The following is a 54,886-nucleotide window of genomic DNA, read 5'->3' on the forward strand; positions in this document are numbered from 1 at the left end:
GCGCGTGCACGACGTGCGAGCCGACGTAGCCCGCACCGCCGGTAACCAGGATCGTCACCGCTTGTCCTCCGTTCGACGGCGACAGGCTATGCCAGACCCACGAGGGGATTGATGTCGACCATGACTCGCCAGGTCGTGTACGTAGTCCCGGACGTCACCGAGCCGTCCGGCGGCGTGCGCGCCATGTACCGGCACGCGGAGCTCGCCGGGCGCACCGGTTTCGACGCCAAGGTGTGGCACTTCGCCGAGGGGTTCCAGGTCGGCTGGTTCTCGTCGTCCGCGCAGGTCATCAGCGGGGAGACCTGCGAGCTCGGCCCCGACGACCTGCTGGTCGTGCCCGAGGTGATGGTGCTGGACGGCTTCGACCCGGCCCCCGGCGTGCGCAAGGTCGTCTACAACCAGAACCACTACTACACGTTCGACAACTTCAGCGGCACCGACTACCCGGCGTGGAAGCCCACGCCGCAGGTGTGGGCCGGTTCCACGGCGAGCGTGGACGTGCTGACGGCGCTGCACCCGAAGCTGAAGGTGCAGCTCGTGCCCTACGTGATCGACACCGAGCTGTACCGCTTCGCCGAGGAGCGCAAGCGCAAGGTCGTGCTGCTCCCCCGCAAGCGCCCGCGCGAGGCCGCCGTGCTGACCGCGCTGTTCCGCAACGACAAGCGGTTCGCCGGTGTCGAGGTCGTCTCGCTCGACGACGTCACCGAGCAGGAGGTGGCCGACGAGCTGGCGGACGCGTCGGTGTTCATCGCGCTCGGCCGGGACGAGGGCTTCGGCCTGCCCGTCGCGGAAGCGCTCTGCGCGGGCTGCGTCGTCATCGGCTACCCGGCGGGCGGTGGCGCCGAGCTGTTCGAGGCGCCGGGCGCGCACGCGGTCGAGGACGCCGACGTGCTGGCGGTCGTCGAGAAGGCGGCCGCGGTGCTCGCGCAGGAGCCGCCGATCGAGGAGCGCCGCTCGTACCGCGCGTGGATCGCGGAGCGGTACTCCGAGGAGTCGCTGGTCAAGCACCTGCAGACGGCGGTCGCGGCGGCCACGAGGACCAAGGCGAAGGGCGGCACGGCCCGCCACCCGCTGTCCCAGGTCGTCGTCCCCGAGGCCGACCCCGCCTCCGACCAGCTCGAGCGCAGCCTCCGGTTCGCCGAGGAGCAGAAGGCCGCCCGCGAGCGCGCCGAGTCGGTCGCGACCGGCCTGGAGGACGCGCTGGGCAAGGCCCTCGCCGAGCTCGACGAGTCGCGCCGCCGCGAGTACGTGGTCTCCCAGGAGCTGCACGACCTCAAGAACGAGTACAGCGAGCTGGCCAAGGCCGCCGAACGCCTCACCGCGCTCGACGAGGCCACGACGCTGCTCGCCGAGTACGCGCGCGACAACGACCGCCTCAACCGCAGGCTGGACGAGGAGATCCGCGAGCACCTGCACTGGCGCACGACGTTGCAGGACAGGATCGCCGACCTGGAGCGCTCCACGTCGTGGCGCGTGACGGCGCCGCTGCGCAAGGCGACCGGCGTGATCAAGGGCGGCCGCAATGCCTGACCAGCGCACCGACCTGCGGCTGCGCGTGGTCCAGTCGCGGTTCCAGAACGCGTTCTTCCACGAGCTGGCGGAGGCGATCGTCGACGAGGCGACCCGGCTGGGCGTGCCCGCCGACGTCGTGACGTCCGTCGTGGACACCGAGCCGGACGACGTCTTCGTCCTGCTGCCCACGCACGAGTACGCGGTGCTGGAGGGCGGGCAGTTCCTCGAGGACCCGCGCCTCGCCAAGCGCTGCATCGGCATCACCGCCGAGCAGCCGTCGTCGTCGCACTTCGACACGAACGTCTACTACGGGCACAAGCTTGGCGCCGTGTTCGACTTCAGCACGCTGTCGGTGAAGCGCTACCGGGCGCAGGGCATCGCGGCGGAGCACCTGCAGTTCGGCTGGACGCCCACCTGGGACGAGTTCGACGCGAACGCCGACGCCCACGAGCTCGACGTGTTGTTCATGGGCTGCGCGACGCCACGCCGTGAGCACGCTCTCTCGAAGATCGGCCGGCAGCTCTGGTCGCGCCGCAGCCGGTTGATCCTCTCGGACAACGCCGCCCCGAACACCGGCGACCACGCGGCGTTCGTCACGGGCGAACGCAAGCGGAAGCTGCTGGCGGGCAGCAAGGTCCTGGTCAACATCCACCAGGCCGACGAGCCGTACTTCGAGTGGCTGCGCGCCGCCGAGGCCGCGCACTGCGGCGCGGTGATGCTGTCCGAGACGTCGCTGCACACCGAGCCGTTCCGGCACGACGAGCACCTCGTGTTCTCCGCGCTGTCGTCGCTGCCGCACGCGCTGGCCGCGTTGCTGGAGGACCCGGACCGGCTGAAGGCGTTGCGCCGCAACGCCTACGAGCTGATCAGGGAGCACCCGTTCTCCGCCGGCGTCGAGAAGCTGCTGTCGGTGGCGCGGGACCTGCGCAAGACCCACGACGGCCACCGGTTGCGCCTCGGCCCGAGCCGCACGCAGCCGTTCCGCCAGCAGATCACCCCGGCCTGGGAGCGCGAGACCGACAGCGTCGACGCGGTGCGGCAGGCGATCCGCGAGATCCGCCTCGACATCATCGACCTGCGCCGGCGCGTCTCCACGGACCCCGCGATCGACCCCACGCCGGTGATCGACCACCGCACGCCCGCGTGGGACCGCCGCACGCCGCGCGTCTCGGTGATCATGGCGCTGTACAACCACGAGCCGTACGTCGTGGAGGCGCTGGAGTCCGCCGCGTCCGGCACGTACAGCGACCTGGAGATCATCGTCGTCGACGACTGCTCCAACGACGGCTCGAACGCCACCGTGCGCAAGTGGATGGACAAGAGCCCGCACGTCCCCGTGACGCTGGTGCGGCACCCGGTCAACCGCGGCCTGCCGCGCTCTCGCAACGAGGCGTTCCGGCACGCCCGCGGCGAGCTCGTGTTCGTGCTCGACTCGGACAACGCGATCGTCCCGACGGGCCTGGAGCGCCTGGTGGCCGCCATCGACGCCGACCCGGAGGCGTCGTTCGCCTACGGCGTGCTGCAGCGGTTCGACTCGACCGGTCCGGTGGGGCTCATGGGCGTGTGGCCGTGGGAGCCCTGGCGGCTGCGCTACGGCAACTACATCGACGCGATGGCGTTGATCAAGCACGAGGCGCTGGAGGAGCTCGAGGGCTACACGCTCGACCGCCGTCTGCACGGTTGGGAGGACTACGAGCTGTGGTGCCGGGTAGCCGAGAGCGGTGGACACGCAGCGCACGTGCAGACGATCGTCGGCCGCTACCGGCAGTCGGCGACCTCGATGCTCAGCCTCACGAACATCTCCCAGGACGCGGGCTTCGACGCCGTCCGGGAGAGCTGCCCGCGCCTCATGTCCGGGGCGCTGGAGCTGCAGGTCGACGCCCTCGGCGACTGGCTGTCCCGGGTCCGCGGCGAACGCGAGGCACGTGACGTGTGGCTCAGCAACTGGGAGGCGCAAAACGCCTAGGCCTGGACCTTTCGTAGCCTAGGTTTCACTCGTTCGTGTTGTTCGGTCCTGGGGGAGGGGTTGGTTCACGCCATGCGCGCAGTGGTCACCGGTGGTGCAGGGTTCATCGGATCGCACCTGGTAGACGCGGTGCTCGACCGCGGCTGGTCGGTCGTGGTGGTGGACGACTTCTCCTCCGGGCTCACCGAGAACGTCACGAGGTACGCCGGCGAACCGCGCTTCGAGTTCATCGAGGCCGACATCTGCGGCGACTGGACCGTGGAGGGTCCCGTCGACCTCGTGCTGAACTTCGCCTCCCCCGCTTCGCCGCCGAGGTTCCTGGAGCGTCCGCTGGAGACGCTGGAGGTCGGCTCGACGGGCGTGAAGAAGGTCGCCGAGATGGCGATCGAGAAGGGCGCGCGCCTGGTCCAGGCCTCGACCAGCGAGGTCTACGGCGAGCCGCAGGTGCACCCGCAGCCCGAGGAGTACTGGGGCAACGTCAACCCGATCGGCCCGCGCAGCGTCTACGACGAGTCCAAGCGCTACGCCGAGGCCCTGCTCGGCGCCTACCACCGCCTGGGCCTGCTCGACGTGGGCGTCGTGCGCATCTTCAACACCTACGGTCCGCGCCTTCAGGCCACGGACGGCCGCGTGGTGTCGAACTTCGTGCACCAGGCGTTGAGCGGCAAGCCGTTGACGGTCTACGGCACGGGCCGGCAGACCCGCAGCTTCTGCTACGTCGGCGACCTGGTCCGCGGCATCCTCGCGCTGGCGGATCTCGAGGGCGAGCTCGGGCCGGTGAACCTCGGCAACCCGCAGGAGATCACCGTCCTGGAGCTGGCGCAGGTCGTCGGCGACCTGACCGGCGTCTCGGTGAGCCTCGAGTACTCGGACCTGCCGACCGACGACCCGACGCAGCGCAAGCCCGACATCAGCCGCGCGCGGGCCCTGCTGGGCTGGGAGCCCGAGGTCAGCCTGCGCGAGGGCCTGCTCAGGACGATCGAGTGGTACTCGGCGAACGCGCTACCGGCCGACGCCGTGTGACGTGAGGCCGGCGCGCGTCAGGACGTCGACGTCGAGCAGGTTGCGGGTGTCCACCACGACCTGCCCGGTCATCGTCCCGGCGAGCGCCGCCCAGTCGAGCGAGCGGAACTGCGGCCACTCGGTCAGTACGACGAGCGCGTTCGCGTCCTTCGCCGCCTGCTGCACGTCGTCCACCACCGTGACGTCGTCCGTGACGCCCTCGACGGCCTGCGTGATCGCCGGGTCGTAGGCGACGAGCTCGGCGCCCTCCGCCTTGAGCATCTTCGCGATCTTCAGCGCCGGGGAGTCCCGCAGGTCGTTCGTGCCCGCCTTGAACGCGAGGCCCAGCAGCCCGAGCTTCTTGCCGGACAGGTCGCCGCCGACCGCCCCGGCGATCTTGCGGATGATCAGCCGGCTCTGCTTCTCGTTGGTGTTGATCGTGGCGGTGAGCAGCTCGAAGTCGTGGCCGGCCGCTTCGGCGATCTGCAGCAGCGCGTGGGTGTCCTTGGGCAGGCACGACCCGCCCCAGCCAGGCCCCGGCTGCAGGAACGACTGGCCGATGCGCTGGTCGAAGCCCATGCCCTCGGTGACGTTCGCGATGTCGGCGCCGAGCCGTTCGCACAGCTCGGCCATCGCGTTGACGTAGCTGAGCTTCATGGCGAGGAAGCAGTTGGCGCTGTACTTCACGAGCTCGGCGCTGGCGGCGTCCATGAGCACGGTGGGCGCGCCCAGGCGGGCGTAGAGGGCGCTGACCCGCTCGGCGGCGTTCTGGGCGTCCGACCCGACGACGATCCGGTCGGGGTGCATGAAGTCCCTGACCGCGCTGCCCTCGCGCAGGAACTCCGGGTTGCTGGCGACGAACACGTCGTCGCGTTCGAGCAGTTCGAGCACGCGGGCCGCCGTGCCGACCGGGACCGTGGACTTGTTGACCACGACGGTGCCCGGCGCGAGCAGGTCCTTCATCTCGGCCACGGCCGCCTCGACGGCCTTCAGGTCCGCGGCGCCGCCCTCGCCCATCGGCGTCGGCACGCAGAGGAAGACCACCTCGGCGTCCCGCACGGCGTTGCGCACGCCGACGACGAACTCCAGGCGGCCGGCGGCCAGTCCCTCCTGGACCAGCTCCGGCAGACCGGGTTCGAAGATCGAGACCTGCGCCCCGCGGAGCTGCTCGACCTTCTTCTCGTCGATGTCCGCGCAGATGACGTGGTGCCCCAGCGACGCGAGGCAGGCGGCTGACGTGAGCCCGACGTACCCGGCCCCGACGACCGCAACCCGGCGAACGAACATCCCCGAACCGCCCTTGATCAGCACGACCAGATGAGCGCCGATCGTCGCACAGCTCCCGCGCGCGACGGGGCGGTTTTCACAGTGGGCGTGAGATCTCTCGCAGCGGTTGTGTCAAGAACGCGGGTCGGTGCGGCTTGCAACCGCCGAAGAGTGCTACACGTCTACTACGGGTGTAGGTCACCACTCGGAGGCGACGAATGTGGATCACCGTGACGTTAGTCACATTGGGCGGTGTGGCGTTCCTGACGCGAACCGTAGTGACCGTCCTGGCCGTTTCCTCGGCCAAGAAGACAGGTGATTACCCTGAGCCACAGACGTCCACCAATTGAGATACTCTTTCGGACTACGGCTTACGGACGAACGTTGACTTACCGTACGATCCTTTCGGGTCGTATGACTGAACGGTCACTCCAAAGGTGACCCCACAGGGGTAGGTGCGCCATGGACCACGCACTGAGCAAGGTCATCGAGCTGCGCGAGAACGGGTTTCAGTTCCTCCACCTGAGGGACGACGCCGGGCAGCTCGACCGCATCATGGCGTTCAAACAGCGCAGAGGATTCATCGACTCGATCCTGTTCTGGTCCGAGACCGAGGCGCGCGCGGGACGACTGCCCGCCGTCCGCGACTCGGCCCGGCCGGCCCAGGCGGTCTGGATCTACGAGGGCCCGCTGGTCGAGGCCGTCGACCGGCTGCTCGACCTGCCGGAACCGGGCGCCCGCAACGCCCCGTCGCTGATGAAGGCGACCGCGTCCGACCTGGCCGTCGTCACGACGCTGCCGTTCAAGCTCAAGCTGCCGCCAGGGGCGATTGCCTGACTCACGGGTCAATCTATTTCGAGCCGCCGCGTTTTGCGGCGGAGATGAACGCTGCCCCGTCCAGCGCGACAACTGCGCAATTCGCCCGATTTCCGGACACCGGGACGATCCGAGGCGTCACCGCTCGAGTTCGACCACGGTCCAAACGGTACGGATGCGATCCGGAGTTCGAGATTCCGGACGCGACTTTGCACCGTCGAACTGGAGTGGTTTCCCTCCAAGGGATGAAGAAGTTCCCTCGCCTGAGTTACGCAGCTTGATGTAGAGGGTCCGATTGCGACACTTTCGCGCCTATGAACCTCAGGAAGACCGTCGCGGGGGCCGCTGTTGCCCTCGGCAGCGCCACCGTCATGCTCGGCCTGGGTGGGATCGCACACGCTGACACCGCGGACGCCACCGCGCACGCGCGGCCCGACTTCGGTGGCGAGCTCGGTGAGCTCGCGACCGTCGGCGACCTCGCGAAGGTCGACACCGCGGACGCGGGCGGCAAGCTCCAGGCGCTCAACGGCCAGCGGCCGAACGTGGTCGCGCTCGTCGACGACGTCGACGCGAGTGGCAGCGGTCTTCCCGTCGCCTCGCTGCTCGGTCTCCACCAGCGGCCGGCGGAGTCGGCGAGCGGCTTCGCGCACGTCGACATCTGATCCAACCAGCACTTCCTGGCCGGGGCGGCGCCCGATTCCCTCCCCCTCGAATCGGGCGCCGTTCCACTTCCCCGTGTTCTCCTAGGAGCGAAACGCCTTGAGCATCAAGAAGATCGTCGCTTCCGCCGGTATCGCCGCCGGCGCGTTCGCCGCACTGGCGGGCACCGCGCAGGCCGCACCGCAGCTCCCGCAGATCGACCCGATCGAGCAGCTCAACACCGTCACGCGTGCCGTGAGCGTCAACGCGCTGAAGCACTCCGGCGGCAACGTGGGAACCGTGCAGGACGGCGCCGGGACCATCAACGGCTAGCTAGGGCGCGTCCCGTGAGTCTCGTCCGCGATAGTCGCGGCCGAGGGCCCCGGAGGCGGCACCGCCGCAACGCCCGAATACGCCCGGTATGAGGACGTCGCGGCGGCACCGCCTCCGGAACTCTCGCCCGTGACTCTCATCGAACGGACTCACGGGACAAGCCCTAGCGGCCTGCCGCGTAGCCCTGCGCGCCGCGCGGGTTCGCGCCCGCGCGCAGCAGTCCGTCCGCGGAGTCCCTCCCCACGGCCGACATCCGGCCGAGGGTCCACTCGCCGGCGTCCACGACCTGGTGGCCACGCGCTCGCAACGCAGCCAGGACGTCCACGCCGGCGCGGGACTCGATGACCAGCTCCCCCGGCGTCCAGGCGCGCGGGTAGAACGAACTCGGGAACGCGTTCGTGTGCCACATCGGCGAGTCGATGGCCTCCTGCAGGTTCAGGCCCGCGCGGTGCGCCAGCCAGAAACCGAGCTGCCACTGGTCCTGCTGGTCACCGCCGGGCGTGCCGAACGCCAGCGCCGCCTCGCCGCCCCGCAGCGCCATCGACGGCGACAGCGTGATCCGCGGGCGCTTGCCGGGGGCCAGCGAGTTCGGCACACCCCTGTCCAGCCAGAACATCTGGGCGCGGCTGCCCAGGCAGAAGCCGAGCGACGGGATCGTCGGCGAGGACTGGAGCCAGCCGCCGGACGGGGTCGCGGACACCATGTTGCCCCAGCGGTCCACGACGTCCACGTGCACGGTGTCGCCGCGTGTCGCACCGGTGCGTTCCACCGTCGGCTCACCGATCGCGCCCATCGCGTCGAGCGGGGCGCCGGCCGAGGCACCGCGCAGGATGTGCTGGGGCAGCACCGGCTCGCGGCCGTCGGGCGAGCCCGGCCGCAGCTCGAAGGACGCGGTCTCGGAAATCAGCGCGCGGCGTTCGGCCGCGTACTCGCGCGAGACGAGGGTCGCGAGCGGGACGTCGTCGACGTCGCCGTACCAGGCTTCCCGGTCGGCGAACGCGAGCTTCGCCGCTTCGACGGCGAGGTGGACGGTCTCCGCCGTCGGCTTGCCGTCCACGTAGGACAGGTCGTACCCCTCCAGCAGCCGCAACTGTTGCGCCAGAACGGGTCCCTGCGTCCAGGCGCCGGCCTTGACGAGTGACCACTCGCCGAAGTCGACGACCAGCGCGTCCTCGTAGGACGCCTCCCAGGTCGCCATGTCGGCGCCGGTCAGCACCCCCGCGTGGGCGCGGCCGGAGTCGTCGCGGAACTCGGAGCGGCAGAACTCGTCGATCTGCGCGGCGACGAACCCCTGCGACCAGGCCCTGCGCCCGGCCTCGATCTGCGCCTCGCGGTCGGAGCCGGCGGCCTCGGCGGCGGCGAGCAGCCACTCCCACGTGTCGGCGAGCTTCGGGTTGCGGAAGCGGCGACCGGGTGCCGGCACCGCACCACCGGGCAGCCACTGCGCGGCCGACGTCGGCCAGTGGTCCCGGAACAGGTCCTGCACCAGCGAGATGGTGTGCGTGGCCCGCTCCACGAGCGGGAAGCCGTCGCGGGCGTACCCGATCGCCTTGTCCAGCACGTCGCGCAACGACTTGGTGCCGTGGTCACGCAGAAGAGTCAGCCAGCCGTCCCACGCCCCCGGCACGGTCGCGGCCAGCAACCCGCTGCCGGGCACCATTTCCAGGCCGAGCCCGGTGTAGTGCTCGATCGTCGCGCCGGCGGGTGCCACGCCCTGGCCGTTCAGCACGCGCGGGGCGGCGCCGGCCCTCGCGAACACGATCGGGACCTCGCCGCCGGGGCCGTTGAGGTGCGGTTCCACCACCTGGAGGACGAAACCCGCGGTCACGGCGGCGTCGAACGCGTTGCCGCCGTCCTCGAGCACCGCCATGGCCGCCGCGGAGGCCAGCCAGTGGGTCGATGCGACCATGCCGAAGGTGCCGACGAGTTCAGGGCGCGTGGTGAACACCCCATAAAGGTATGCGACGCTAACTAAATTGCGTGACTCCGAGTGATGCACGCCCCACGCCCGAATGGCTCAGCCCGGCGCGTGCCAAGGCGTCGGCGTCGAGGTGGTTGCGGGCGTCGACGACGACGTGGCCGTCCATCAGCTCCGCGACGCGCGTCCAGTCGAGTGTGCGGAAAACGGGCCAGTCGGTGAGCAGCACCGCGGCCTGCGCGCCCTTCACGGCCTGGTACGGGTCGTCGACGAGCAGCATCCCGGCGATCGGCCCGGTCACCCCGGGGTCGTACGCGGTCAGTTCGGCGCCTTCGAGCACGAGCTGCTCGGCGACGGCCAGCGCCGGCGAGTCGCGCAGGTCGTTCGTCCCGGCCTTGAACGCGAGTCCCAGCACGCCGACCCGCACGCCGGCCAGCGAACCACCGCAGGCGTCGCGCACCTTGTCAACGATCCGCAGCTGCGCCCGGACGTTGGCCTCGATCGACGACCGGACGAGTCCGAAGTCGACACCGACGGCCTCGGCGATCTGCACCATCGCGTGCGTGTCCTTCGGCAGGCACGAACCGCCCCAGCCCGGTCCCGGCCGCAGGTACGACTGCCCGATCCGCCTGTCGTGGCCCATGCCCTCGGACACCGACTCGATGTCGGCGCCCAGCAGCTCGCACAGCTCGGCGACGGCGTTGACGTAGCTCAGCTTCATCGCGAGGAAGCAGTTCGCGGCGTACTTGACCATCTCGGCGCTGGCGGCGTCCATCAGCACCGTCGGGGCGCCGAGCTTCGCGAACAGCGCCGCCACCCGTTCCGCCGCCTGCGGCGAGTCCGAGCCGACCACGATCCGGTCGGGGTGCAGGAAGTCCTCGACCGCGGTCCCCTCGCGCAGGAACTCGGGGTTCGACACGACCGCGACGTCCTCACGGCCGAGCAGCGCGCGCACGCGTGCGGATGTGCCGACGGGAACTGTGGACTTGGTGACGACGACCGTCCCGTACGGCAGCACACCGGAGATCTCCGCGGCCACCGACTCGACGGCGCTCAGGTCCGCCGCGCCGCCCGCGCCCATCGGCGTCGGCAGGCACAGGAAGACGACCTCGGCCTCGGCCACCGCGGCGGCGGCCCCGACCACGAACTCCAGCCGTCCCGCCGCCCGGCCTTCGACGACGAGCTCGGCGAGTCCGGGTTCGAGGATGTCGACCTGCCCGGCGCGCAGCCGCGCGACCTTGAGGGAGTCGACGTCCGCGCAGACCACGCGGTGTCCGAGAGAGGCCAGGCAGGCTCCGGTGGTCAACCCGACGTAACCGGTCCCCACCACGGCGATCCGACGCGCGAACATGCGGGTGACCCTGACATGCCCAGTTGGCGTCCCGGAGAACGCCGTACGACTTTCGTCGTAGCTGACCGTGACAGATCTCCTCCCAGAGGTCTACCGGCGCGGCCGATGTTTCGAACAGCCTCGAACGGCACAGTTCAAGGCATGGGAATCTTGATGACTGCGACGATCTTCATCGGCCTCGCGCTGCTGGCGGCGGTGCCGCTGGTGGCGCTGCTGCACCTCGCCGACCGGTCGCCCTCCCGGTTCTGAAAGGGCCGGGCACCGAGTTCGGGTAACGAGCGTTAACCTCCTCGCGAGCAGTTCGCTTCGAGGAGGGTGAAGGCATGGAGATCTCGGGTACCGCGGCCATCGTCACCGGTGGCGCGTCCGGTCTCGGCGGCGCGACCGCACGTGCGCTGGCGGCGCGGGGGGCGCAGGTGTTCGCGCTCGACCTGCCCGGTGCCGTGGAGCAGGCCGAGACCGTCGAGAACGTCACCTACCTGGCCGCCGACGTGACCTCGGCCGAAGAGGTCCAGGCCGCCGTCGACACCGCCGCCGGTTCGGGCGCCCCGCTGCGCATCACGGTGAACTGCGCGGGCATCGGCCCGTCGTCCCGCACCGTCGGCAAGACCGGCCCGCACGACCTCGACCTCTACCGCAAGGTCGTCGAGGTCAACCTGATCGGCACGTTCAACGTGCTGCGCCTGGCCGCCGCCGCCATGGGCAAGACCGAGGAGCTGGAGCACGGCGCCCGCGGCGTCATCATCAACACCGCCTCGATCGCCGCGTTCGACGGCCAGATCGGCCAGGTCGCCTACGCCTCCTCGAAGGGCGGCGTCGTCGGCATGACCCTCCCGGCCGCGCGCGACCTCTCGAGCGTGGGCATCCGCGTGCTGACCATCGCGCCCGGCATCGTCGACACCCCGATGCTCGCGACGGTCTCCGACGAGTTCCGCGCGGGCCTCGCCGCCGGCGTGCCGTTCCCGAAGCGCCTCGCCCAGCCGGCCGAGTACGCGCAGCTCGCCCTGTCGATCATCGAGCACGACTACCTGAACGGCGAGGTCATCCGCATGGACGGCGCCCTGCGGATGGCCCCCCGCTAGAGATCGCCCGCGTAGGGCAGCTTGGACATCGCGTCCGAGGTCATCCACTCGCGCAGCCGGTGGGTGGCCCGGACGTCGTCCTCGTTGTACTCCAGCAGCCGCCGCCGCTGCTCGACGTCGAGCTCGTCACCGTTCAGCCCCACGGCGGCCCGGTACCAGCGCATGGAGTTCTCGCCGCCGGCCTCCGGGTCGCGCCACTGGAAGCCCGCGGCCGGCGCGATGATCTTCAGGCCCTTGCCGTGCGCGCACAGGAACTGCTCGCGGACGATCCCGAACAGGTCCACCCACGCGTCCGAGCCGATGAACTCCTTGACCTGGGCGACCGTGGGGATGCCCGGCTTGCCCGCGAAGCGCTCCGCCGACGCGAGCAGCCAGCGGTTCTCCGCCAGCTCGTTGTAGCAGTAGGCGCGGAACGACAGCCCGCGCGCTTTCGCCCGCAGCCGGATGCCGGTCAGCCACGTCCAGAACTCGGCGAACGAGCGCGCCTCGTCATCGCACGGCAATGCGTCCCACGTCACGAACGCGCGGTAGCCGTACTCCTCGTCGATGTCCTTTCCGGACAACAGGCAGCCCCACATGTACGCGCCGAGATCGCCGAAGCTCTCCATGTCGACGTCGACCTCGACGTCCGCGCGCGGCACGTCCATCTCCGGCACCCGCCGCACCAGCGCCAGGTCCCGCAGCCACGCGCGCGCCAGCACCACGGCGTCGCCGAACGGCATGCCCACCAACTGGACCGGGCCCTCCGCCGCGGGGTCCAGCTCGGCCAGCGCATCCACTGTGGACAGTCCAACCTTGCGCAGCGCCACGGCGTCCTCGCCGCGCACGACCAGGCTGACGTCCCGGCCCTGCTTGAGATCGCTGTCACACGTCGGCCACCACGGGCAGGTCTTGCAGTCGACGATCCGCGACGGCCTGGCGAGCGGGTCCTTCTGGTTGACCGCCGCGAGCGCCACCGAGAGCCGGTCGCTGAACCGCGCGTCGTACTCGGCCAGCGCCGTCCTGCCGCCTGGCCACGTCGGCGCCTCGAGGTCGTGCCACAGCACCACGTCGGCGTCCATGCCGATCACGCCACCGGTGGCGCGTCCGCTGCGCGCGTACCCGGCGGCCTGCAACTGCCGTTGGGCGTGGGCCAGCCTGAGCTGGTCGCGGGGCTGCGGCCGCACCTTGCGGTGCGGGTCCGTGCGGCTGCCGCCGGGCAGGGGCATGGTCAACGGGCTGGTGCGGGCGCCCTGGCCGGGATCGGTGATCTTGTGTCGCACCACGAGCACCGGCACGTACCCGGTGGAGTCCTTGACCAGCAGGTCGATGCCACCGCGCCGGCCGCCCCGCGGGTCACGCGGCAGAGCCGCGCCCCAGATGTACGGCGCGCCCATCTCCATCGCGGCGAGCGTGACGCGTTCCCGGTCGGCACTGCGCACGTCGGGTCCGCTGGGCACCTCGAAGAGGTCGGAGCCGACGATGCGGCCCAGGGCGTCCGCCACCGCGCGGCGGTGGTTCGCCGCGTCCGCTTTCCGTTGTTCCGAAGCCGGATCCGGCGCCGCTTTGGGAGCGTCGCGCATCTCCGGATCGTTTTCGAGGTGCACCCGCCGCCGACAACGAGTGACCACGCCGGCGTCGAGCTGCACCTGGGAAGTCACGGATGCAGCGTATGTCGCGCGTCGGTGAGATGTGTCGGCAACCTGGGCAGTAAGTTCCACGTGACGGAGGAGGTGTACCCGAATGGCGCGCAAAGCGAAGGCCGGCTTCACGCCCAGCAGGGCGAAGAACCTGGTCGGTGTCGCGAAGGTGGTGGCGCCCGCGCTCATTCCGGTGCTGGCCCCGGTGATCGCTCGCGGAGCCGGTCTGCTGAGCGAGCGGTACGACCGGTTCCGGGCACGCCGGCTCGGCATCGACGTCGCGGACATCGGGAAGTACTCCGGCTACGGAGCCCGGTTGCACGCGCGGATCGTCGGCTTCGCGGAGTCGCTCGAGGCGGTGCGGGCCGCGGACTCCGACTGGGCCTCGAAGACCGAGGCACGCCTGGCTCAGCTCCTGGCCGCCGTGCGCGCCGCCGAACGGATGCCGGCGGCCCGGCGCAAAGCAGCGCACCGGGCCGTCTCGACGGATCTGGAAATGTTGGAGCAGGAACTGCTCAGGCGCCTGAACGTGCGGTGACCTCCGGGGTCTTCCCGGTGACCTCGGCCACGGCCTTGACCGCCGCCGCCTCGACCACCTGACCGGGGTCGAGGTGCGCGGTGACCTCTTCCATCACCTCGGCGACCCGCTCCTCGCGCCTGATCATCGGGTCGGACCGCAGGTCCTTCGCCAGCGACACGCACAACCCGACCATCACGACCATGAACGGCAACGCCGCGATGATCGTGAGGTTCTGCAGTCCTGTCAGCGCGTTGGACCCGCCGACCAGGAGCATCACCGCGGCGACCGCACCGGTCAGCACACCCCAGAAGACCACCCCCGGCTTCGTCGGCTGGATCGTGCCCCGCTGGGAGAGCGTTCCCATGACGATCGACGCGGCGTCCGCACCGGACACGAAGAAGATCGCCACCAGCACCATGACGATGACGCCGGCGACGGCCGCCAGGGGGAACTGGCCGAGCAGCGCGAAGAGCTGGGACTCCGGGGTGGCTTGTCCCGCGAGGTCGGTCCCCGACCGCTGCTCGAAGATCGCCGTCCCGCCCAGGACCGCGAACCACACCAGCGACACCGCGGACGGCACCAGGATCACCCCGGCCACGAACTGCTTGATCGTCCGGCCGCGCGAGATGCGCGCGATGAACATGCCGACGAACGGCGTCCACGAGATCCACCACGCCCAGTAGAAGATCGTCCAGCCGGACAGCCACGTCTCCGTCGCGTCGCCACCCGAGGCGGCGGTCCGGCCGGCCATGTTCGCGAGCTCGCGGAAGTAGTCGCCCAGCGCGGTCGGCAGCAGGTTCAGGATGAACACCGTCGGGCCGACGACGAACAGGAACAGCGCCAGCACCACGGCCAGCACCATGTTGGTGTTCGACAGCCACTGGATGCCCTTGGCCACCCCCGACACCGCGGACGCGACGAACGCCACGGTCAGCACGGCGATGATCGCGACGAGCACGCCCTTGCCGACGCCGCCCGTCCAGCCCGCCGCCTCCAGCCCGCTGCCGATCTGCAGCGCGCCGAGCCCGAGTGAGGTGGCCGAGCCGAAGAGGGTCGCGAAGATGGCCATCACGTCGATGGCACGGCCCCAGCCGGACGCGGCACGGCGGCCCAGCAGCGGCGCGAACGCGGAGCTGATGAGCGAGGACCGGCCGCGGCGGAAGCTGCCGTACGCGATGGCGATGCCGACGACGGCGTAGATCGCCCACGGGTGCAACGTCCAGTGGAAGAGCGTGGTGGCCATCGCGGTTTCGAGGGGATCCCCGTCGGTGCCGGGCGGCGGCTTCACGAAGTGGGTCAGCGGCTCGTTCACGCCGTAGAACATGAGCCCGATGCCCATGCCCGCGCTGAACATCATCGCGACCCACGAGACGGTCTTGAACTCGGGCTTCTCGTCGTCGCGGCCGAGCGGGATCTTGCCGTAGCGGCTGAAGGCGAGCCACAGGGCGAAGACCACGAACCCGGAGGCCGAGATCACAAAAGCCCAGCCCAGATTCCGGATGATCCAGCCCAGCGCCGTCTTCGAGGCGGACGCCAAACTGTCTGTCCCAACGATTCCCCAGGTCACGAACGCAAGCGTGAGACCTGCGGCAACGCCGAACACGACCCGGTCGGTACGGCCCGGCTTGTCGCATTGAACGGTCATGCGGCCGCGAATACCCGCTGATGGACCTCGGCAAACTCCTCCGATTACCCTCAGCGCTGTGAGCACCCGGCCGAGTGAGTTGCGCACCCTGCGGGGTGCCGCGCTCGCGCTGACCTCGGCGGCGCTCACGATCGCCGCGCACGGGCTGGGCGGCGGTGAGCTGCCGGAGTTCATCCACGCGTTGCCGCTGGTCGTGCTCATCGCGTTCGCCGCGGCGAGTCTCGCGGACCGCCGCACCGGCAAGCTCTCCGTCATGGCCGGCCTCGGCACGGCGCAGCTCGCGCAGCACCTGCTGCTCACGTGGGTCAACCACGAGCACACGAACACCCTCACCGGGCAGATGGTCCTGGCGCACCTCGTCGCCGCGGCGCTGACCGGACTGCTCCTGTTCCACGCGGAGAACGCCCTGTTCCGGCTGTTCGCCGCGGTCACCCGCCTGATCCCCCGCAGGCTCACGCCGCTGCCGGTCACCACGCCGGTGCGGACGTTCGACAGCACGCCGTACACGAGGCACGAACACGCGGTCCTCCACACACGCGCGCACGGCCGACGAGGCCCACCCAGCAGCTCCTGATCACCCGATCCCACCCCTCTGGCAACCAGGAGTCACAACTTCATGTCGACCAACCGATTCGGCGTGCGCACGCTCGCCGTCCTCGCCGTCGCCGGGATCGCCGTGCTCGGCACTCCGGTCACCGCGTCCGCGCACGTCACCGCCCAGCCCGCCGAGTTCACCCAGGGCGGCCGCGCCACGTTCGCGTTCCGCGTCCCGAACGAGCGGGACACCGCCGGCACCACCAAGATCGAGGTGACGCTGCCGCAGGACACCCCGCTCACCTCGGTGCGCACCAAGCCGCTGGCCGGCTGGAAGGCCGAGGTCGTCAAGGGCAAGCTCGACAAGCCCGTGACGATCGCCGGCAAGGAGGTCACCGAGGCCTTCAAGACGATCACCTGGACCGCCGAGCCCGGCGTGAAGATCGGCGTCAACGAGTACCAGGAGTTCTTCGTCGCGCTCGGCACCCTGCCAGAGGGCAAGGACACGCTGCTGCTCCCGACCAAGCAGACCTACGAGAACGGCGAGGTCGTGGACTGGTCCCAGGCGTCCGCCGACGGCAAGGAGCCGGAGCACCCGGCGCCCGCGCTGAAGCTCGCCCCGAAGAAGGCGGGCGACGACGGCCACGGCGGCCACGGCACGACCCCGGCCGCGAACAGCACCGACACGCACGAGGCGGCGGCCGCCGGTTCCGACCAGACGGCCCGCTACCTCGGTGGCGCCGGTCTGGCCGTCGGCGCGCTCGGCTTGGGCTTCGGCGTCGGCGCGATCCTGCGTTCGCGGCGCAAGGCATGAAGCGCGCGCTCATCGCGTGCCTGATCGCAGGTGCGGCCGTGCTCGTCACGGCCGCCCCCGCGGCGGCGCACAACACGCTCATCGGCAGCGACCCGAAGGACAAGACGTCGCTGGAGACCGGCCCGTCGGCGGTGACGCTCACGTTCGACCAGGACGTGCAGGGCGGCGAGGGCATCAACACGATCTCCGTCGTCGACGCGAACGGCGGGCACTACGAGGCCGCGGGCGATCCGACGATCAAGGACAACGCCGTCACCGCGAAGGTCAACGCGCTCGGCAAGGCCGGGCAGTACAAGATCGGCTACCGGGTCCTGTCGGCGGACGGCCACCCGGTGTCCGGTGAGCTGACGTTCACGCTGACCAAGGACGGCACGGGCACCCCCACCACACCGGCGAACCCGACCGCCTCGGGCGACAGCGGCTCCGGCGGCGGCCTGCCCGTCTGGGTGTGGGTCGTCGGCGCGGTGGTGCTGCTCGGCGGTGGCGTGTTCCTCGCCCTGCGCGGAGGCGGCGCGAAGGCATGAGGGGCGTCCGGACCGCCGTCCCCACCCACCACCGCGTGCTCGCCGGGCTGGTCCTCGGCGCGCTCGCGGGCATCGCGCTCGGCCTCGTGCTGGCACCACCGGTCGTGGTCGCCGGGGTCGTCGACGCCGGGGTGGCGGTCCGGTACGGCCTGCCGGTCACGCGGGTGCTGCTCGACGTGTCGGCGACGGTCGTCGTCGGCCTGTCGATCCTGCCGAAGCTGCTCGGTTTCGACCGTCCCACGCACACCGAACCGGTCATGCGCGTCGCCCGGCCGGCCGCGGTCGTCGCCGCCGCCGTCTGGGTGGCCACGGCGCTGACCGCCATCGTGCTGCAGGCCGCCGAGCTGCGGCCGGGCAGCAACGTCAGCGTCGGCAACGCCCTCGATTACATCGCGGACGTCGGCGCGGGCAAGGGCCTGCTGTTCAGCGCCGCCTGCGCGTTCGTGTACCTGTTCATCGGCGTCATGGCCGTGCGCGGCGGTGAGTCCGTGCCCGCCGAGCTGCGCATCCTCATCTCGATGTTCGGCCTGCTGCCGATCCCGGTGACCGGGCACGCCTCCAACTGGGAGTACCACGACTACTCGATGGTCTCCATGGAGCTGCACGTGCTGGGCGCCGCGGCGTGGACCGGCGGGCTCGGCGCGTTGGTCGCGCTGGTCGCCCACCGCAAGGGCCTGCTGGCGGTCGCGCTGCCGAAGTTCTCCAGGATCGCCACCGCGAGCCTGGTCGTGGTGACGGCGACGGGCCTGTTCAACGGGCTGCTGGAGCTGATCCTCAATCCGGTCGTGCCGTTCCCGCGATCGGTGTTCACGACCGGCTACGGCCTGCTGTTCGTCGGCAAGGCCGTGTGCGCGGTGCTGGTCGCGGTGCTCGGCGCGCACATCCGGTGGCGGTTGCTGCCGCGGATCGCCCGGCACGAGGTCACGGCGATCGTGCAGTGGGCGGTGCTCGAGGTGACCGTCCTGGGCGTCGCCTTCGGTCTCGCCGTCGTCCTGAGCCGCGCGCCCGTCAGCTGAACCCCGTCGCGACCCTCACCAGGTCGGCGAGCGCGCGTGACCGGCTGTGCGGCGGCCAGGCGATCACCGTCGTCACCCTGGGCGCGTCGACGACGGGCACCGCGACCAGCCCTTCGGCCAGTCCCGCGCGGACGAACTCCGGCATGACCGCGACGGCCCTGCCGAGCTCGATCATCTGGAACAGCTGCGTCAGGTTGCGCACCTCGATGCCGGGACCGTCCGGGTAGGTGCCGTCCGGACGCGGCCAGCGGACCTGGTCGCTCAGGTCGCTGATGTCCGCCGTCCGCAGCCCGGGCGCTCCCGCGAGCCGGTGCGTCGCCGGCATGACCGCGACCTGCCCCTCGGTGTGCAGGACCTCCACGTCGAGGCCGGTCGTCGGGTCGTACGGCTCGTGCAGCAGCGCGACGTCGGCCCGTCCGTCGAGCAGCGGGAGGTGGGTGTTCGACTCGCACAGCAGGAGGTCGACGGGGACGGCGCCGGGCTCGGCGGCGTACGCGTCGAGCAGCTTCGCCAGCACCTCGCCGGAACTGCCGGCCTTCGCGGCCAGCACCAGCGACGGCCGGTCGGCGGCCGCGCTCCTGGTCCGGCGCTCGGCCGCCACGACCGCCCCGAGGATCCCCCTGGCCTCGGTCAGCAGGGTCGCGCCGGCGCCGGTGAGCGAGACCCGGCGGCTGGTGCGGGTCAGCAGCGCGACACCGAGCCGGTGTTCGAGCTGGGCGATCGTCCGCGACAGCGGTGGCTGGGCGATGCCCAGGCGTTCGGCGGCGCGGCCGAAGTGCAGTTCTTCCGCGACCGCGACGAAGTACCGGAGCTCTCGGGTCTCCACGACGTCCACGGTATCCATACCGGCCGGGTATCGCTGCGACACCGGAACGGTGTTGGTCTCGAACGCTCGCCGGACCACGATCGAATCCATGAGCGAACAGACGATCGCGCTGGTCACGGGCGCGAACAAGGGCATCGGCCACGAGATCGCGGCAGGCCTCGGCGCGCTCGGGATGAGCGTCGGAGTCGGCGCGCGGGACCGTCGGCGCGGCGAGGAGGCGGCGGCGAAACTGCGGGCGAACGGCGCCGACGCGTTCTTCGTGCCGTTGGACGTGACCGACGACGAGAGCGTGGCCTCCGCCGCGTCACTGGTCGACGAGCGGTTCGGCCGCCTCGACGTGCTGGTCAACAACGCGGGCATCGCCGGGCAGTGGCCGACTGCGCCTTCCGCCGCCACCCCGGAGCTGCTGACGAAGGTGCTGGACACCAACGTGATCGGCGTCGTCCGGGTCACCAACGCGGTGCTGCCCCTGCTGCGGCGGTCGGCACGGCCGCGCATCGTCAACCAGTCGAGCCACCTGTCGTCGCTGACCTTGCAGAACTCGCCGGAGGTGGACTTCGTCGACGTCGACGGGGTCTACATGCCGTCGAAGACGTTCCTGAACGCCGTCACGGTGCAGTACGCCAAGGAACTCACCGGGATCAAGGTCAACGCCGTGTGCCCCGGTTACGTCGCCACCGACTTCAACGGTTTCCAGGGGCACGAGACCCCGGCGAACGGCGCCAGGATCGCGGTCAGGCTGGCCACCCTGCCGGACGACGGCCCGACCGGCGGCCTGTTCGACGACGCCGGCCCGGTGCCCTGGTGAGACAGATGTTCAACGTGAAACATCCGCAGCTCCGGACCCAGTCGACGAGTGGTCCGATCGGCACGACGAGCTGCGCGCGAACGGCCTAGTCGGTGATCAGTCGAGCCGAAGATTCCTCGCGCATCCGCGCCAGCCGGTTCATCGTCCGCTGACCGCGGCGGTCCAGCTCGCGGCTGTCGATCCAGCCGTTGGCGTAGTAGCGGTAGTCCTGCGCCAGCGCCACGAGCTCGGCGAGGTAGTCGGCGGACCGGCGTCGCCGCTCCTCGTCGAACGCCGCCAGCAGCGGTAGCTGGGTGTCCACCACCTCGTCGAGCAACTGCGCGGATCGCAGCGCTCTCCTGGAACGCCACCTCCGTGTAAGGCTCACGCGCCGCACCTCGTCCTCCGCCCGACCTGCCGCACCCTAGGCGTGGATTGCACGCCCGTCGATGCTGCATTCGTGTGCGAAGGCGCTGGCGTTACCGGTTCGTGTCCCACACCATCCGAAAGGGATGCTATAGGACCCAAACGAGATGGGATCAGGCGGCGGTGTCGGCGCCGGTGAACCGGGCGACGCGGTCGGCCAGCTCGCGGGCCTCCGGGTTGTTGCGGCGCTTCTCGGCTTCCTGGCGGAGCGGCTCCATCCGCTGCTTCGTGCGCACCGACTTGAGGCTCTCCGACAGGTCGACGGCCTGCCGGCCGATCTTGGCGCCGTGGTCGATGTCGCCCTCGAGCAGGTGGTTGATCGCCATCGAGGTCAGGTTGAACGAGCGGCTGCGCGCGTACTCGTCACCGAAGTTGTTGATCGCCTTGGACAGGGCGGGGATGGCCGTCCGCGTGTACTTGGCGTCCACCGTCTGGGCCAGCTCCGTGTGCACCGTGCCGATCATGGAGGAGAGGTCGATCTCGTTGAAGAACTTCGCCCAGGCGGGAGCCTCGGCGACGTTCGCGCGGGAGAACTCGTCGCGCGCGCGGCCGAGCAGCTTGAGCGCCTGCTCGTCGGAGCCCATCTTCGCGTAGGCCCAGGCCTCGTTCGCGCACAGGATGCCCACCGCGAGCTCGGACCCGGAGTTCTGCGCCGCCAGCTGGCCGAGCTGGAACACCTTCAGCGCGTCGTCGGGGGCGTTCTGGTGCAGGTAGACGCGGCCCATGCGGTACAGGATGTTCGCCATCAGCGCCTCGTTCTCGCCCTGCTTGGCGAGGTCGAGGGCCTGGCCGAAGTGGTTGCGGGCCGAGTCCATCAGGCCCGTGTCGAACGACGTCCAGCCGGCGAGGTTGTGCAGGTCGGCCAGCGCGACGTAGAGGCGCTGGCGGACGATGTCCGTGGAGCTCGCACCGAGCATCTGCTGTCCCCAGGACAGCTGGGCGACCACGGCGTCGCGGCAGGAGCCGCCGCCGTACTGGTAGTCGAGGGCGCGCAGAGCCCGCGTCGCCGCCTCGACCTGACGCACGTCGGTCATGCCGATGCGTCCCGGAGCCGGAGTCTGTGTGGGGTGTGAGACCCACGACCCGGAGTCCGCTCCGAACACGGCCGCGCCGACTGTCACGGCGGCGGCGTGCGCGAGGAACTTCCGACGCTTCACCGACTCGTCCTCCTCAGGATGGGGTGAGTCCGCGGTCGCGGCCACCCTCACTGCCGTTGTCTCGTCATAGGCGAGACCCATGTATCCACGTGGGACACCCAGACCCATGGCGATCCTCGTGAGGACGTCGTACGCCATCACCTGGCGTCCCTTGAGGATCTCCGAGACCTCGGACTGCGACTGCCCGGTGAGCGCCGCGATCTGGCGCTGGGACACACCGTGCCTGCGGAGCAGCCGGTAGACCGAGCTGATCTCCCGCCGGGCCAGTGCGTCCCGCATCTCCTGCTGGTCCCACACGTCGGCGGGGATAGGAGAGCCCTGGGAGCTCATGGTGTTCATCGCGCACCCTCACAGTCCGTTGGGCGTCATCGGCAGACTAGGGGCAGGTCCCCGAGCCGGAGAAGTCCTCTTCGGCGAGGCTGATCGGCCCTGCCGAACACCGCTTACCGCTCACCGTAGGAGTCACACCGGTCAGCGCTGTGACATCCCGTTCCGACATGAATCATCGCAATCTGGACTCCGGTAAGCGAGCGAGCACGGAGAGGAACGACCAATAGATGGACAGCTCCTCCACGTACTCCACCTCCATTGTGGAGACGGGTGACACCGGCTCCACATGGCGCGGCACGACCGGGCAGCGTCGGACGTGGCAGATCAGCTGCGGCGACGTGGTCGACCGGGACCGCCAGCTCACCGTGAAGGTCGTTCAGGGCCGAGTGGTCCTGGTAGGCCCTCCCGGGGAGACGGCAGTCTTGTCGCACGACCAGCTCGTACAGCTCAGGGCCGCGCTACGCGAAGCCGCCGACCAGGCGGAAAGGTGATGGTGACGTTTCGATGGACGCGATCCTCGGACAGGTTCTTCGCAACGCTGTGTGGGAACGTCTCGACCTGCTCACGGAGCTGGCGAGCCGGGCCGACGCCCCGTCCCTCCTGTCGGTGGCTCGATCCGAGCTCCCTCGGCTGACCGAGGGATGGCGTGCTCTGCTGGCAGCGCACGAGCCGGACGAGAAGGGCAACTGCCCCGAGTGCTCCGGCCGCTGGCGCCAGCAGAAGTCACCTTGCTCGGTGTGGCGCGCCGCGTACGAACACCTGGTCGCGGGCGGACTCGCCCCGCGCCCGGCTCGCCACCTGCGCGAGGCCCCGGTGACCCCTCCTGTCACCCGGTCCCGCCGCGCGGTGGCTCGAGCCCACTAACGGGCCTTTGCGACCGACCTGGCGTCCCCCCGACACGTCCAGGTCTGCAAATGGCCTACTGACCGGTGGTCCGCGATGCGCGAACCCCCGACCGCGACATCGCGGACCCCGGTCAGCTACAACTCCACGGATTCCCGCGGGCCGGTGCCGTGCACCTTCCCTCCCCGACCGGCGCCGGTCCGCGGTCACCAACCACGGCCTCTGTCCGCACCTCCCGCGCGGGCAGAGGCCGTTTTCAGCGTTCGGCCAGCTTCTGCTCCGCCGAGCGGGCGACCAGGATCGGCAGGAACGACTCGACCTTCGCCTGGTCGTGGATCTCGTCGTAGGCCTCCCGCACGGCGGCCTGGACCTGCTGCTCCTCGTACTGGTCGCCGACCCGGCGGTGCACCTCGGCAGCCGCCTGCCTGAGCTGGTCCTCGGTCTCCACGCGCAGGCTGTGCGGGTCGCGGACCTGGTGGCCGTCGATCATCTCCGTCATGTGTCCTCCCTGGGCCGTTGTGCCGGGAGGATGCCCCGGCTCAGCGGTGCGTACCCGTCTTCCAGGCGAGGTAGGAGGTCAGGCCGGGGAAGAGCCGGCCGCTGATCTCGAAAGCCTTGAGCTGCCACGGGAAGAGGTGCTCGGCGCGTTCGCGCTCCACCGCGTCGACGATGGCCTTCGCGCAGCGCTGCGGCGTCACCGAGGGGATCAGCCGGGCGATGGCCGGGATCCGCTCCTCGGCACCGGGGTTGTTGACGAAGTACTCGCTGGACACCTTGCCCGGCACGACCTCGCTCACCCCGACGCCGGTTCCGCGCAGGTCGAGGCGCAGGGAGGCGGTCAGCCCCCGCAACGCCCACCGCGCCGACTGGTAGCCCGCGCAGCCGGGGATCGGCAGGCGCGACACCGGCGAGTTCACGTTGACGATCCAGCCGGAGCCGCGTGCCCGCATGGCGCCCAGGTACTCCCTGGTCAGCAGCAACGCCGCCAGGTAGGGCACCGCCGTCATGGTCCGCAACTCGTCGGCGGACGTCTCGTCCAGGAAGAGCCAGCGGCCGGCGCCCGCGTTGTTGACGAGCACGTCCGGCGTCTCGACCTCTGCCGCGAGCGCGCGGATCAGCTCGGCGTCCGCCAGGTCGGCCACGTGGGCGGACGCCGAGCCGCCGAACTCGGTGATCCGCTTGACCTGCAGATCGAGCAGTTCGGCGCTTCGAGCCACCAGGTGGACGTGCGCGCCGTGCGCCGCGAACCGGAACGCGGTATCGGCGCCGATCCCCTGGGACGCTCCCGTGACCAGGACCCTCTTGCCCGCCAGTTGCATCAGACCACCGATCGCACTCGACTCATCAACACCGCCGCCAGCACCGTCGCCAGCGCCGACACCGCGAACAGACCGCGGTAGCCACCCAGGTTCGCGAGGATCACCGCGGCCAGCAAGGGGGCGATGACCTGCGGTAACGAGTTCGCGACGTTGAGCACGCCCAGGTCCTTGGCCCGGTCGGACGCCGCCGGCAGGACCTGGGTGAGCAGGGCTATCGCGACCGCCCAGTACGTGCCGAAGCCGACGCCGAGCAACGGCGCGGCGACCAGAGCACCGGTCCACGTCGGCCAGACGACCAGCACCAGCGCGGCCAGCGCCATGACCGCGGCGGCGAGGTGGACGTACGGCTTGCGGCGGCCGGATCGATCACTCCGTGCGCCGAACAGCACCGCTCCTGCGGCGAGCGCCGCCCCGTAGAGCGCCATCAGCACCAGCAGACCGTCCTCGGGGGACTCGTGGCGGACCACGTCGCCGAGGAAGAAGAGCAGGTACAGCGTTCCGAACGCGTTGCCGAGGTTGATCATCAGGTGACCGCTCCACGCCCACGCGAAGTCCGGGTGCGCCCGCGGGGAGATCCACAGCGTCGGCCTGACCGGCTTCACGACGAGCTGCGTGTCCGGCGTCTTGAAAACGAAGAAGATCGCGCCCGTCACCACGATGACCGCACACGCCAGATAGCCAGCCGACAGTCCGCTGACCAGCAACGTCACGACGACCGCGCCCAGCACGGTGCCGAGCATCTGGCTGATGCCGATGAGCCCGCCGACCTGCGCCCGTTGCGCCACGGGCACCCGGTCGGGCACCGCGGAGGTGAGCGCGGCGAGCATGCCGCCGATCCCCGCCTGCACCAGGCACCAGCCGATGGTCATGACCAGCACGGTCGGCGCGCCGGCGAGAACGCCCAGGCCGGCGGCACCGATGGCCGCGCCGCCGAGCGTCCACGGGTGACGACGGCCGAACCGCGAGGTCGTGCGGTCGCTGAGGACGCCGATCAGCGGCACGACCAGCAGCGACACCAGAGCGCCGGCACCGGTGACGACGCCGAACACGAACTCCTTGTCCGCCTTGTCCAGCAGCTCGGCCTGCTGCGGCAGCAGGACCTGGATCGGCGCGTAGACGGCGAGCCACAACCCGAGGTTCGCGGCGAACAGCCAGGCCATCCACCCGCGTCTGACGGGGACGACCGGTTCGGCCAGCGCCTCATCCACCGCTGATCACCTGCCGGTACCAGTGGAACGAGTCGCGCGGCGTGCGGACCTGCGTCTCGAAGTCGACGTGGACCAGGCCGAACCGCTGCGAGTACCCGGCCTCCCACTCGAAGTTGTCGAGCAACGACCACACGAAGTACCCGGAGACGTCCGCCGCCAGGGCGGCCTTGAGGTGTCCGTCGAGGTAGGAGATCCGCTCGGGGTCCTCGATGGCGTGCGGGAAGCTGCACCCGCTCTCGGTCACGTGCACCGGCGGCAGCGACGGGTGGCGCTCGCGCAGCCGGGTGATCATCTCGGTCAGCCCGGCGGGAGCGATCGGCCAGCCGAAGCCGGTGCGCGGGTACTCGTCGATCTCCACCAGCTCGAACGGCAGCGGGTTGCCCTCGGAGGGGAGCTTGAGCCGCGTCGGGTTGTAGTAGTTCACGCCGTAGAAGTCGAGCGGCTGGTGGATGGTCCGCAGGTCGCCCTCGGCGATCGGCAGGAGGTCGGCGACCGCGTCGGGATACCGGCCCGACAGAACGGGGTCCGCGTACAGCCAGTTGTGGATGTCGCTGTACGCCTCGGCGGCCGGCAGGTCGTCCGGCGTGGCGGGCCAGGCCGGAGTGTGGTTGTTCGCCGTGCCGACCGCTTGCGCGTTGTGCGAGCGGAGCACCTCGACCGCACGGCCGTGAGCCAGGTTCAGGTGGTGGGCGGTCGGCAACGCGTCGAAGAGCAACGTCTTGCCGGGAGCGTGCTCACCGATCGCATAGCCCTGCAACGTCACCATCGCGGGTTCGTTGACGGGGATCCACAGCTTCACCCGGTCGGCGAGCCGGTCCGCGACCAGCGAGGTGTAGTCGGCGAACCGGTCGGCCACCTCCCTGTTCAGCCAGCCGCCCCGCGCTTCCAGCTCCAGCGGGGTGTCCCAGTGGTACAACGTCGCGACCGGGGCGATGCCCGCGTCGGCGAGCGCGTCGACCAGGCGGTCGTAGAAGTCGAGTCCCTCGGCGTTGGCGGGTCCCCGGCCGGTGGGCTGGACGCGCGGCCACGCGATGGAGAACCGGTAGGCGTTGACCCCGAGCCGGGTCATCAGCGCGATGTCCTCCGGCCACCGGTGGTAGTGGTCGCACGCGACGGAGGCGTTGTGGTTCTCGTGCACCGGGGTGAACTCGTCCCACACGGAAGGACCTCGACCGCCTTCGGCGAACGCGCCCTCGATCTGGAACGCGGACGTCGACACTCCCCACAGGAAGTCGCTCATCGATCCTCCGAATGTGAAACTTGTTCGGATCGTAGGCGTGTTGACAGGTTCAGGGAAGTGGAAGAGCCGGGCAACGGGCAAGATGGAAGTACCCGAACTACTGGGAGTCGCCGTGACGAGCACCACCCCGCTTCGCCGTCAGCCCGTCCAGCAGCGCAGCGCCAAGCGCGTCGAGCGGATGCTCGAGGCCTGCGCGACTCTCATCGACGAGGTGGGCTACGACGGCGTCACCACTACGTTGATCGCGGAAAGGGCAGGTGTGGCGGTCGGTTCGCTGTACCAGTTCTTCCCCGACAAGAGAGCCGTCGTGCAGGCGCTGACCCTGCGCAACGTCGAGAAGTTCTCCCGCGGCATCACCGAGCGGCTCGAGCAGGCGACGCTCGAGCACTGGTGGGACGCCGTGGACACGGTCTTCGACGTCTACGTGACGATGCACCGCGAGATCCCCGCGTTCGGGAAGGTGCACTTCGGTGACGTCGTCGACATGCGGCTGCTCGACGAGCGCCGCGACAACAACGCCGTCATCTCCGACAAGATCTCCGAGCTGATCTCGGGGCAGTTCGGCATCCCGATGAGCGAGGTCCAGTTGCCCATCGCGATCGCCGTCGAGGCGGCCGACGCCGTGCTGAAGCTCGCGTTCCGCTCCAGCACGACGGGCGACCAGGCGATCTTGGCCGAGGCGAAGGCCCTGGTCAGGGGCTACCTGTCGTCGCGGCTGCCGGCCTAGGGCGGGTCAGCCGAAGTTGTGCCGCTCCCCGCGGTAGGTGGGCACGGTCCGTTCGACGTGGTCGCCGCGCACCAGGTGCACCTCGTCGAACCGCTCGAACAGCTCACCGGCCTTGGCGTGCCGCATCCAGACGCGGTCGCCGATCGCGAGCTGCTCCGCCGCCTTGCCCGTGACGGGCGTCTGCACCTCGCCCGCGCCTTCGAGGCCGAGCGTCCTCAGCCCGGCCGGCAGGTACGGCGACGGCTGGCGGTCGGGCGTCGGCGTGCCGGAGGCGATGTACCCGCCGGCGAAGAGCGTCGCCACCCGCTTGGTCGGCTTGCGCACCACGGACAACGCGAACAGCGCCGCGGGCTGCGGCGTGAACGCCCGGTAGCCGTCGAAGAGGGTGGGCCCGAAGAGGCCGCTGCCCGCGGCGAGCTCGGTGACCGACGGGTCGGAGCCCGTGAGCTCCAGGCTGCCGGTGCCGCCGCCGTTGACGAACTCCAGGTCGGCGACCTGCCGGACCGCGCCGACGGCGGCGGCGCGCCGGGCGATCAGCTCGGGCCCGGACCTGCGCTGGATGAACCGGATCCCGGCCGCGCGCAGCGGCTGACCGGGAGGGTTGTCGCCGAGACCCGCGATCTGCCCCTCGTACGCCATCACGCCGACGAGCGCGAAGCCCCGCCGTTGCGCGATCTTGGCCGCGAGCGCCTTCGCCTGGGCCGGCGTGTGGACCGGCGACCGGCGCGGCCCGATGTGCAGACCGGGCAGCGGCCGCCAGGAGACGTCCAGTTCGAGGCACACGCGGATGTCCGAGTGCGGCCCGATCGCCGCGTCCACGAAGTCGAGGTGCCCGACCGAGTCGACCATGATCGTGACGCGCCGCCGCGCGACGTCGTTGGCCGCGAGCTTCTGCAGGCTGGCGCGGTCCGCCGTCGGGTAGGCGACCAGCAGGTCCTCGCTCACGTCCTGGTCGGACAGCCACAACGCCTCGGCCAGCGAGTAGCACATGACCCCGGCGTAACCGGGCCGGTCGAGCGCCCGGCTCACCAGCTCGCGCACGCGAATCGACTTGCTCGCCACCCGGATCGGATGACCGGCAGCGCGACGGGCGAGGTCCGCCGCGTTGTGGTCGAAGGCGTGCAGGTCGACGATCGCGAACGGAGGATCCAGGTCCTTCGTCGCGGCGTCGAGTCGTGTTCTGCGCATGCTCTGACGGTACGTTGTGAACCCTTGAAACGTGAAGAGGTTTCATTTACGTTGCTGTGAGGGCACATCTCCGTGGAGGTTCGCGTGTGGACGAACTGGGCTAGAACCGCCTCCTGCAGTCCCACCCGCGTGATCCACCCCACCAGCACGGACGAGATCGCCGCGGCGGTCGTGTCCGGCGGCCGCGTCCGGGCGCGGGGCAGCGGCCACTCGTTCAACGACATCGCGGTGGCCCCGCAGACGGCACTGGACCTCGACCGCTGGACGGGCATCGTCCGCGCCGACACCGAGACCGGCCTGGTCACCGTCCGCTCCGGCACTCCCCTGTGCGCGCTCAACGCCGACCTGCACCGGCTGGGCCTCGCGATGCCGAACCTCGGTGACATCGACGCCCAGACCGTGGCCGGCGCCGTCTCGACCTCCACGCACGGCACCGGGGCGAAGCTCGGCGTGCTCGCCACGACCATCGCCTCCCTGGAACTGGTCCTCGCCGACGGGTCCGTGGTCACGTGCTCGCGGTCCGAACGCCCCGACCTGTTCAACGCCGCCCGCGTCGGCCTCGGCGCGTTGGGCGTCATCAGCACGATCACGCTGCAGTGCGTGCCGTCGTTCGTCCTGCACGCCTCCGAAGGGCCGGGCCGGCTCGACGACGTGCTGGAGCGGTTCGACGACCTGTGCGCGGTCGAGGACCACGTGGAGTTCCACTGGTTCACCCACTCGGACCGGGTGATCCTCAAGCGCAACAACAGGACCGCCGAGCCCGCCCGCCCGCTGTCGAAGATCAGGCAGAGGTGGGAGTACGACGTCATGGAGAACGCCGCGTTCGGCGCGGTGTGCAAGGTGGCCCGCACGTTCCCGCGCCACACCCGGCGCCTCAACGAGTTCTGCGGCTCGATGATCTCCGGGCGGTCCTATTCGGACTACTCCCACCACGTCTTCGTGTCGCCCCGGCGGGTGCGGTTCGTGGAGACCGAGTTCTCGGTCCCGCGCGAGAGCCTGATGGACGTCATCGCCGAGCTGCGCGCGGTGGCCGCCACGCTGGGCGACCGCGACGCGTTGATCGTGCCGTGCGAGGTGCGCGTCGCCCAGGCCGACGACATCTGGCTGTCCACCGCGTCCGGGCGCGACACCGCGTACATCTCGATGCACCAGGCGCTCGGCATGCGGTACAAGGCCTTCTTCGACGCCTACGCGCGCATCGCGGCCTCCGTGGGCGGACGACCGCACTGGGGCAAGATGCACGACCTCACGGCTGACGAGCTGCGGCCGCTGTACCCGCACTTCGACGACTTCCTGCGGGTGCGCGACGAGGTCGACCCAGGCAGGACGTTCACCAACGCCTACCTGGACCGGGTGCTCGGCTAGAGGATCGCCCGGACGGCGTCGGCGACCGGCGTCTCGCCGTTCACCAGCTCCAGCGTCTTGCCCGCGGTGTTGCGCGCACCGAGCAGCTCGGCCAGCACGGCGGCGACGTCGGCCCTGGTGACCGAGGCCCGCGGCAGCCGGGGCTCGGCCAAGGTGACCAGCCCGGTGGCCGGGTCGTTCACCAGCGGTCCCGGCCGCAGGATCGTCCAGTCGAGATCGCGCTCCCGCAGGTCCTCCTCGGCGCGCTTCTTCGCCTTGAGGTACACCGCGAACGAGGGGTCCACGTCCGGCGAGTCGGCTGCTTCGATGCCCACCGTCGACACCTGCACGAACCGCCGGACCCCGGCCTGCACGGCGGCGGCGGCGAACAGGGCGGCGGCTCCGTGGTCCACGGTGTCCTTGCGGGCGGGCCCCGAACCGGGCCCGGCGCCGGCGGCGAACACCGCCGCGTCAGCGCCGTTCAGATATTCCGCGACCGAGTCCAGCTCGGCGGACTCGAGGTCGCACAGCACCGGAACGGCTCCGGCTTCCTGCACGTCGGCGAAGTGATCGGGGTTGCGGACCAGTGCTGTCGCCGCGTCTCCACGGGTGGCCAGCTGCTGCTCGAGGAGCAGCGCGATCTGCCCGTGTCCGCCGGCTATGACTACTCGCATGGTCCGACCGTAGATCAGGAAGCGGTGGCGAGCACCTGCTCGTAGACGAGCTCGTTGACCCAGCGGGTGATGGCGGTGTCCTCGGCGGGCGCGTTCTCCTGGCGGCCGGACACGTCGACCGAGAGGTCCTTCTCGTCGTCGGCGAGCAGCACCGAGACGCCGTAGCGGCGGACGCGGGGCAGGCCGTTCGCCAGGTAGTCGTGCGAGAAGGCGACCGACTCGGGCAGGACGACCGCGGCGTTGCCGTAGCGCGCGAAGGGGACCGCGGACGCGAGCGCGGTGCGCCAGTGGCGGGCGACGGCGAGGACGCCGACGATGCGGACGGCGGCCGGCGGGACGCGGCCTTCCATCTCCGGCCACACCCACGTGGAGACGGTGGTCTTGTCGGCCTCTGGCCCCGCTCCCACGCAGACGCGCTCGGCGTGGGCGTCGGCCAGGAGCTCGGCCACGACGACGACCTTGCGGCCCATCAGGACCATCTCGGGCAGGACCACGCCGTGCCAGCCGAGGCGGATCACCGCGGCGGCTGCCAACTCCTCGACGGACGCGGGCAGTTCCGGAACCGGGACTGCGGTCGTCGACAGTCCGTTCGAGCTGTCGAGGGCCGCGATCCTTGCTGGGGTGCTGCTCACGCCAGTGCCTCCTCGTCACCCGCGGCGGGCGATCCGCCGCGTTTCGACTCGTGCTCTGGATAAGGATTAGCAGGAAGCGCCCGGCCCGCCCCCGGGTCGCGGGACCCCCTGCGATCGACGGCGCCGACCGGTCGGTGACCGGTCGAAGAGCGGCGCGGGGAGTTCAGTCCTACGGTGCTGCCGTCTGGGTGACGGCAACCCGGATGGACGCAGCGAAAGTCCTGATCAGAGTGGGTGTGTCAGGCGTACCGGCGAACCGCCGGTGAGCGGCGGTCCGCGCCGCCCGCCGACCGCTCACCGCGCCAGAACGACCACCTACATGACGATGACGGTTTTGCCAGGCCCGCCACCTGCGAAAACACCGGCGGCACCGCGCAGCGGCACCCGCCTGGCGATCGGCACCTCCAGGTCGCCGGCCTGCACCATCGAGGCGAGCCGCGCCAGCATCTCCCGCGAGCCCTTCATGCCGAAGTTCTGCGCCGGATCGCTGGAGAGGTAGTTGGTGTTGAAGGCCAACGGCGCGTAGCGCGCGTTCGCCTCGAACGACGGGCGGTCGGTGCTCGCGAGGTCGATCAGGGCGTCGGCCTCGACGAGCGAGTCGCCGCGGCCGACGGGGATGACGCGCTTGCCCGCCGCACGGGCGATCTGCACGGCGAACGACCCCACGCCACCGTTCGCGCCGACGATCAGCACGGATTCCGCCGCCCCGAGCGACTCGACCAGTTGCAGCGCCGTCATCCCGGCGGTGGGCAGCGCGGCGGCGACGGCGGGGTCGAGGTCCTCCGGCAACGGCGCCAACGCGTTCTCGGCCGGAACTGTGACGTACTCGGCGTATGTTCCGGTGCCCACCGGGTGGTGGAAGAACGTTCCGAAAATCCTCTCCCCGGAACCGGTGACCTCGCCGGCGCCGTCGGTTCCGGGAACCAACGGGAACACGTGCGGGGCGGAACCGCGGAGCATGCCGTTCACGACTTTGCGGTCGAACGGGTTCACGCTCGCGGCGAACAGCCGGACCAGGAGCTCCCCCGGACGTGCCACGGGCTCGGGGAGCTCGACGAGCTCCAGTTCCGCGCCGTAGTCCGCCGCCGCTATCGCCCACATGCTGGCCCCCGAACGAGTGACAGACATCACCTGTTGGATCACGGAATCCGATATGACCGATCAACGAAAGAACCCCCCTCGCGATTCCGCGAGAGGGGTTCTCCCTGTCTTTCGATGGGCAAGGGGGGAGTTGAACCCCCACGTCCTTTCGGACACACGGACCTGAACCGTGCGCGTCTGCCATTCCGCCACTTGCCCCTGGAGACGTTGGAAACACTAGCACGCGTCCAAACCAGGTTCCTAATCGCCCCCTGTAGGCGTGGTCGCACCCGGATACGATCGGTGCGGGAGCCCGTCCGAGCGGAAGGAGTCGACATGGGCCTGCAACGCTTCGAGCGCAAGCTGGAGGGTCTTGTCGGCAACACCTTCGCGCGCGTGTTCGGCGGCAGCGTGGTGCCCCAAGAGGTGGCACAGGCGCTGCAACGTGAGGGTGACAGCAACATCCGTGAGCTCGCGGGTGGCAGACTGCTAGCCCCCAACCACTACAAAGTGTTGCTCGGACCCCAGGACCACGAACGTCTTGCGGGCGACGAGCAGGATGAACTACGCATCACCCAGCTCCTCGCAGAGGGCCTGCGAGAGCACCTGGCCGAGTCCGGATGGGATACCTATGGTGACGTCGTAGTCTCCCTGGAGCGCTCCGAGGCGCTGCACACCGGACAGTTCCGAACCAGCTCGTCCGTCGACCCCGACGTGAAAGCGGCCAGCCGACGGTCAGCACCACCTCGCACCGCAGGAGACCGATCCATGAGCCAGCCACCCGGCTACGGACAAGGACAGGGCCAGCCCGGCCAGGACCCTTATGGTCAGGGCGGCTACGGCCAGCAGGGATACGACCAGCAGGGCTACGGCCAGCAGCCGGCCTACGGTCAGCAGGGTTACGACCAGGGCTACGGCCAGCAAGGCGGCTACGACCAAGGCTACGGCCAGCAGGGCGGCGGCTACGGCGGCGGCCAGCAGGGCTACGACCAGGGTTACGGCCAGCAGCCGGGCTACGACCAGCAGGGTTACGGCGGCGGCCAGCAGGGCGGCGGCTACGACCAGGGCTACGCCGGCGGCCAGCAGCAGGGCTACGGCCAGCCGGCCGGGTACGACCAGGGCTACGGCCAGCCGGCCGGGTACGACCAGGGCTACGGCCAGCAGGGCGGGTACGACCAGGGCTACGGCCAGCAGGGCGGCTACGACCAGGGCTACGGCCAGCAGCCCGCCTACGGTCAGCCCGGCGGTTACGACCAGGGCTACAACCAGGGCGGATACGCCGCACCGGCCACCCAGGGCGCCAACCGCCAGCTCAACGCGACCCTGCACCTCGACGACGGTTCCAACCGCACGTACAACCTCAAGCAGGGTGGGAACGTCGTAGGACGTGGGCAGGAGGCCGACTTCCGCCTCCCGGACACCGGAGTCTCCAGGCGCCACCTGGAGATCTCGTGGGACGGGCAGAATGCGATGCTCGCTGATCTCGGTTCGACCAACGGCACCACGGTGAACGGCACGCCAGTGCAGACTTGGCAGCTCGCGGAGGGCGACGTCGTCCGCATCGGCCACTCGTCGCTGGTCTTCCGCACCGCGGGCTAGAGGCCGGGCACGGGCGTCGGTAAGCAACTCAAGGCAGGAGCGGTTACAACCGGTGCAAGAGCTGGTGATGCAGCTGACCAGAGCGGGTTTTCTCGTACTCCTCTGGCTCTTTGTGCTGGCCGCCCTACGTGTGGTCCGCTCTGATCTCTACGCAGCCTCAGGGCTCCGGGCGTCCAGTCTGCCCGGGTTCCGGAGGTCCGAGAAGCCGGCGAGGGGGAGCAAGGCGCCGCGGCAACTCGTGGTCACCCACGGGGCGCTGACCGGCACCCGCATCTCGCTCGACGGCAGGCCGATCCTCATCGGCCGCGCTGACGACTCCACGCTCGTCCTGGACGACGACTTCGCGTCGACCAGGCACGCGAGGCTGTCCATGCGCGGCACCGACTGGTACGTGGAAGACCTCGGCTCCACGAACGGCACCTACCTAGACCGAGCCAAGGTCACCGCACCCCTGCGCGTACCTCTCGGCACCCCGATCCGCATTGGCAAAACGGTGATCGAGCTGCGCTCATGACCTTGGTTCTTCGATACGCGGCCCGCAGCGACAGGGGCCTGGTCCGTTCCAACAACCAGGACTCCGTGTACGCGGGTCCCCGCCTGCTCGCGGTCGCCGACGGCATGGGTGGCCACGCCGCCGGTGAGGTCGCGAGCAAGGTGGTCATCGCCTCGCTGGCCCACGTCGACGACGACGAGCCCGGCGACGACCTCCTCGGCAAGCTCCGCGACGCGGTCGCGGCCGGCAACGGCGCCATCTCCGAACTGGTCACGAGCGACCCGGACCTGGAGGGCATGGGCACCACGCTCACGGCCATCCTGTTCGCGGGCAACAGGCTCGGGCTGGTGCACATCGGCGACTCGCGCGCGTACCTCCTCAGGGAGGGCACGTTCGCGCAGATCACGCACGACGACACGTTCGTCCAGTCGTTGATCGACGAGGGCCGGATCACCCAGGACGAGGCGGCCACGCACCCGCAGCGCTCGTTGCTGCTGCGCGCGCTCACCGGCCACGACTTCGAGCCGAGCCTCACGGTGCGCGAGGCGCGCGTCGGCGACCGGTTCCTGCTCTGCTCGGACGGCCTGTCCGGGGTCGTGAGCATGGAGACGCTCGACGAGGCGATCCGCATCCCCGACCCGCAGGCCTGCGCGGACCGGATGATCGAGCTCGCGCTCAAGGGCGGCGGCCCCGACAACGTCACGGTGATCGTGGCGGACGTCGAGGACGTCGACTTCGGCGACGACTACCCGATCCTCGGTGGCGCGGCGGGAGACGGCAGCGAGGAGCACAACACCCCGCCGGACTCCGCGGCCTCGCGGGCGAGCGCGCTCACGCAGCAGCGCCCGCCGACGCCGCAGCGCATGGAGGCACCGCCGCCACCGCCGCAGGACCCGAAGCGCAAGAAGCGCAACGCCATCAAGGCGTTCGCGATCATCTTCGTGCTGCTCCTGCTGACCGGTGCCGTGGCGGTCGGCGGCAAGCTGTGGCTCAACACCCAGTACTACGTGGGCGCCACCGAGAACGGCCAGGTCGCCATCTTCCGCGGCCTCAACGGCTCCGTGCTGGGCTTCAAGCTGTCGTCCAAGATCGAGGACTCGTGCCCGCCCGGCTCCACGGGCTGCACCCCGATCACGCTGAACGACCTGCAGGAAGCCGGGCGCAAGACGATCACCGCCGGCATCCGCAGCGACAACGGCCTGGACGGCGCGCGCGCCGCGGTCAGGTTGCTGCGCACCGAGCACATGCTGCCGTTGTGCAAGGACACGTCGGCGACGTCGAGCACGCCCACGACGCCGACGACTCCCACCACGCCGTCGAGCACCGCGTCCAGCTCGTCCACCGCCTCGAGCACGCCGCCCGCGAACGGTTCGCCGGACGCGGGAACCGGCACGCCCGAGCCTTCGCTCACCCCCTCCCAGCAGAAGCTGGGTGTGGAATGCCGGGAGGGTCCGTAACTGATGGGCTCGCCCGTCCCCACCGGGGAAGGCTCACCAGGCGCGTCGGTGGCGTCGAGCACGTCACCGGGGCTGCGACCGCCCACGCGGCGCGGCACCGAGCTGGTGATGCTGTCGTTCGCGGCCGGACTCGTCACGCTGGCGCTGATCCTGGTCGAGCTCAACCAGGAGCGGTCGCTCAGCCTGAGGATCCTCTACCTCGGCCTCGCCTACCTGGGCCTCTTCGCCTGCGCCCACCTCGCCGTGCGCAGGTGGGCCCCGTACGCCGACCCGGTGATCCTGCCGTGCGTCGCGCTGCTCAACGGGCTCGGCCTGGTGGTCATCCACCGGATCGACCTCGCCATGGAGGGCACCGTCTTCCTGGACGGCTCGACGTGGGATCCGATGGCGTTCAAGCAGGTCATCTGGACCGCCATCGGGTTGTTGCTGTTCGCGGCCACGTTGAAGTTCCTGTCCGACCACCGCACGCTCGCACGGTTCGGCTACACGTTCGGCCTCGTCGGCCTCGTCGCGCTGATGCTGCCCGGTGTGCTGCCGGGCTTCATCGCTCCGGAGATCAACGGCGCGAAGATCTGGCTGCGCATCGGCCCGTTGTCGATCCAGCCCGGTGAGTTCGCCAAGATCCTGCTGATGGTCTTCTTCGCCGCTTTCCTGGTGTCGAAGCGGGACCTCTTCACCGTGGCGGGCCGCCGGTTCCTCGGCATGGACCTGCCCCGTGCCCGCGATCTGGGCCCGCTGTTCGCGGCCTGGGGCGTCACGGTCGCGGTCATGGTGCTGCAGAAGGACCTCGGCTCCTCGCTGCTGTTCTTCGGCATCGTGCTCGTGCTGCTCTACGTCGCCACCGAACGCGCGGCGTGGGTCGTGCTCGGCCTCGGCCTGTTCGCCGGCGGCGCGGTCGTCGCGTGGAAGCTCTTCGGGCACGTCCAGCAGCGCGTGGCGAACTGGCAGGACCCGATCGCGCGCTACGAGGTCGTCGGCGGCGGCTACCAGATCTCGCAGTCGCTCTTCGGCCTCGCGACCGGCGGAATCGGCGGCGCCGGCCTCGGCGCCGGCCGTCCGGAGATGATCCCCGAGGCGAACACCGACTTCATCACCGCCGTGATCGGCGAGGAGCTCGGGTTCGTCGGCTTCGCGGCGCTGCTGCTGGTCTACATGGTCTTCGCGCTGCGCGGCCTGCGCAGCGCCATCGCCGTGCGCGACAGCTTCGGCAAGCTGCTCGGCGGCGGCCTCGCGTTCGCGGTCTGCTTCCAGGTGTTCATCGTCGTCGGCGGTGTCACGAAGCTGATCCCGATGACCGGTATCACCGCGCCGTTCCTGTCCAAGGGCGGTTCATCGCTGCTCGCGAACTACATCCTGGTCGCGTTGCTGCTGCGGATCTCCGCCGCGGCGCGGGCCCCGCAGCGGGCCACGAAGCCGAAACCGCAACAGCCGGCTATCGCCGACCAGCACACTGTGATGGTGGAGCGTCCCAGATGAACACACCGCTCCGCCGCGTCGGCATGGCCATGATGGTCATGATCCTGCTGCTCCTGGGCAACGCCACATGGGTGCAGGTGATCAACGCCGACGAGTGGCGCAAGAACGCCTACAACCGCCGCGTGCTGCTCGACGAGTACGCCCGCAAGCGCGGTCTCATCACCGTCGCCGACGGCACCGTGATCGCGGACGTCAAGGAGACGACGGACCGGCTGCGGTACCTGCGCACCTACAACGCCGGCCCGGTCTACGCGCCGGTCACCGGCTACCTGTCGGTCACCTACGGCACCTCCGGCATGGAGCGCGTCGAGAACGACCTGCTGAACGGCTCGGACGACCGGCTGTTCGCCCGCCGCGTCTCCGCGCTGATCACCGGCCGCGACCCGGTCGGCGGCAACGTGCAGCTCACCCTGAACTCCAAGGTGCAGCAGGTCGCGTACGACCAGCTGACCGCCAAGGGCTTCACCGGCTCGGTCGTCGCGATCAAGCCGTCCACCGGCGAGATCCTCGCGATGGTGAGCACGCCGTCCTACGACCCGAACGCGCTCGCGAGCCACGACGTGAACGCCCAGGCGGCGGCGTGGAAGCAGCTCACCTCCAAGGACGCGAACGACCCGCTGATCAACCGCGCGACGCAGGCGCTGTACCCGGCAGGCTCGACGCTGAAGGTCCTGGTCGCCGCGGGTGCGCTCGCCGACGGCAAGAACAAGGACACCCAGTACACCGCCGCCGGCACCATCAAGCTGCCGAACACGCAGACGGACCTGCCGAACTTCAACGGCACGCCGTGCGGCCCCGGCCCCACGGTGTCGATGGAGACCGCGCTCGCCAAGTCGTGCAACACGGCGTTCGGTGAGATGGCGGGCCAGCTCGGCGCGAACAAGCTGCGCAGGCAGGCGGAGAAGTTCGGCTTCAACGAGTCCGGCCTGCAGGTGCCGCTGCCCGTCGAGACCTCGACGCTCGGCCCGATCCCGGACGACGCGGCGCTCTACCAGACCGGCATCGGCCAGCGCGACGTGCAGATCACGCCGCTGGAGAACGCCGTGGTGGCCGCGACGATCGCCAACAACGGCACGCGCATGCAGCCGTACCTGGTGTCGAAGATCCTCGGCCCGGACCTGAAGTCGATCGACGACACCGAGCCCGACGAGGTCGAGGACGCGATGAGCCCGGCCAACGCGGCCGCGCTGCGCGACATGATGATCCAGTCGGAGATCAACACCGGCGGTGAGGGCCGCCTGCAGAACGTGCAGGTCGCGTCGAAGACCGGTACCGCCGAGCACGGCGCGAAGCCGCTCGAGAACAAGCCGCACGCCTGGTACATCGCGTTCGCGCCGGCGCAGAAGCCGGAGATCGCGATCGCGGTCATCGTCGAGGACGGTGGAGATCGCGGGCTGGGCGCCACCGGTGGCAAGGTCGCCGCCCCGATCGGGCGCGCCGTGATCAACGCGTACCTGGCGGGTCGCTGATGCTGACCACGGGCCAGCTCCTCGCCGACCGCTACCGCCTCACCAGGCGGATCGCGGTCGGTGGCATGGGCGAGGTCTGGGAAGCCGCCGACGACCGCCTCGACCGCCGGGTCGCCGTGAAGGTGCTCAAGGCCGAGCTCTCGGGCGATCCTGAGTTCCTGCACCGGTTCCGCACCGAGGCGCGGATGACGGCGTCGCTCAACCACCCCGGCATCGCGTCGGTGCACGACTACGGCGAGACGGCCTCCGTCACCGACGGGCCGGAGGACACGGCCTACCTCGTGATGGAGCTCGTCGAGGGCGAGCCGCTCGCGACGATCATCTCCCGCGGCCGGCTGACCGCCGAGGTGACGCTGGACCTGCTGGAGCAGACCGGGAACGCGTTGCAGGCGGCCCACGAACGCGGGCTCGTGCACCGCGACGTCAAGCCGGGCAACATCATGGTGACGCCGTCGGGCAAGGTGAAGATCACCGACTTCGGCATCGCGAAGGCCGTGGACGCGGCTCCCGTGACGCGGTCCGGCATGGTGATGGGGACGGCGCACTACATCGCACCCGAGCAGGCGCTGGGCGCCGAGGCCGAACCGGCGAGCGACGTCTACTCGTTGGCGGTGTGCGGCTACGAGTGCCTGGCGGGGCACCGGCCCTTCCTGTCGGACAACGCGGTCACCGTCGCGATGATGCACATCCGCGACATCGCGCCGCCGCTGCCGCCGGACGTGCCGCCGGGTGCGCGCGCGTTGATCGAGGCGACGCTGGTGAAGGACCCGCGGCAGCGCTACCGGACCGGAGGCGAGTTCGCCGCCGCCGTCAGCGCGGTGCGGGTGGGCCAGCCGCTGCCGACGCCGTCCGGGTTCACGATGCCGCAGGTGGTGGTGCAGCAACAGGTTCAGCAGGTGCCTCCGCCTCCGCAGGTCTCGCAACCGCTGCCCGTCCCCCCGCAGATGGCGCACCACCCCGGGGCACAGGGACGTCCCGGTACGCATCCGGGAATGCAACCCGCGCACCAAACCGGCACGTTCACCCCCATGCCGACGCCACCGGGGAGAAACCGGACCGCCCTCTGGGTTATGGTCGCTCTTCTGGTGACCGTGCTGCTGGTGCTCGGCGTGGTCGTCCTGTGGAAGTTGACCGTGCGGTCGAACGGCAGCGGGCAAGGTGGCCTGCCGGCCACCTCCACCTCGGTGAGCCAGAACCCGCCGGCGAACGGGCAGGCGAAGCCCGACTCCGCCGACCGGATCCCGGGCAACGCGCCGACGCGGATCGACGAGGACGACTACATCGGTCGTTCCGGCGACGAGGTCAGGACCGAGCTGATCGACCACGGCCTGGAGCCCAGGGTGCAGAGTGCGCAGGGCTCGTCGCCGGGCGACTTGAAGAAGTGCCGAGTCACCGCCATCGCGCCGACAGGCGAGGTGCCGGCGGGCTCGCAGGTGAGGGTGACGTGCGCGCCATGAGCAAGACCAGAACCGAGTTGGGAACACCGTCGACGAGGAGCGGGACGAAGCACTGATGAGCACTCCACGACTGCTCTCAAACCGCTACGAACTGGGTGAGACCCTCGGGTACGGCGGCATGTCCGAGGTCCACAAGGGGCGGGACGTCCGCCTCGGCAGAGACGTGGCGATCAAGGTGCTGCGTGCCGACCTCGCCCGCGACACCCAGTTCCAGGAACGCTTCCGGCGCGAGGCGCAGAACTCCGCCGCCCTGAACCACCCGGCGATCGTCGCCGTCTACGACACCGGTGAGACCCAGACGGAGTACGGCCCGCTGCCGTACATCGTGATGGAGTTCGTCGACGGCCGGACACTGCGCGACATCGTGAAGACGCAGGGCCCGCTGTCGGGCAAGCGCGCGATGGAGGTCATGGCCGACGTGTCGGCCGCGCTCGACTTCAGCCACCGGCACGGCATCGTGCACCGCGATGTGAAGCCGGCGAACGTGATGATCACCAAGTCCGGCGCCGTGAAGGTGATGGACTTCGGCATCGCCCGTGCCCTGCACGACGGCCAGGCCGCGGTAACCCAGACCGCCGCGGTGATCGGCACGGCCCAGTACCTGTCGCCGGAGCAGGCGCGTGGCGAGTCCGTCGACGCCCGTTCCGACGTCTACGCCGCCGGCTGCGTGCTGTTCGAGCTGCTGACCGGCGAGCCGCCGTTCACCGGCGACTCCCCCGTGGCGGTCGCGTACCAGCACGTGCGGGAGGACCCGAAGGCTCCGTCGCAGCTCAACCCGAAGGTCTCGCCGCAGCTCGACGCGATCGTGCTGAAGGCGATGTCGAAGGGCCCGGCGAACCGCTACCAGTCGGCCGCGGAGATGCGCGCCGACCTGGTGCGCGTGCTGTCGGGCCAGCGCCCGTCCGCACCGGCCGTGATGACGGCTGAGGACCGCACCGCCGTGATGAACGAGCAGGCGGCGTCGCGCAACCAGCGCACGCAGGTGGTGTCCGGTGGCCGGCACCGCCCGGCGGCGTTGAGGTCGGAGCCGGAGGACGACTACGACCCGATCGCCGACGAGGAAGAAGAGCGTCGCGCGAAGCGCAAGAAGGCCATCATGGTGACGCTGGTGGTCATCCTGTGCGTGGCCGTGCTCGGCCTCGCCGCGTGGATCACCGCGAACGTGATGAACTCCGGCAACGAGACGACGGCGGACAAGGTCGGCGTTCCGTCGATCGTCGGCCTGAGTCCGTTGGAGGCCAAGGAGAAGATCAGGGAAGCGGGCCTGGTCGCCACGCAGCAGGACGTCGCCTGCGAGCCCGGCGCGAACGGCGCGGCCGCCGCGTGCACCGCCGACCAGATCAACAAGGTGATCGGCACGAACCCGCCGGAGGGCACCCAGGTCATCAAGGGGTCGCAGGTCACCATCTCGGTGGGCGCGCCTCCCGGTGAGGGCACCGTGCCGGACCTCGTGGGCAAGAGCCCGTCGGAGGCCCAGGCGGTCCTGGACAAGGACCCCAACGGCTTCAAGCTCCAGCAGGCCGCCGACGCCATCGAGGTCGACGACCCGAACAAGGTCGGCAAGGTGGCGACCCAGAACCCGGCGACCGGCCTGAAGCTGAAGAAGGGCGGCACGATCAGCATCCAGCTCGGCCGTGCTCCGGACAAGCAGAACGTGCCGAACGTCGTGGGCGACGACGTCGACGACGCCCGCCAGACGCTGATCGGCTCGAACTTCAAGGTCCAGGTCGAGGAGGTCGACAGCGCCAAGCCGCAGGGCCAGGTCCTGTCGCAGACGCCGGCGGGCAACAGCAAGGCGGCCAAGGACACGACGGTGACCCTGAAGGTGTCGCGTGGCAACCAGCTCGAGATGCCGGACCTGACCGGCCTCACGCAGAGGGAAGCCGAGACCAAGCTCAAGGCCCTGGGCTGGAACGGCAACCTCAACGTCGAGGAGCAGCAGGTCACCAACCCTCAGCAGAAGGACAAGGTGCTGACGCAGAACCCGGCGAAGGGTCAGCAGATCACCAAGGGCTCGACGGTGACGATCACGGTCGCCAAGTTCGGCATCATCACGAGCTGACGGACGCGTTGTGCAGGGGCGGCTTCCACCGGGAGCCGCCCCTTTCGTTCACCGGCGGGCTGCCGCCGCGAGCGTGCGCATGCCGTTCTCGAGCTGGGCGACCGTCGCCTCCGGCACCTCGAAGCCGCAGACCCCCAGCCAGTTGGCGAGCATCCGGTGGCCGCCGTCGGTGAGCACCGACTCCGGGTGGAACTGCACGCCCTCGACCGGGAGTTCCTTGTGGCGCATGGCCATCACGATGCCGGTCTCGGTCTTGCCGGTGACCTCGAACTCCGCGGAGATGGTCTCCGGCAGCACCGTCAGCGAGTGGTAGCGCGTCGCGATGAACGGCTGCGGCACGCCCGCGAGCACACCCCTGCCCTCGTGGAAGACGATGCTCGTCTTGCCGTGCAACAACTCGGGCGCGCGGTCGACCGTTCCGCCCCACACCACGCCGATCGCCTGGTGGCCGAGGCACACACCGAAGACGGGCTTGCCGGTGTCGGCACACCGCTTGATGACGTCGATGCTCGCGCCGGCCCGTTCCGGTGTCCCGGGACCAGGACTCACGAGCACGCCGCCGACGCTCTTGATCTCGTCGAGGTCCACCTCGTCGTTGCGCCGCACGACGCACTCCACGCCCAGCTGGGCGAGGTACTGGACGAGGTTGTAGACGAAGCTGTCGTAGTTGTCGACCACGAGCACGCGCATGTGGAGAGCCTAGTCGGTGGAGTCGAGTGAGTTAGCTCTCGTCTTCGTTGAGGTAAGGCTATCCTAAAATAGGTGTTATGAGTCGCCCCTTGCGCGTCGCGGTCGTCGGCGCCGGACCGGCCGGCGTCTACGCCGCCGACATCCTGACCAAGTCCGACGTCGACGTGCAGATCGACCTCCTCGAAAAGCTCCCGGCCCCGTACGGCCTGGTCCGCTACGGCGTGGCCCCGGACCACCCGCGCATCAAGGGAATCGTCGGCGCCCTGCAGAAGGTGCTCGACAAGCCGTCCGTCCGCTTCTTCGGCAACGTCGAGTACGGCGTCGACATCAAGCTCGACGACCTGCGCCAGTTCTACGACGCCGTCGTCTTCTCGACCGGCGCCTCGTCGGACCGGCCGCTGGACATCCCCGGCATCGACCTGCCGGGCAGCTACGGCGCCGCCGACTTCGTGTCCTGGTACGACGGCCACCCCGACGTGCCGCGCACCTGGCCGCTGACCGCCTCGTCGGTGGCGGTGCTGGGCGTGGGCAACGTGGCCCTGGACGTGGCCCGCATCCTGGCCAAGACCGCCGACGAGCTGCTGACCACCGAAATCCCCCAGAACGTCTACGAAGGCCTCGCCTCCTCACCGGTCACCGACGTGCACGTCTTCGGCCGCCGCGGCCCCGCCCAGGCGAAGTTCACGCCGCTGGAGCTGCGCGAGCTGGACCACTCCCCCAACGTGGAGGTGATCGTCCACGCCGAGGGCATCGAGTTCGACGAAGCCTCGATGCACGCGATCAGGACCAACAAGCAGGTCGAGATGATCGTGAAGACCCTCCAGGAGTGGGCGATCCGCGACGTGGGCAACCGCCCGCGCCGCCTGCACCTGCACTTCCTGGAAGCCCCGGTCGAAGTCCTCGGCACCACCGCGGTCACGGGCCTGCGCACCGAGACCCAGGAACTGACCGGCGACGGCAACGTCCGCGGCACCGGCGTCTTCACGGACTGGGACGTCCAAGCCGTGTACCGCGCCGTCGGCTACCTCTCGACGCACCTGCCCGACATCCCGTTCGACCACGTCGCCGGCACGATCCCGCACCTCGCCGGCCGCGTGCTGGACCTCGACGAGGTCCCGATGCCGGGCGTCTACGTCACGGGCTGGATCAAGCGCGGGCCGATCGGGCTCATCGGCCACACCAAGGGCGACGCCCTGGAAACCATCACGAGCCTGCTGGAAGACGCCGCTTCGCTCACCCCGGCACCCCTGCCGTCACCCGACGCCGTCGTCCAGTTCCTCTCGCAGCGCGGCGTGCCGTTCGTGACCAACGAGGGCTGGCAGCGACTGGACCTGCACGAGATCGCGCTGGGCGCCGCTCAGGGACGCGAGCGGGTCAAGGTCGTGGCCCGCGAGGAGATGACCTCGATCTCGAACGGCTGATCCGCGGGATCTCGGCTTGAGCGGCCTGGCGCCGTTCCTCGAGGAAGCCGCCATCGCGTGTGGGCGCGATGGCGGCTTCGCTTTGCCACCGGTGGTTCGGCGCTGGGCGGCTCGGTGGGCCGGTGCCGCTGGGCGGCCCGGTGGCGCGATGTCCCGCTTGTTCCGGTGGTCCGGTGCCGCTGGGCGGCCCGGTGCCGCGTTGTCCCGCTCTCCCTGGTGGTCGTGCCCTGGGCAACTCGGTCGTCCAGCGCCCCGCTGGTGCCTGGTGCCCGGTAGCGCTGATGCCCGGTGCCCCGCTGGTGCCCGGCGGGCCGGTGGCGGCCGGTGGGCCGGTGGTGCCCGGTGGGCCGGTGGTGCCCGGTGGGCCGGTGGCGGCCCGCCGCTGGTCTCGGTGCCCCTGGGCGGCTCGGTGCCCCTGGGCGGCTCGGTGCCCTGTGGCCTGGTGGCCGGTGCCTTGTGGCTCGATGCCCGGCTGCTGCCCCGTCGGTGCTCGACGCCCGTGGGCGGCTCGGTGGCCCGATGCCCTGCTGGTGCCCACATGTCCCGCTGGTAGCCGGTGGCCTACTGGCCCGGTCTCGCTGGCCCGGTCTCGCTGGCCCGGTCTCGCTGGCCCGGTCTCGCTGGCCCGGTCTCGCTGGCCCGGTCTCGCTGGCCCGGTCTCGCTGGCCCGGTGCTCGGTCGCCCGATGAAGACTGCCGACCTGTGGGCTTCCGTTGATCAGATCCCGACAGCGGGACGTCGACTCACTGCCCGCTGCCCCCGCGCGCTTCCTCATGCGCAACGACGACGGCGGATTCCAGGTTCCCGCGACTCCCGAATTCCTGTGGACAACTCACCCGCCCACCGCTCAAGGCTACCCCGCCAACACCGCCAACCTGCGGAAACAGCCAGAGCACGCCCCATGATCGCCCCTGAATGCAACCCGTTCAGGTGACCGGTAGCGAACGATCACGAGGCGCTGCCGAAGCCGGGCTCACTCGGTGGTGACGTTGTTGAAGGGCAGCTTCGGCTCCGCCCACGGGAACACGACGAACATCAGCAGCGCGACGACGCCGGCCACCAGCACCACTGCCTCGATGATCCGCAGGAACAGCGGGCCCGGCAGGTGCCGCCAGATCCAGCCGTACATCAGCCCTCCGTCATCTCCGGCGGCACGAAGTTGTCGGCCACCGGGTAGCTCTTGGTCTCGATGGCGTGCACGATCAGGCGCTGCTTGTCGGAGAAGCGCGGGTGGCACGTCGTCAGGGTGAGCAGGCGGGCCTGCTTCTCGGGCGGCACGGTGGCGTTGACCTGGTGCGGGATCGGGGCGATGACTTCGCCCTGGCTCGGGGCGACGATCTCCTGGCCCACCGTCTTGGCGTAGGCGTCGCCGAGGGTGGTGGAGAGCGGGGCCACGCCGGCGCAGGCCGGTTCCTTCGCCTTCGGGTTCGCGGCCCAGCCGGCCACCTCGTTGCGCATCGGGAGCACCCGGTAGACGAACCACTGGGTCTGCGTCTGCACGACGATGGCGTTGCAGGACTCGAGCAGGTCCAGGTCGTTGAACGGGGCGCCCTTGCCTACGCGGTGGCCCGCGATGGAGAAGTTGCCCGCCTCGCCCGGCTGCGCGGTGTCCTTGTAGTGGCCGGGGCCGATTTCCAGGTGCTTGTCGGTCGTTCCCTCGACCACGGAGAACTTCCAGTCGTTGCCGAAGACCGGGATGTACATCTTCGCGAAGGCCTTGCCCTCGATCAGGTTCAGCTTCGACTGGCGGTTCGGGTCGGCGGGTGGGGGCGTGACGACGTTCGAGCTCCATTCGGAGTCGAGCGCGGCGGTGGCGTCCTCCTGCTTTTCCGCGGAGAGGAGGTCTGTCACGTAGACCTCGTAGACGACGAACAACAGCACGACGAGGCCCAACGTGATGAGGGCTTCGCCGATGCCGCGGACCGTCTTGTGCGCGACGCTGTCCGGAGGAGGAGCGGGCTTCTCCTCCTCGTCGTCGTAATAGTCGTCGTCGTAGTACTCGTCGTCGTAGTCGTCCTCGACGCGCGGGATCACCTCGGTGGGCGGGTCGACCGGGCGGGGACGGGGTGGGCGCGGCGGCATTCCCCGCGGAGGCATCCCCTGGGGCTGCATCCCTGGATGCGGCATCGCGTGGGGAGGTGCTGGCCGGGGTGGCGTTCCGCGTGGTGGCGCGCCCAAGGGCAGCCCGGGGGGCGGCGTTCCGAGAGGCAGTCCCGGAGGTGGTGTTCCGAGCGGCAGGCCTGGAGGTGGCGTCGCCGGGGGCATGCCGCGCGCGGGGGTGCCCGGCGGCGGGGCCATCGGGCGGCGGGGCGGGGCCCCGGCCGGGGGCAGGCTGCCGGAGATCGCGTTGGTGAACTGGGTCGCTTCGGGTGGCGGCAACGGGCGTGCGGAAGGTGTGGCCCGCAGGTGCTGCAGGTCATCACGACGGGGTGCAGGGCGCCGTGGGGGCGGCTGCTGCGGTCCCGAGTTCACCTGAGAACCTCCGCGCGGACTGTGAACTGAAAACAACTGCGTCTGCCAGGTGGTTCGCTCACCACCTTCGCTACGTTAACGTGTCTCCTGAGTAGTGCACGTAAACTCGCGTCACTCACGGATATCCACGTCAGGCGAGGACAGCATGCCCAAGTCGAAGGTCCGGAAGAAGGCGGCTTACACCGCACCCACTGACCGGCGCACCCCGGTCAAGGTCAAGGCAGCGGGGCCGTCACACCCGGTCTACGTCGTTGTCATGCTCGGCTTCATGCTGCTGGGCCTCGCGTGGCTGGTCGTCAACTACCTCGCGGCCGAGAAGATCCCGTTCATGCTGGAGCTGGGCGCGTGGAACTTCGCCATCGGCTTCGCGCTGATGATCATCGGTCTGCTGATGACGATGCGCTGGCGCTAGTCACGCGCCAGATTCGGCAGGTCACAGGTCGTGAGGCCGGCCCGGACGTCACACGTCCGGGCCGGCCTTTGTTCGTGCCGCGTTCACCGGGTTCATCCCAGCGTCACGGAAGCACACGGCTGTAAGTCATCCCCATTGGGGACAAGTCCTGTGGACAACTTTGCACCAAAATGCACAAGCGCCGGTTCTCCCTCATCCGGACCCGTTCGATCGTCCGCATTTCATGAGGGACACTCGACGGTGTGACTCGCACCTGGTCCACCCCGCCCGCGCTCGTCGCCGTCGCGTGGGTGCTCGCCCTCATGCTCGCCGTCGCGACGATCCTCGCTGACGACAACGCGGGCCGTCTCCTCGTCGGACTGGCAGCGCTGCTGGTCACGTACCTCGCGGCGTTCGCGACGATCGCGCGGCCGAGGCTCACCGCGGACGTCGACGGGCTCGCCGTGCGCGGGTTCGCGAGCACGACGCTCCTGCCGTGGCACGAGGTCAAGGTCAAGTTGCAGACCTCGCGCCGGCTCGGCAGGGAGCAGCAGACGTTGGAGCTCGACGCCGACGACCGTCTCGTGGTGCTCACGAAACTGGACCTCGGCGCCGATCCCGAAGAGGTCGCCGGCGTCCTGCACTCGTTGCGCCCTTAATTCGGGCGGCAGGTCCGCGCGATCTCGAGAATGACCTCCGCGTCCGTGTCGAGCGCGCCGGCGCGCAGGGCGAACATGCCGCCGAGCAGCACCACCGCGGCGACCATCGCGGCGATTTGGTAGAGGTTGCGGTTCTTCTGCGGTGCCCTGACCATCGCGAGTGCCAGCAGGCCGCCGATGACGAACCCGCCGAGGTGCCCGAGCAGCGAGGCGTTGGTGAAGAGGTTCGACACCAGGTTGATCGCGACGACCACGACGATCGTCGAGATGTCCCGCCGCTTGCGCTTCCACACGATGAGCAGCGCGCCCATCAAGCCGAAGACCGCGCCGGACGCGCCGGCGAGCTCCTGGCAGACGGTGCCGAAGTAGAACGCCGCCGCGCTGCCGCCGAGCAGCGACAGGAAGTACACGGCGCTGAACCGGAGCTTGCCCAGCTCCTGTTCGACGTGCTGTCCCACGACGTAGAGCACGGCCATGTTGAGCGCCAGGTGGATCAGGCCGAAGTGCATGAATCCCGACGTGAGGATCCGCCACCACTCACCCTGCGCGGTGAGTTCGGGGATCATCGAGGTCGCGGTGAACAGGCCCGACCTGTCGTTGTTCATGGGGCTGCCGGACTGGAACACCGTCACGACGTAGGCCAGGACGTTGAGCGCGATCAGCACCGGTGTGATGATCGCGCGGCCGTTCGACACCTCCGCGCCCACGAGCGTGCGGGCGCGGCGGACCGACCGCTGTCCCTCGTTCACGCAGTCGACGCACTGCATGCCGACCGCGGCGTCGCGCAGGCAGTCCGGGCACGCCGGACGCTCGCACCTGGTGCAGCGCAGCCGGGTGGGCCGATCGGAATGACGTGCGCAGACCGGGGTCTCCGGCTGCGCTCCGACCGGCCCGTCCGGTGGCACGAGTGCGTCGCTCACGCGCGTTCGATCGTGATCCGCTCGATCTTGATGTCGTTCACGGGGCGGTCGCCCGCACCGGTCTTGGTGTTGCCGATCGCGTCGACGACGTCGCGCGACTCCTGGTCGGCGACCTCACCGAAGATCGTGTGCTTGAAGTTCAGCCACGTCGTCGGCGCCACGGTGATGAAGAACTGCGAGCCGTTGGTGTTGGGGCCGGCGTTCGCCATCGCGAGGATGTAGGGGCGGTTGAACTGCAGGTCGGAGGTGAACTCGTCCTGGAAGCGGTAGCCGGGGCCGCCGCGGCCGGTGCCCGTCGGGTCACCGGTCTGGAGCATGAAGCCCGCGATGACGCGGTGGAACAGGGTGCCGTCGTAGAACGGGCCCGAGTTCGTGCCGCGCGCGTTCGCCTCGGTGTAGTTCGCGGTGCCCTCGGCGAGCCCGACGAAGTTCGCCACCGTCTTGGGGGCGTGGTCGGGGAACAGGTTGAGCCGGATGTCGCCCTGCGTGGTGTGCAGGGTCGCCGTCACCTTGGTCCCGACAAAGGATTCGTTGCTGTCAGCCACCACTCCATCGTGCCATCCACGGGCGGGGATGTTCAGGAAGGGGCGCGATGGGGTACTTCCAGCACATAACCGGACGACAACGTGTGGAGCACAGAATGGACGAGGTGGACGTCATGACCCGTGCCGGCGAGTCCGTGGGCAAGGCTGTCGGCACCGGTCTGAAGGCCGCGCGCCAGGGTGTCGTTCGCGCTGGTCACGTCGCTGAGGTGAAGCTCGCGGAGCGTGGGATCACGGCTGACCAGGTGCGTGGCACCCTCGTCGAGCGGGCCGACACGCTCATGGGCAAGGCAGAGGACTGGGAGAAGCAGACGCGCCGCTCCCGCAAGCGCCTCGCCAAGAAGAGCGCGAAGACGCGCGCTGAGCTCGTGAGCAGGGCCGAAGAAGTGCGCAAGGAAGTTCGCAAGGCCGCCAAGCAGGCCCGCAAGGACGCGAAGTCGCGTGCGAAGGACCTCCGCAAGGCCGCGGCGAACCTCGGCGCGGACGCGCCGAAGGCCCGCAAGTGGCCGTGGGTCGTGGGGCTCCTGGTCGCGGCCGCGGTGGCCGGGTACGTCGCGCTGACGCGCAAGCCGGAAGAGGTTCACCTGCACGAGGAGAACGAGGAGGCGCAGGCACCGTTGCCCGAGCCCGTTCTCAACGGGCAGGCGCCCTCCCAGAAGGAGCCGGCGAAGTAACTCGCACGAACGCGGAACGGGTGGTCTCCCACGTGGGAGACCACCCGTTCGCGCGTCTTCAGAGCTTCAGGCCCTTGACCGCTTCCTCGGCGATCCGGCGGGCTTTGATCGACTGCTTCTGGTTGCTCGTCACGACCACGGCCGCGTCGGCTTTCGAGACGGCGTAGACGACACCGGTGCCGCTGCTGACGTACCCTCCGGCCCACCCGGTGGGCGCGGTCGCGGGCTGCGAACCGTCCGGCGCCGCCTCGTTCACGATCAGCTTGGCGATCCGCTCGTCGCCGACGTAGACGCGCACGGTCAGCTGGATCTCCGTCGCCGTGGCGTAGAAGAAGCAGGCCGGGTGGGGCTTGTCCGTTGACAGTTTCACTTTGGGCACGCGCTGCCCGTTCGCCTCGGCGACGAAGCTCGTCGCGAGGTAGGGGCAGGTGCCGTCGCTCGCGGGCTGGGGCGCGGGCGGCACTGTCGGAGTCGCGCTGGTCGTGGTGGTGGCCTGCTGGACCTGGGTCGTGGGCACCGGCACGTTCTGGGCGACATCGGTGCCGCACGCGGCGAGTAAGCCGAGCAGGGGCAGCAACAGTGCTCGTTTCATAGGGGCAACAGTCAACCAGATACCAGGAGCGGCTCGAGCGGGACACTCTAGATTGGTCCATACCTTTTGTGCCCTGACCTCTGCCCCGAGCCCTGGAAGGACCCTGACCATGGAGTTCCTGGAGCAACGACGAGAGCACGCCCTGGCGCTCTTCCGCATCGTCATCGGACTGTTCTTCGTGATCCACGGTGTGCAGAAGGTCTCGAAGGGAATCGACCTGCTGGCCTGGCCGGCGGGCCCGGCGGCCCTCATCGAGCTGATCGGCGGCGGTCTCGTCCTCATCGGGCTGTGGACGCGGTGGGCGGCGCTGATCGCGTCCGGCGCGATGGCCTACGCCTACTTCGTCGTGCACCAGCCGAAGGGACTGCTGCCGATCGAGAACGGTGGCGAGTTGGCGGCCGTCTACTCGTGGGCGTTCCTGCTGCTGGCGTTCACCGGCGCCGGCGCCTGGAGCATCGACCACCTCCGCCGCAAGTCGTCGAAGAAGTCACTCGCCGGCGCCTGAGGTGGCCCGCGAACGCACTGAAGCCCTGTTCGCTGCGGCGCGAACAGGGCTTCAGTGGGAGCGGATGGAGACGAGGGGAATCGAACCCCTAACCCCCGCCTTGCAAAGGCGGTGCTCTGCCAATTGAGCTACGTCCCCAAGATCCGGGGCGGCAGGCCGCCCGCGAAATCAGTCGGTGGGAGCGGTGGCCTCGCGCCACAGGTCCGCGTCGGCCTTGGCCGAACGGCTGCGCTTGACGAAGAACAGAACCGCACCGGCAACGGCAACAAGTGCGATGATCTTCTTAGCCACTTCGAATCCTCCCAAGTCTGCTGACGCACGACCCCACTACGCTACAGGATTCCGAGCGATCATGATGGGGGTCCGGGGGCTCGCCCCCGGCAGGGGGTCTGGGGGCTTGGCCCCCAGAAGAAAAGACGATGATTCGGGAAAGGTCGACGCTTTCCGTCGACACAGAAAGCCACCGAATCGAGTGGGCCTAGGAGGACTTGAACCTCCGACCTCTTCATTATCAGTGAAGCGCTCTAACCGCCTGAGCTATAGGCCCTCGATCGTGTTACCCCCCTGGGGGGCGACGAGGAGAACCTTACAGGATCGTCCTCGCCGCTCCCAAATCGGGGGTCACTCCCGCTCGGAGAGCGTCAACTCCAAGCCGCCGGCCAGATCCGCGGACACGTTGTAGACGAATGCGCCGACGGTCGCGAGGGCCGTGAACAGCACGATGTTGACGGCGCCGATGATCGCCGAGACACCGAAGACGCGGCCGGCGCTGATCAGCGGTTCGCCCGGCTCGTTGGCCTGGAGCAGGTCGTTCGCCGTGCTGTTGATCTTGTCCCAGACGCCCATGCCGTGCAGCACACCGTAGAGCACGCCGACCGCCACGAGCCAGACGAAGAACAGCGCGACGCCCAGCACCAGGGCGAGCTTGAGCACCGACCACGGGTCGACGCGCTTCACCTGCAGTGAGGCGCGGCGCGGGCCACGGCCGGGGCGGCGGGCCGACGGCCCGGCCGCGGCGGGACGGGCTCCCCCGTTGCCGAGGTTCACCGAGGTGCGGCTGCTGCCCAGGCCCACCGGTACCGCCGCGCCCGCGACCACGGGCTTCTGCACCTTGACGGTGTCCGGGTCGGTCGACGGGAACGCCGGAGCCGCCGAGTCCGACGACGGCACGGGCGGTGCGCCCGGTGCCACGTACGCCTCGGTCGAGTCGTGGTGGGAGGACTCCGTGTCGCTCGTCACGCGCTGCCAGGGCGGCGGCGTGGAGACGACGACCGGTTCGTCGCCGGCGTGCGCCGCCGTCTCGGGCTTGTCGCTCGAGGCGGTGGTGTCACCGGCCGGGGTCTCGGCGGACTTGGTGGCCTCGGCCGCCTTCTCCGCCGCCACCGGCTTTGTCCTGTCCTGCGCGGTTCCACCCGAGGAACCGGAGGCCGCGGGAACGGCCTTCTCCGCCTTCTCCGGGTTCTGCGCGGAACCCTGCGGAGTCGGCTTGGTGATGACCGCGGTCTTGTCCGCGTCCCGGCCTTCGCGGTTCTCGGGTGGAGTCACGAGCTGTCCTTAACCTCTCGCTAGCAAGTTCCGACTTACTCGGCCGAGTCGGTGGGGATGGCTGCCTGGTCGGCAGCAGACTCCTCCGCGGCAGACGTCTCACCGTTAGTGACGTCGCTGGGCTCGTCCGCGTTGCGTGCGACGGCGATCAAAGTGGTGCTCTCGCCGAGGTTCATCAGTCGCACGCCCTTCGTCTGCCGTCCAGCCTTGCGCACCTGCTCGGCGCGGGTCCTGATGACCCCGCCGCTCGAGGTGATGGCGTAGAGCTCGTCGTCGACGTCGACGATGAGCGCTCCGACCAGCCTGCCACGTCGGCGGTCGTGCTGAATGGTCAGCACACCCTTGCCGCCCCGGCCCTGGACCGGGTAGTCCTCGATCGGGGTTCGCTTCGAGTACCCACCGTCCGTCGCGACCAAAACGAAGAGCCCCTCCTGGACGACGCCCACCGACAGCAGCTCGTCGTCGGCGTTGAACCGCATGCCCTGCACGCCCGACGTGGCGCGACCCATCGGCCGCAGCACGTCGTCCGTCGCGTGGAAGCGGATCGACTGGCCGTCCGCGGACACCATGAGCAGGTCGTCATCTGCCGAGCACAGCACGGCTCCGACGAGTTCGTCGTCCTCACGCAGGTTGATGCCGATTAGTCCACCCGATCGGTTGGAATCGAAGTCGGACAGCTTCGACTTCTTCACCAGTCCCTTGCGGGTGGCGAGCACGAGGTACGGCGAGACGTCGTAGTTCTTGATCTGGATGACCTGCGCGATCTCCTCCTCCGGCTGGAACGCGAGGAGGTTGGCGACGTGCTGGCCGCGGGCGTTGCGGTTGGCCTCGGGCAGCTCGTACGCCTTCGTGCGGTACACGCGGCCCTTGTTCGTGAAGAACAGGATCCAGTCGTGCGTCGAGCACACGAAGAAGTGCGCGACGATGTCGTCCTGCTTGAGCTGCGCTCCCTGCACGCCCTTGCCGCCGCGCTTCTGCGCCCGGTAGAGGTCGGTCTTGGTGCGCTTGGCGTAGCCGGTGCGCGTGATCGTGACGACCACGTCCTCGACCGCGATCAGGTCCTCCATGGACACGTCGCCGTCGAACGGGATGATCTTCGTCCGGCGGTCGTCGCCGAACTTCTCCACGATGGCCGTGAGCTCGTCGCGGACGATCTTGCGCTGCCGCTCCGGCTTGTCGAGGATGTCCTTGAGGTCGGCGATCTCCAGCTCGATCTCGGCCAGCTGGTCGATGATCTTCTGGCGCTCCAGGGCCGCGAGGCGGCGGAGCTGCATCTCCAGGATGGCGTTGGCCTGGATCTCGTCGACGTCGAGGAGCTCCATCAGGCCCGTGCGCGCGATGTCCGGCGTCTCGGACCGGCGGATCAGCGCGATGACGGCGTCGAGCTGGTCGAGCGCCTTCACCAGGCCACGCAGGATGTGCGCGCGTTCCTCGGCCTTGCGCAGGCGGAAGCGCGTGCGCCGGACGATGACCTCGATCTGGTGCTTCACGTAGTGGCGGATCATCTGGTCGAGCCGCAGCGTGCGCGGCACGCCGTCGACCAGCGCCAGCATGTTCACACCGAACGAGTACTGAAGCTGGGTGTGCTTGTAGAGGTTGTTCAGCACGACCTTCGCCACCGCGTCGCGCTTGAGCGTGATCACGATGCGCATGCCGATGCGGCGGTTCGACTCGTCCGCGATGTTCGCGATGCCGGTGAGCTTGCCGTCACGCACCAGCGCGGCGATGTTCTCGACCAGGTTGTCCGGGTTGACCTGGTACGGCAGCTCGGTGACGACCAGGATCGTGCGGCCCTTGGCGTCCTCGTCCACCTCGATGACGGCGCGCATGCGGACCGACCCGCGGCCGGTGCGGTACGCGTCCTCGATGCCGGAGGTGCCGAGGATCTGGCCGTACGTCGGGAAGTCGGGGCCCTTGATCCGGGCGATCATCGCCTCGAGGGTCTCCTCGTCGGAGGCCTCGTAGTTGTCCAGCGCCCACACCACGGCGTCCGCGACCTCGCGGAGGTTGTGCGGAGGGATGTTGGTGGCCATGCCGACCGCGATGCCGGAGCTGCCGTTGATCAGCAGGTTCGGGATGCGCGACGGCAGGACGACCGGTTCCTGGATGCGGCCGTCGTAGTTG

54 protein-coding genes, 3 tRNA genes and 2 pseudogenes (2 of these 59 cut by a window edge) are annotated in these 54,886 nt (G+C 69.8%); 30 read left to right on the forward strand and 29 right to left on the reverse strand.

All coding sequences use genetic code 11. The features are described from left to right. Positions 1–58: the start of a UDP-glucose 4-epimerase GalE gene (gene galE / locus BMW88_RS00590; protein WP_089948225.1), read on the reverse strand. The gene continues 926 nt to the left of window position 1, outside the view; 58 of the gene's 984 nt are visible here — the first part of the coding sequence; its start codon is at positions 56–58; its stop codon lies beyond the left edge, outside the window. Between the two features lie 53 nt (positions 59–111). Between galE and BMW88_RS00595 the strand changes: the two genes are divergently transcribed. From BMW88_RS00595 to BMW88_RS00605, 3 genes are all read left to right on the forward strand, one after another. Further along, positions 112–1,530, forward strand: a complete 1,419-nt coding sequence (locus BMW88_RS00595; RefSeq protein WP_089948227.1) for a glycosyltransferase — start codon at positions 112–114, stop codon at positions 1,528–1,530. Next, the gene (locus BMW88_RS00600) at positions 1,523–3,478 is read left to right on the forward strand and encodes a glycosyltransferase (protein WP_089948229.1); all 1,956 of its coding nucleotides are present in this window, start codon (positions 1,523–1,525) and stop codon (positions 3,476–3,478) included. Before BMW88_RS00595 ends, BMW88_RS00600 begins: the two co-directional genes overlap by 8 nt. Before the next feature lie 72 nt (positions 3,479–3,550). After that, positions 3,551–4,501, forward strand: coding sequence for a UDP-glucuronic acid decarboxylase family protein (locus BMW88_RS00605; protein ID WP_089948230.1), 951 nt, complete (start codon positions 3,551–3,553; stop codon positions 4,499–4,501). Here the strand turns inward: BMW88_RS00605 and BMW88_RS00610 are convergent. Beyond that, positions 4,481–5,767: a UDP-glucose dehydrogenase family protein gene (locus tag BMW88_RS00610; RefSeq protein ID WP_089949380.1), complete on the reverse strand. Its 1,287-nt coding sequence runs from the start codon at positions 5,765–5,767 to the stop codon at positions 4,481–4,483. The genes BMW88_RS00605 and BMW88_RS00610 overlap by 21 nt on opposite strands. Positions 5,768–6,208: 441 nt before the next feature. On the opposite strand from BMW88_RS00610, the gene BMW88_RS00615 reads away from it, so the two are divergent. From BMW88_RS00615 to BMW88_RS00625, 3 genes are all read left to right on the forward strand, one after another. Further along, positions 6,209–6,583 carry a hypothetical protein gene (locus BMW88_RS00615; RefSeq protein WP_030465567.1) on the forward strand — a complete coding sequence of 125 codons (375 nt, stop codon included), beginning with the start codon at positions 6,209–6,211 and terminating at the stop codon, positions 6,581–6,583. A 293-nt stretch (positions 6,584–6,876) separates the two neighbouring features. Next, entirely contained in the window at positions 6,877–7,224 is a 348-nt protein-coding gene (locus BMW88_RS00620; protein ID WP_089948232.1) for a hypothetical protein, read from the forward strand. Positions 7,225–7,321: 97 nt separating this feature from the next. After that, entirely contained in the window at positions 7,322–7,534 is a 213-nt protein-coding gene (locus BMW88_RS00625; protein WP_089948234.1) for a hypothetical protein, read from the forward strand. Between the two features lie 163 nt (positions 7,535–7,697). Here the strand turns inward: BMW88_RS00625 and BMW88_RS00630 are convergent, their stop codons facing one another. Together BMW88_RS00630 and BMW88_RS00635 are read right to left on the reverse strand one after the other, a co-directional pair. Next, the gene (locus tag BMW88_RS00630; protein ID WP_089948235.1) at positions 7,698–9,482 is read right to left on the reverse strand and encodes a gamma-glutamyltransferase family protein; all 1,785 of its coding nucleotides are present in this window, start codon (positions 9,480–9,482) and stop codon (positions 7,698–7,700) included. A 19-nt stretch (positions 9,483–9,501) separates the two neighbouring features. Continuing rightward, positions 9,502–10,803, reverse strand: a complete 1,302-nt coding sequence (locus BMW88_RS00635; RefSeq protein ID WP_089948237.1) for a UDP-glucose dehydrogenase family protein — start codon at positions 10,801–10,803, stop codon at positions 9,502–9,504. A 323-nt stretch (positions 10,804–11,126) separates the two neighbouring features. Here BMW88_RS00635 and BMW88_RS00640 point away from each other — a divergent pair, with 323 nt between their 5' ends. Then, positions 11,127–11,885 (forward strand): SDR family NAD(P)-dependent oxidoreductase, encoded by a 759-nt coding sequence (locus BMW88_RS00640; RefSeq protein ID WP_089948239.1) that lies wholly within the window; start codon positions 11,127–11,129, stop codon positions 11,883–11,885. Here BMW88_RS00640 and BMW88_RS00645 read toward each other — a convergent pair. Next, entirely contained in the window at positions 11,882–13,525 is a 1,644-nt protein-coding gene (locus BMW88_RS00645) for a TM0106 family RecB-like putative nuclease (RefSeq protein ID WP_089948241.1), read from the reverse strand. The genes BMW88_RS00640 and BMW88_RS00645 overlap by 4 nt on opposite strands. Before the next feature lie 82 nt (positions 13,526–13,607). Between BMW88_RS00645 and BMW88_RS00650 the strand changes: the two genes are divergently transcribed. Next, on the forward strand, positions 13,608–14,042 hold the full coding sequence (locus tag BMW88_RS00650) for a DUF6474 family protein (RefSeq protein ID WP_089948243.1): 435 nt from the start codon (positions 13,608–13,610) through the stop codon (positions 14,040–14,042). On the opposite strand, the gene BMW88_RS00655 is transcribed toward BMW88_RS00650, so the two are convergent. Then, positions 14,020–15,669: a BCCT family transporter gene (locus tag BMW88_RS00655; RefSeq protein WP_089948244.1), complete on the reverse strand. Its 1,650-nt coding sequence runs from the start codon at positions 15,667–15,669 to the stop codon at positions 14,020–14,022. The genes BMW88_RS00650 and BMW88_RS00655 overlap by 23 nt on opposite strands. 58 nt (positions 15,670–15,727) lie before the next feature. On the opposite strand from BMW88_RS00655, the gene BMW88_RS00660 reads away from it, so the two are divergent. Genes BMW88_RS00660 through BMW88_RS00675 form a run of 4 tightly spaced genes read left to right on the forward strand, consistent with a single transcriptional unit; the run spans position 15,728 to position 18,557 of the window. After that, positions 15,728–16,243, forward strand: a complete 516-nt coding sequence (locus tag BMW88_RS00660; RefSeq protein ID WP_089948246.1) for a hypothetical protein — start codon at positions 15,728–15,730, stop codon at positions 16,241–16,243. 42 nt (positions 16,244–16,285) lie between these two features. After that, positions 16,286–17,017: a YcnI family copper-binding membrane protein gene (locus BMW88_RS00665; protein WP_089948247.1), complete on the forward strand. Its 732-nt coding sequence runs from the start codon at positions 16,286–16,288 to the stop codon at positions 17,015–17,017. After that, complete coding sequence (locus BMW88_RS00670) at positions 17,014–17,541, forward strand: copper resistance CopC family protein (protein ID WP_089948248.1); 528 nt, start codon at positions 17,014–17,016, stop codon at positions 17,539–17,541. The genes BMW88_RS00665 and BMW88_RS00670 overlap by 4 nt, the downstream gene beginning before the upstream one ends. Beyond that, positions 17,538–18,557 carry a copper resistance D family protein gene (locus BMW88_RS00675; protein WP_089948250.1) on the forward strand — a complete coding sequence of 340 codons (1,020 nt, stop codon included), beginning with the start codon at positions 17,538–17,540 and terminating at the stop codon, positions 18,555–18,557. Before BMW88_RS00670 ends, BMW88_RS00675 begins: the two co-directional genes overlap by 4 nt. On the opposite strand, the gene BMW88_RS00680 is transcribed toward BMW88_RS00675, so the two are convergent. Beyond that, entirely contained in the window at positions 18,550–19,383 is an 834-nt protein-coding gene (locus tag BMW88_RS00680; RefSeq protein ID WP_089949381.1) for a LysR family transcriptional regulator, read from the reverse strand. The genes BMW88_RS00675 and BMW88_RS00680 overlap by 8 nt on opposite strands. Before the next feature lie 88 nt (positions 19,384–19,471). Here BMW88_RS00680 and BMW88_RS00685 point away from each other — a divergent pair, with 88 nt between their 5' ends. Beyond that, positions 19,472–20,191, forward strand: a complete 720-nt coding sequence (locus tag BMW88_RS00685) for an SDR family oxidoreductase (RefSeq protein ID WP_089948252.1) — start codon at positions 19,472–19,474, stop codon at positions 20,189–20,191. Positions 20,192–20,276: 85 nt separating this feature from the next. On the opposite strand, the gene BMW88_RS00690 is transcribed toward BMW88_RS00685, so the two are convergent. Both BMW88_RS00690 and BMW88_RS00695 read right to left on the reverse strand, forming a co-directional pair. After that, positions 20,277–20,558, reverse strand: coding sequence for a hypothetical protein (locus BMW88_RS00690; RefSeq protein ID WP_089949382.1), 282 nt, complete (start codon positions 20,556–20,558; stop codon positions 20,277–20,279). 151 nt (positions 20,559–20,709) lie between these two features. Continuing rightward, positions 20,710–22,092 (reverse strand): helix-turn-helix domain-containing protein, encoded by a 1,383-nt coding sequence (locus BMW88_RS00695; RefSeq protein ID WP_089948253.1) that lies wholly within the window; start codon positions 22,090–22,092, stop codon positions 20,710–20,712. A gap of 218 nt (positions 22,093–22,310) precedes the next feature. Between BMW88_RS00695 and BMW88_RS00700 the strand changes: the two genes are divergently transcribed. Then, entirely contained in the window at positions 22,311–22,574 is a 264-nt protein-coding gene (locus tag BMW88_RS00700; RefSeq protein WP_245777491.1) for a hypothetical protein, read from the forward strand. Between the two features lie 13 nt (positions 22,575–22,587). Beyond that, positions 22,588–22,947, forward strand: coding sequence for a hypothetical protein (locus BMW88_RS00705; protein ID WP_030480258.1), 360 nt, complete (start codon positions 22,588–22,590; stop codon positions 22,945–22,947). Positions 22,948–23,182: 235 nt separating this feature from the next. Here the strand turns inward: BMW88_RS00705 and BMW88_RS00710 are convergent, their stop codons facing one another. From BMW88_RS00710 to BMW88_RS00725, 4 genes are read right to left on the reverse strand one after another with little or no spacing between them, the layout of a single operon-like run. Beyond that, on the reverse strand, positions 23,183–23,425 hold the full coding sequence (locus BMW88_RS00710) for a three-helix bundle dimerization domain-containing protein (protein WP_089948255.1): 243 nt from the start codon (positions 23,423–23,425) through the stop codon (positions 23,183–23,185). A 40-nt stretch (positions 23,426–23,465) separates the two neighbouring features. Continuing rightward, the gene (locus BMW88_RS00715; RefSeq protein WP_089948256.1) at positions 23,466–24,245 is read right to left on the reverse strand and encodes an SDR family NAD(P)-dependent oxidoreductase; all 780 of its coding nucleotides are present in this window, start codon (positions 24,243–24,245) and stop codon (positions 23,466–23,468) included. After that, complete coding sequence (locus tag BMW88_RS00720) at positions 24,245–25,405, reverse strand: MFS transporter (RefSeq protein ID WP_089949384.1); 1,161 nt, start codon at positions 25,403–25,405, stop codon at positions 24,245–24,247. Before BMW88_RS00720 ends, BMW88_RS00715 begins: the two co-directional genes overlap by 1 nt. Positions 25,406–25,445: 40 nt before the next feature. Continuing rightward, positions 25,446–26,693 (reverse strand): GH1 family beta-glucosidase, encoded by a 1,248-nt coding sequence (locus BMW88_RS00725; RefSeq protein ID WP_089948258.1) that lies wholly within the window; start codon positions 26,691–26,693, stop codon positions 25,446–25,448. 82 nt (positions 26,694–26,775) lie between these two features. On the opposite strand from BMW88_RS00725, the gene BMW88_RS00730 reads away from it, so the two are divergent. After that, the gene (locus BMW88_RS00730) at positions 26,776–27,420 is read left to right on the forward strand and encodes a TetR/AcrR family transcriptional regulator (RefSeq protein WP_089948259.1); all 645 of its coding nucleotides are present in this window, start codon (positions 26,776–26,778) and stop codon (positions 27,418–27,420) included. Positions 27,421–27,426: 6 nt separating this feature from the next. On the opposite strand, the gene BMW88_RS00735 is transcribed toward BMW88_RS00730, so the two are convergent. Beyond that, the gene (locus BMW88_RS00735; RefSeq protein WP_089948261.1) at positions 27,427–28,608 is read right to left on the reverse strand and encodes an amino acid deaminase/aldolase; all 1,182 of its coding nucleotides are present in this window, start codon (positions 28,606–28,608) and stop codon (positions 27,427–27,429) included. A 72-nt stretch (positions 28,609–28,680) separates the two neighbouring features. On the opposite strand from BMW88_RS00735, the gene BMW88_RS00740 reads away from it, so the two are divergent. After that, on the forward strand, positions 28,681–29,973 hold the full coding sequence (locus BMW88_RS00740) for a D-arabinono-1,4-lactone oxidase (RefSeq protein WP_089948262.1): 1,293 nt from the start codon (positions 28,681–28,683) through the stop codon (positions 29,971–29,973). Here the strand turns inward: BMW88_RS00740 and BMW88_RS00745 are convergent. The 4 genes from BMW88_RS00745 to BMW88_RS00760 all read right to left on the reverse strand — a co-directional run bounded on the left by BMW88_RS00745 (position 29,970) and on the right by BMW88_RS00760 (position 32,557). Next, positions 29,970–30,626 (reverse strand): NAD(P)H-binding protein, encoded by a 657-nt coding sequence (locus BMW88_RS00745; protein ID WP_089948264.1) that lies wholly within the window; start codon positions 30,624–30,626, stop codon positions 29,970–29,972. The genes BMW88_RS00740 and BMW88_RS00745 overlap by 4 nt on opposite strands. 14 nt (positions 30,627–30,640) lie before the next feature. Continuing rightward, positions 30,641–31,258, reverse strand: a complete 618-nt coding sequence (locus tag BMW88_RS00750; RefSeq protein WP_089948265.1) for a hypothetical protein — start codon at positions 31,256–31,258, stop codon at positions 30,641–30,643. Positions 31,259–31,573: 315 nt separating this feature from the next. Beyond that, positions 31,574–32,386, reverse strand: coding sequence for an alcohol dehydrogenase catalytic domain-containing protein (locus BMW88_RS00755; protein ID WP_143115932.1), 813 nt, complete (start codon positions 32,384–32,386; stop codon positions 31,574–31,576). An 88-nt stretch (positions 32,387–32,474) separates the two neighbouring features. Beyond that, positions 32,475–32,557 (reverse strand) — tRNA-Leu (locus BMW88_RS00760). Positions 32,558–32,674: 117 nt separating this feature from the next. Here BMW88_RS00760 and BMW88_RS00765 point away from each other — a divergent pair. The 8 genes and pseudogenes from BMW88_RS00765 to BMW88_RS44400 all read left to right on the forward strand — a co-directional run bounded on the left by BMW88_RS00765 (position 32,675) and on the right by BMW88_RS44400 (position 42,351). Beyond that, positions 32,675–33,937, forward strand: coding sequence for an FHA domain-containing protein (locus BMW88_RS00765; RefSeq protein ID WP_089948268.1), 1,263 nt, complete (start codon positions 32,675–32,677; stop codon positions 33,935–33,937). Positions 33,938–33,989: 52 nt separating this feature from the next. Beyond that, positions 33,990–34,451 carry an FHA domain-containing protein FhaB/FipA gene (locus BMW88_RS00770; RefSeq protein ID WP_089948270.1) on the forward strand — a complete coding sequence of 154 codons (462 nt, stop codon included), beginning with the start codon at positions 33,990–33,992 and terminating at the stop codon, positions 34,449–34,451. Continuing rightward, positions 34,448–35,887, forward strand: a complete 1,440-nt coding sequence (locus BMW88_RS00775) for a PP2C family protein-serine/threonine phosphatase (protein ID WP_089948272.1) — start codon at positions 34,448–34,450, stop codon at positions 35,885–35,887. The genes BMW88_RS00770 and BMW88_RS00775 overlap by 4 nt, the downstream gene beginning before the upstream one ends. A gap of 3 nt (positions 35,888–35,890) precedes the next feature. Continuing rightward, on the forward strand, positions 35,891–37,363 hold the full coding sequence (locus BMW88_RS00780) for an FtsW/RodA/SpoVE family cell cycle protein (protein WP_089948274.1): 1,473 nt from the start codon (positions 35,891–35,893) through the stop codon (positions 37,361–37,363). Further along, positions 37,360–38,832 (forward strand): peptidoglycan D,D-transpeptidase FtsI family protein, encoded by a 1,473-nt coding sequence (locus tag BMW88_RS00785; RefSeq protein WP_089948275.1) that lies wholly within the window; start codon positions 37,360–37,362, stop codon positions 38,830–38,832. Before BMW88_RS00780 ends, BMW88_RS00785 begins: the two co-directional genes overlap by 4 nt. Beyond that, positions 38,832–40,289: a serine/threonine-protein kinase gene (locus BMW88_RS00790; RefSeq protein ID WP_089948277.1), complete on the forward strand. Its 1,458-nt coding sequence runs from the start codon at positions 38,832–38,834 to the stop codon at positions 40,287–40,289. The genes BMW88_RS00785 and BMW88_RS00790 overlap by 1 nt, the downstream gene beginning before the upstream one ends. 55 nt (positions 40,290–40,344) lie before the next feature. Next, positions 40,345–42,165 (forward strand): annotated as a pseudogene (gene pknB, locus BMW88_RS00795) (Stk1 family PASTA domain-containing Ser/Thr kinase); the annotation flags it as partial. Then, entirely contained in the window at positions 42,139–42,351 is a 213-nt protein-coding gene (locus tag BMW88_RS44400; protein WP_425434602.1) for a PASTA domain-containing protein, read from the forward strand. The pseudogene pknB and the gene BMW88_RS44400, both read left to right, overlap by 27 nt. A gap of 48 nt (positions 42,352–42,399) precedes the next feature. Here BMW88_RS44400 and BMW88_RS00800 read toward each other — a convergent pair whose 3' ends face one another. After that, on the reverse strand, positions 42,400–43,041 hold the full coding sequence (locus BMW88_RS00800; protein ID WP_089948280.1) for an aminodeoxychorismate/anthranilate synthase component II: 642 nt from the start codon (positions 43,039–43,041) through the stop codon (positions 42,400–42,402). A 77-nt stretch (positions 43,042–43,118) separates the two neighbouring features. Here BMW88_RS00800 and BMW88_RS00805 point away from each other — a divergent pair, with 77 nt between their 5' ends. Beyond that, positions 43,119–44,462: an FAD-dependent oxidoreductase gene (locus BMW88_RS00805; RefSeq protein WP_089948281.1), complete on the forward strand. Its 1,344-nt coding sequence runs from the start codon at positions 43,119–43,121 to the stop codon at positions 44,460–44,462. A 973-nt stretch (positions 44,463–45,435) separates the two neighbouring features. On the opposite strand, the gene BMW88_RS41570 is transcribed toward BMW88_RS00805, so the two are convergent. After that, positions 45,436–45,591 (reverse strand): hypothetical protein, encoded by a 156-nt coding sequence (locus BMW88_RS41570; protein ID WP_089948283.1) that lies wholly within the window; start codon positions 45,589–45,591, stop codon positions 45,436–45,438. Beyond that, positions 45,591–46,559 (reverse strand): class E sortase, encoded by a 969-nt coding sequence (locus BMW88_RS00815; RefSeq protein WP_245777494.1) that lies wholly within the window; start codon positions 46,557–46,559, stop codon positions 45,591–45,593. The genes BMW88_RS41570 and BMW88_RS00815 overlap by 1 nt, the downstream gene beginning before the upstream one ends. A 520-nt stretch (positions 46,560–47,079) precedes the next feature. On the opposite strand from BMW88_RS00815, the gene crgA reads away from it, so the two are divergent. Both crgA and BMW88_RS00825 read left to right on the forward strand, forming a co-directional pair. After that, positions 47,080–47,346: a cell division protein CrgA gene (gene crgA / locus BMW88_RS00820; RefSeq protein ID WP_089948286.1), complete on the forward strand. Its 267-nt coding sequence runs from the start codon at positions 47,080–47,082 to the stop codon at positions 47,344–47,346. Between the two features lie 242 nt (positions 47,347–47,588). Continuing rightward, positions 47,589–47,984, forward strand: a complete 396-nt coding sequence (locus BMW88_RS00825) for a PH domain-containing protein (RefSeq protein WP_245777495.1) — start codon at positions 47,589–47,591, stop codon at positions 47,982–47,984. On the opposite strand, the gene BMW88_RS00830 is transcribed toward BMW88_RS00825, so the two are convergent. Then, positions 47,981–48,904, reverse strand: a complete 924-nt coding sequence (locus BMW88_RS00830; RefSeq protein WP_245777496.1) for a rhomboid family intramembrane serine protease — start codon at positions 48,902–48,904, stop codon at positions 47,981–47,983. The two genes, BMW88_RS00825 and BMW88_RS00830, sit on opposite strands and share 4 nt — an antisense overlap. Then, entirely contained in the window at positions 48,901–49,449 is a 549-nt protein-coding gene (locus tag BMW88_RS00835; protein WP_089949387.1) for a peptidylprolyl isomerase, read from the reverse strand. The genes BMW88_RS00830 and BMW88_RS00835 overlap by 4 nt, the downstream gene beginning before the upstream one ends. A 95-nt stretch (positions 49,450–49,544) precedes the next feature. On the opposite strand from BMW88_RS00835, the gene BMW88_RS00840 reads away from it, so the two are divergent. Further along, on the forward strand, positions 49,545–50,120 hold the full coding sequence (locus BMW88_RS00840; RefSeq protein ID WP_089948287.1) for a hypothetical protein: 576 nt from the start codon (positions 49,545–49,547) through the stop codon (positions 50,118–50,120). A gap of 58 nt (positions 50,121–50,178) precedes the next feature. Here BMW88_RS00840 and BMW88_RS00845 read toward each other — a convergent pair whose 3' ends face one another. Next, the gene (locus BMW88_RS00845) at positions 50,179–50,712 is read right to left on the reverse strand and encodes a DUF2020 domain-containing protein (protein ID WP_089948289.1); all 534 of its coding nucleotides are present in this window, start codon (positions 50,710–50,712) and stop codon (positions 50,179–50,181) included. Between the two features lie 109 nt (positions 50,713–50,821). Here BMW88_RS00845 and BMW88_RS00850 point away from each other — a divergent pair, with 109 nt between their 5' ends. Further along, positions 50,822–51,217 (forward strand): DoxX family protein, encoded by a 396-nt coding sequence (locus BMW88_RS00850; protein WP_089948290.1) that lies wholly within the window; start codon positions 50,822–50,824, stop codon positions 51,215–51,217. 65 nt (positions 51,218–51,282) lie between these two features. Here the strand turns inward: BMW88_RS00850 and BMW88_RS00855 are convergent. The 5 genes and pseudogenes from BMW88_RS00855 to gyrA all read right to left on the reverse strand — a co-directional run. After that, positions 51,283–51,355, reverse strand: a tRNA-Ala gene (locus BMW88_RS00855). 33 nt (positions 51,356–51,388) lie between these two features. Further along, positions 51,389–51,508: pseudogene (locus BMW88_RS42620) on the reverse strand (DLW-39 family protein); the annotation flags it as partial. Between the two features lie 182 nt (positions 51,509–51,690). Beyond that, positions 51,691–51,764: transfer RNA gene (locus BMW88_RS00860), tRNA-Ile, on the reverse strand. Between the two features lie 74 nt (positions 51,765–51,838). After that, positions 51,839–52,600, reverse strand: a complete 762-nt coding sequence (locus BMW88_RS00865; RefSeq protein WP_425434603.1) for a DUF3566 domain-containing protein — start codon at positions 52,598–52,600, stop codon at positions 51,839–51,841. A gap of 197 nt (positions 52,601–52,797) precedes the next feature. After that, a protein-coding gene (gene gyrA / locus BMW88_RS00870; protein WP_089948294.1) for a DNA gyrase subunit A crosses the window boundary here: on the reverse strand, positions 52,798–54,886 show its 3' portion. Its footprint extends 455 nt past the window's final position; 2,089 of the gene's 2,544 nt are visible here — the last part of the coding sequence; the start codon falls outside the window, past its right edge; it ends in the stop codon at positions 52,798–52,800.

The sequence above is a fragment of the Lentzea xinjiangensis genome, assembly GCF_900110955.1.
Lineage (GTDB): Bacteria > Actinomycetota > Actinomycetes > Mycobacteriales > Pseudonocardiaceae > Lentzea > Lentzea xinjiangensis.

What these genes read in the sequence shown, in the direction of transcription:
- BMW88_RS00785 (WP_089948275.1), top strand. Translation starts at nt 37,360, where the DNA reads ATGAACACACCGCTCCGCCGCGTCGGCATGGCCATGATGGTCATGATC.
- BMW88_RS00665 (WP_089948247.1), top strand. Translation starts at nt 16,286, where the DNA reads ATGTCGACCAACCGATTCGGCGTGCGCACGCTCGCCGTCCTCGCCGTC.
- BMW88_RS00805 (WP_089948281.1), top strand. Translation starts at nt 43,119, where the DNA reads ATGAGTCGCCCCTTGCGCGTCGCGGTCGTCGGCGCCGGACCGGCCGGC.
- BMW88_RS41570 (WP_089948283.1), bottom strand. Translation starts at nt 45,591, where the DNA reads ATGTACGGCTGGATCTGGCGGCACCTGCCGGGCCCGCTGTTCCTGCGG.
- BMW88_RS00720 (WP_089949384.1), bottom strand. Translation starts at nt 25,405, where the DNA reads ATGGCCTGGCTGTTCGCCGCGAACCTCGGGTTGTGGCTCGCCGTCTAC.
- BMW88_RS00675 (WP_089948250.1), top strand. Translation starts at nt 17,538, where the DNA reads ATGAGGGGCGTCCGGACCGCCGTCCCCACCCACCACCGCGTGCTCGCC.
- BMW88_RS00595 (WP_089948227.1), top strand. Translation starts at nt 112, where the DNA reads ATGTCGACCATGACTCGCCAGGTCGTGTACGTAGTCCCGGACGTCACC.
- BMW88_RS00715 (WP_089948256.1), bottom strand. Translation starts at nt 24,245, where the DNA reads ATGCAACTGGCGGGCAAGAGGGTCCTGGTCACGGGAGCGTCCCAGGGG.
- BMW88_RS00710 (WP_089948255.1), bottom strand. Translation starts at nt 23,425, where the DNA reads ATGACGGAGATGATCGACGGCCACCAGGTCCGCGACCCGCACAGCCTG.
- BMW88_RS00670 (WP_089948248.1), top strand. Translation starts at nt 17,014, where the DNA reads ATGAAGCGCGCGCTCATCGCGTGCCTGATCGCAGGTGCGGCCGTGCTC.
- BMW88_RS00845 (WP_089948289.1), bottom strand. Translation starts at nt 50,712, where the DNA reads ATGAAACGAGCACTGTTGCTGCCCCTGCTCGGCTTACTCGCCGCGTGC.
- BMW88_RS00745 (WP_089948264.1), bottom strand. Translation starts at nt 30,626, where the DNA reads ATGCGAGTAGTCATAGCCGGCGGACACGGGCAGATCGCGCTGCTCCTC.
- BMW88_RS00700 (WP_245777491.1), top strand. Translation starts at nt 22,311, where the DNA reads ATGGACAGCTCCTCCACGTACTCCACCTCCATTGTGGAGACGGGTGAC.
- BMW88_RS00735 (WP_089948261.1), bottom strand. Translation starts at nt 28,608, where the DNA reads ATGCGCAGAACACGACTCGACGCCGCGACGAAGGACCTGGATCCTCCG.
- BMW88_RS00705 (WP_030480258.1), top strand. Translation starts at nt 22,588, where the DNA reads ATGGACGCGATCCTCGGACAGGTTCTTCGCAACGCTGTGTGGGAACGT.
- BMW88_RS00765 (WP_089948268.1), top strand. Translation starts at nt 32,675, where the DNA reads ATGGGCCTGCAACGCTTCGAGCGCAAGCTGGAGGGTCTTGTCGGCAAC.
- BMW88_RS00600 (WP_089948229.1), top strand. Translation starts at nt 1,523, where the DNA reads ATGCCTGACCAGCGCACCGACCTGCGGCTGCGCGTGGTCCAGTCGCGG.
- BMW88_RS00815 (WP_245777494.1), bottom strand. Translation starts at nt 46,559, where the DNA reads ATGCCTCCGCGGGGAATGCCGCCGCGCCCACCCCGTCCCCGCCCGGTC.
- BMW88_RS00605 (WP_089948230.1), top strand. Translation starts at nt 3,551, where the DNA reads ATGCGCGCAGTGGTCACCGGTGGTGCAGGGTTCATCGGATCGCACCTG.
- BMW88_RS00730 (WP_089948259.1), top strand. Translation starts at nt 26,776, where the DNA reads ATGGAAGTACCCGAACTACTGGGAGTCGCCGTGACGAGCACCACCCCG.
- BMW88_RS00620 (WP_089948232.1), top strand. Translation starts at nt 6,877, where the DNA reads ATGAACCTCAGGAAGACCGTCGCGGGGGCCGCTGTTGCCCTCGGCAGC.
- BMW88_RS00640 (WP_089948239.1), top strand. Translation starts at nt 11,127, where the DNA reads ATGGAGATCTCGGGTACCGCGGCCATCGTCACCGGTGGCGCGTCCGGT.
- BMW88_RS00695 (WP_089948253.1), bottom strand. Translation starts at nt 22,092, where the DNA reads ATGAACACCATGAGCTCCCAGGGCTCTCCTATCCCCGCCGACGTGTGG.
- BMW88_RS00790 (WP_089948277.1), top strand. Translation starts at nt 38,832, where the DNA reads ATGCTGACCACGGGCCAGCTCCTCGCCGACCGCTACCGCCTCACCAGG.
- BMW88_RS00800 (WP_089948280.1), bottom strand. Translation starts at nt 43,041, where the DNA reads ATGCGCGTGCTCGTGGTCGACAACTACGACAGCTTCGTCTACAACCTC.
- BMW88_RS00850 (WP_089948290.1), top strand. Translation starts at nt 50,822, where the DNA reads ATGGAGTTCCTGGAGCAACGACGAGAGCACGCCCTGGCGCTCTTCCGC.
- BMW88_RS00775 (WP_089948272.1), top strand. Translation starts at nt 34,448, where the DNA reads ATGACCTTGGTTCTTCGATACGCGGCCCGCAGCGACAGGGGCCTGGTC.
- crgA (WP_089948286.1), top strand. Translation starts at nt 47,080, where the DNA reads ATGCCCAAGTCGAAGGTCCGGAAGAAGGCGGCTTACACCGCACCCACT.
- BMW88_RS00840 (WP_089948287.1), top strand. Translation starts at nt 49,545, where the DNA reads ATGGACGAGGTGGACGTCATGACCCGTGCCGGCGAGTCCGTGGGCAAG.
- BMW88_RS00615 (WP_030465567.1), top strand. Translation starts at nt 6,209, where the DNA reads ATGGACCACGCACTGAGCAAGGTCATCGAGCTGCGCGAGAACGGGTTT.
- BMW88_RS00655 (WP_089948244.1), bottom strand. Translation starts at nt 15,669, where the DNA reads ATGACCGTTCAATGCGACAAGCCGGGCCGTACCGACCGGGTCGTGTTC.
- BMW88_RS00610 (WP_089949380.1), bottom strand. Translation starts at nt 5,767, where the DNA reads ATGTTCGTTCGCCGGGTTGCGGTCGTCGGGGCCGGGTACGTCGGGCTC.
- BMW88_RS00755 (WP_143115932.1), bottom strand. Translation starts at nt 32,386, where the DNA reads ATGTCTGTCACTCGTTCGGGGGCCAGCATGTGGGCGATAGCGGCGGCG.
- BMW88_RS00650 (WP_089948243.1), top strand. Translation starts at nt 13,608, where the DNA reads ATGGCGCGCAAAGCGAAGGCCGGCTTCACGCCCAGCAGGGCGAAGAAC.
- BMW88_RS44400 (WP_425434602.1), top strand. Translation starts at nt 42,139, where the DNA reads ATGCCGGACCTGACCGGCCTCACGCAGAGGGAAGCCGAGACCAAGCTC.
- BMW88_RS00685 (WP_089948252.1), top strand. Translation starts at nt 19,472, where the DNA reads ATGAGCGAACAGACGATCGCGCTGGTCACGGGCGCGAACAAGGGCATC.
- BMW88_RS00780 (WP_089948274.1), top strand. Translation starts at nt 35,891, where the DNA reads ATGGGCTCGCCCGTCCCCACCGGGGAAGGCTCACCAGGCGCGTCGGTG.
- BMW88_RS00635 (WP_089948237.1), bottom strand. Translation starts at nt 10,803, where the DNA reads ATGTTCGCGCGTCGGATCGCCGTGGTGGGGACCGGTTACGTCGGGTTG.
- BMW88_RS00725 (WP_089948258.1), bottom strand. Translation starts at nt 26,693, where the DNA reads ATGAGCGACTTCCTGTGGGGAGTGTCGACGTCCGCGTTCCAGATCGAG.